56 protein-coding genes (1 of these 56 cut by a window edge) are annotated in these 56,908 nt (G+C 55.4%); 26 read left to right on the top strand and 30 right to left on the bottom strand.

Translation table 11 applies throughout. The features are described from left to right. Both typA and TRICHSKD4_RS05145 read right to left on the bottom strand, forming a co-directional pair. Positions 1–992, bottom strand: the 5' portion of a protein-coding gene (gene typA / locus TRICHSKD4_RS05150) for a translational GTPase TypA (RefSeq protein WP_009466395.1). It extends 835 nt beyond the left edge of the window; 992 of the gene's 1,827 nt are visible here — the first part of the coding sequence; the start codon lies at positions 990–992; the stop codon falls past the left edge of the window. A gap of 355 nt (positions 993–1,347) precedes the next feature. Beyond that, entirely contained in the window at positions 1,348–2,526 is a 1,179-nt protein-coding gene (locus tag TRICHSKD4_RS05145; RefSeq protein WP_040616343.1) for a hypothetical protein, read from the bottom strand. Between the two features lie 204 nt (positions 2,527–2,730). Between TRICHSKD4_RS05145 and TRICHSKD4_RS05140 the strand changes: the two genes are divergently transcribed. The 4 genes from TRICHSKD4_RS05140 (at position 2,731) to TRICHSKD4_RS05125 (ending at position 6,856) form a co-directional block, all read left to right on the top strand. Next, a complete protein-coding gene (locus TRICHSKD4_RS05140; protein WP_009466391.1) occupies positions 2,731–3,939 on the top strand; it encodes a multidrug effflux MFS transporter in 1,209 nt (402 codons plus the stop codon). A gap of 78 nt (positions 3,940–4,017) precedes the next feature. Next, positions 4,018–4,857, top strand: coding sequence for a dihydropteroate synthase (gene folP / locus TRICHSKD4_RS05135; RefSeq protein ID WP_040616375.1), 840 nt, complete (start codon positions 4,018–4,020; stop codon positions 4,855–4,857). 6 nt (positions 4,858–4,863) lie between these two features. After that, positions 4,864–5,391 carry a 2-amino-4-hydroxy-6-hydroxymethyldihydropteridine diphosphokinase gene (gene folK / locus TRICHSKD4_RS05130; RefSeq protein ID WP_009466389.1) on the top strand — a complete coding sequence of 176 codons (528 nt, stop codon included), beginning with the start codon at positions 4,864–4,866 and terminating at the stop codon, positions 5,389–5,391. A gap of 79 nt (positions 5,392–5,470) precedes the next feature. Then, entirely contained in the window at positions 5,471–6,856 is a 1,386-nt protein-coding gene (locus tag TRICHSKD4_RS05125; RefSeq protein ID WP_009466388.1) for a sulfatase-like hydrolase/transferase, read from the top strand. On the opposite strand, the gene TRICHSKD4_RS05120 is transcribed toward TRICHSKD4_RS05125, so the two are convergent. The 4 genes from TRICHSKD4_RS05120 to TRICHSKD4_RS05105 all read right to left on the bottom strand — a co-directional run bounded on the left by TRICHSKD4_RS05120 (position 6,840) and on the right by TRICHSKD4_RS05105 (position 9,960). Beyond that, positions 6,840–7,304, bottom strand: coding sequence for a TspO/MBR family protein (locus TRICHSKD4_RS05120; RefSeq protein WP_009466387.1), 465 nt, complete (start codon positions 7,302–7,304; stop codon positions 6,840–6,842). The two genes, TRICHSKD4_RS05125 and TRICHSKD4_RS05120, sit on opposite strands and share 17 nt — an antisense overlap. Before the next feature lie 32 nt (positions 7,305–7,336). Then, complete coding sequence (locus TRICHSKD4_RS05115; RefSeq protein ID WP_009466386.1) at positions 7,337–8,014, bottom strand: hypothetical protein; 678 nt, start codon at positions 8,012–8,014, stop codon at positions 7,337–7,339. A 5-nt stretch (positions 8,015–8,019) separates the two neighbouring features. After that, on the bottom strand, positions 8,020–9,240 hold the full coding sequence (locus TRICHSKD4_RS05110) for an argininosuccinate synthase (protein WP_009466385.1): 1,221 nt from the start codon (positions 9,238–9,240) through the stop codon (positions 8,020–8,022). A gap of 129 nt (positions 9,241–9,369) precedes the next feature. After that, positions 9,370–9,960, bottom strand: coding sequence for a TetR/AcrR family transcriptional regulator (locus TRICHSKD4_RS05105; RefSeq protein WP_009466384.1), 591 nt, complete (start codon positions 9,958–9,960; stop codon positions 9,370–9,372). Positions 9,961–10,109: 149 nt separating this feature from the next. On the opposite strand from TRICHSKD4_RS05105, the gene TRICHSKD4_RS05100 reads away from it, so the two are divergent. The 3 genes from TRICHSKD4_RS05100 to TRICHSKD4_RS05090 all read left to right on the top strand — a co-directional run bounded on the left by TRICHSKD4_RS05100 (position 10,110) and on the right by TRICHSKD4_RS05090 (position 15,150). After that, the gene (locus TRICHSKD4_RS05100; protein WP_009466383.1) at positions 10,110–10,571 is read left to right on the top strand and encodes a (2Fe-2S)-binding protein; all 462 of its coding nucleotides are present in this window, start codon (positions 10,110–10,112) and stop codon (positions 10,569–10,571) included. 3 nt (positions 10,572–10,574) lie between these two features. Further along, complete coding sequence (locus tag TRICHSKD4_RS05095; protein ID WP_009466382.1) at positions 10,575–12,758, top strand: xanthine dehydrogenase family protein molybdopterin-binding subunit; 2,184 nt, start codon at positions 10,575–10,577, stop codon at positions 12,756–12,758. 250 nt (positions 12,759–13,008) lie between these two features. Beyond that, a complete protein-coding gene (locus tag TRICHSKD4_RS05090) occupies positions 13,009–15,150 on the top strand; it encodes a methyl-accepting chemotaxis protein (RefSeq protein ID WP_009466381.1) in 2,142 nt (713 codons plus the stop codon). 78 nt (positions 15,151–15,228) lie between these two features. Here TRICHSKD4_RS05090 and rlmN read toward each other — a convergent pair whose 3' ends face one another. Together rlmN and TRICHSKD4_RS05080 are read right to left on the bottom strand one after the other, a co-directional pair. Then, positions 15,229–16,449, bottom strand: a complete 1,221-nt coding sequence (gene rlmN, locus TRICHSKD4_RS05085) for a 23S rRNA (adenine(2503)-C(2))-methyltransferase RlmN (RefSeq protein WP_009466380.1) — start codon at positions 16,447–16,449, stop codon at positions 15,229–15,231. 219 nt (positions 16,450–16,668) lie between these two features. Continuing rightward, positions 16,669–17,178 carry an invasion associated locus B family protein gene (locus tag TRICHSKD4_RS05080; RefSeq protein ID WP_050763347.1) on the bottom strand — a complete coding sequence of 170 codons (510 nt, stop codon included), beginning with the start codon at positions 17,176–17,178 and terminating at the stop codon, positions 16,669–16,671. A 278-nt stretch (positions 17,179–17,456) separates the two neighbouring features. Here TRICHSKD4_RS05080 and TRICHSKD4_RS05075 point away from each other — a divergent pair, with 278 nt between their 5' ends. After that, positions 17,457–18,023: a sigma-70 family RNA polymerase sigma factor gene (locus TRICHSKD4_RS05075; RefSeq protein WP_009466378.1), complete on the top strand. Its 567-nt coding sequence runs from the start codon at positions 17,457–17,459 to the stop codon at positions 18,021–18,023. A 23-nt stretch (positions 18,024–18,046) separates the two neighbouring features. Here the strand turns inward: TRICHSKD4_RS05075 and TRICHSKD4_RS05070 are convergent, their stop codons facing one another. Then, complete coding sequence (locus TRICHSKD4_RS05070) at positions 18,047–18,592, bottom strand: RNA methyltransferase (RefSeq protein ID WP_009466377.1); 546 nt, start codon at positions 18,590–18,592, stop codon at positions 18,047–18,049. A 157-nt stretch (positions 18,593–18,749) separates the two neighbouring features. On the opposite strand from TRICHSKD4_RS05070, the gene TRICHSKD4_RS05065 reads away from it, so the two are divergent. Next, on the top strand, positions 18,750–19,724 hold the full coding sequence (locus TRICHSKD4_RS05065; protein WP_009466376.1) for an NADPH:quinone oxidoreductase family protein: 975 nt from the start codon (positions 18,750–18,752) through the stop codon (positions 19,722–19,724). A 63-nt stretch (positions 19,725–19,787) separates the two neighbouring features. On the opposite strand, the gene xth is transcribed toward TRICHSKD4_RS05065, so the two are convergent. Next, the gene (gene xth / locus TRICHSKD4_RS05060; protein WP_009466375.1) at positions 19,788–20,597 is read right to left on the bottom strand and encodes an exodeoxyribonuclease III; all 810 of its coding nucleotides are present in this window, start codon (positions 20,595–20,597) and stop codon (positions 19,788–19,790) included. A gap of 215 nt (positions 20,598–20,812) precedes the next feature. Here xth and TRICHSKD4_RS05055 point away from each other — a divergent pair, with 215 nt between their 5' ends. Then, positions 20,813–21,535, top strand: coding sequence for a GH25 family lysozyme (locus TRICHSKD4_RS05055; RefSeq protein ID WP_040616339.1), 723 nt, complete (start codon positions 20,813–20,815; stop codon positions 21,533–21,535). A gap of 42 nt (positions 21,536–21,577) precedes the next feature. Here the strand turns inward: TRICHSKD4_RS05055 and TRICHSKD4_RS05050 are convergent, their stop codons facing one another. The 3 genes from TRICHSKD4_RS05050 to ccrA form a co-directional block, all read right to left on the bottom strand. Next, positions 21,578–22,051: a hypothetical protein gene (locus TRICHSKD4_RS05050; protein WP_208993002.1), complete on the bottom strand. Its 474-nt coding sequence runs from the start codon at positions 22,049–22,051 to the stop codon at positions 21,578–21,580. Between the two features lie 75 nt (positions 22,052–22,126). After that, positions 22,127–22,627 carry a CAP domain-containing protein gene (locus TRICHSKD4_RS05045; RefSeq protein WP_040616373.1) on the bottom strand — a complete coding sequence of 167 codons (501 nt, stop codon included), beginning with the start codon at positions 22,625–22,627 and terminating at the stop codon, positions 22,127–22,129. A 214-nt stretch (positions 22,628–22,841) separates the two neighbouring features. Beyond that, on the bottom strand, positions 22,842–24,137 hold the full coding sequence (gene ccrA / locus TRICHSKD4_RS05040; protein WP_009466371.1) for a crotonyl-CoA carboxylase/reductase: 1,296 nt from the start codon (positions 24,135–24,137) through the stop codon (positions 22,842–22,844). A 313-nt stretch (positions 24,138–24,450) separates the two neighbouring features. Here ccrA and TRICHSKD4_RS05035 point away from each other — a divergent pair, with 313 nt between their 5' ends. Further along, a complete protein-coding gene (locus TRICHSKD4_RS05035) occupies positions 24,451–26,442 on the top strand; it encodes a protein meaA (RefSeq protein WP_009466369.1) in 1,992 nt (663 codons plus the stop codon). Between the two features lie 4 nt (positions 26,443–26,446). Here the strand turns inward: TRICHSKD4_RS05035 and TRICHSKD4_RS30005 are convergent, their stop codons facing one another. Both TRICHSKD4_RS30005 and TRICHSKD4_RS30000 read right to left on the bottom strand, forming a co-directional pair. Next, positions 26,447–26,962 (bottom strand): LysR substrate-binding domain-containing protein, encoded by a 516-nt coding sequence (locus TRICHSKD4_RS30005; RefSeq protein ID WP_085979608.1) that lies wholly within the window; start codon positions 26,960–26,962, stop codon positions 26,447–26,449. Continuing rightward, positions 26,963–27,343 (bottom strand): LysR family transcriptional regulator, encoded by a 381-nt coding sequence (locus TRICHSKD4_RS30000; protein WP_009466367.1) that lies wholly within the window; start codon positions 27,341–27,343, stop codon positions 26,963–26,965. A gap of 111 nt (positions 27,344–27,454) precedes the next feature. On the opposite strand from TRICHSKD4_RS30000, the gene glyA reads away from it, so the two are divergent. From glyA to TRICHSKD4_RS05005, 5 genes are all read left to right on the top strand, one after another. Further along, positions 27,455–28,795: a serine hydroxymethyltransferase gene (glyA, locus tag TRICHSKD4_RS05025; RefSeq protein WP_009466366.1), complete on the top strand. Its 1,341-nt coding sequence runs from the start codon at positions 27,455–27,457 to the stop codon at positions 28,793–28,795. Between the two features lie 101 nt (positions 28,796–28,896). Beyond that, entirely contained in the window at positions 28,897–29,949 is a 1,053-nt protein-coding gene (locus TRICHSKD4_RS05020; RefSeq protein WP_009466365.1) for a MaoC family dehydratase, read from the top strand. Positions 29,950–30,030: 81 nt separating this feature from the next. Beyond that, positions 30,031–30,804, top strand: a complete 774-nt coding sequence (locus tag TRICHSKD4_RS05015) for a LuxR C-terminal-related transcriptional regulator (protein ID WP_168156978.1) — start codon at positions 30,031–30,033, stop codon at positions 30,802–30,804. A gap of 99 nt (positions 30,805–30,903) precedes the next feature. Then, a complete protein-coding gene (gene iaaH, locus TRICHSKD4_RS05010; protein ID WP_009466363.1) occupies positions 30,904–32,355 on the top strand; it encodes an indoleacetamide hydrolase in 1,452 nt (483 codons plus the stop codon). Between the two features lie 115 nt (positions 32,356–32,470). Continuing rightward, a complete protein-coding gene (locus TRICHSKD4_RS05005) occupies positions 32,471–33,052 on the top strand; it encodes a metal-dependent phosphohydrolase (RefSeq protein ID WP_009466362.1) in 582 nt (193 codons plus the stop codon). Between the two features lie 50 nt (positions 33,053–33,102). On the opposite strand, the gene TRICHSKD4_RS05000 is transcribed toward TRICHSKD4_RS05005, so the two are convergent. From TRICHSKD4_RS05000 to TRICHSKD4_RS04990, 3 genes are all read right to left on the bottom strand, one after another. Next, positions 33,103–34,323: a murein L,D-transpeptidase family protein gene (locus TRICHSKD4_RS05000; protein ID WP_208993001.1), complete on the bottom strand. Its 1,221-nt coding sequence runs from the start codon at positions 34,321–34,323 to the stop codon at positions 33,103–33,105. Positions 34,324–34,590: 267 nt separating this feature from the next. Beyond that, on the bottom strand, positions 34,591–35,547 hold the full coding sequence (locus TRICHSKD4_RS04995; protein ID WP_009466359.1) for an acetyl-CoA carboxylase carboxyltransferase subunit alpha: 957 nt from the start codon (positions 35,545–35,547) through the stop codon (positions 34,591–34,593). Between the two features lie 264 nt (positions 35,548–35,811). Continuing rightward, the gene (locus TRICHSKD4_RS04990) at positions 35,812–36,645 is read right to left on the bottom strand and encodes a DUF3108 domain-containing protein (protein WP_208993000.1); all 834 of its coding nucleotides are present in this window, start codon (positions 36,643–36,645) and stop codon (positions 35,812–35,814) included. Between the two features lie 332 nt (positions 36,646–36,977). On the opposite strand from TRICHSKD4_RS04990, the gene rpmB reads away from it, so the two are divergent. Both rpmB and TRICHSKD4_RS04980 read left to right on the top strand, forming a co-directional pair. Next, positions 36,978–37,274, top strand: a complete 297-nt coding sequence (gene rpmB / locus TRICHSKD4_RS04985) for a 50S ribosomal protein L28 (protein WP_040616367.1) — start codon at positions 36,978–36,980, stop codon at positions 37,272–37,274. Between the two features lie 18 nt (positions 37,275–37,292). After that, positions 37,293–37,952 (top strand): VUT family protein, encoded by a 660-nt coding sequence (locus tag TRICHSKD4_RS04980; RefSeq protein WP_009466355.1) that lies wholly within the window; start codon positions 37,293–37,295, stop codon positions 37,950–37,952. 60 nt (positions 37,953–38,012) lie between these two features. On the opposite strand, the gene TRICHSKD4_RS04975 is transcribed toward TRICHSKD4_RS04980, so the two are convergent. The 5 genes from TRICHSKD4_RS04975 to TRICHSKD4_RS04955 all read right to left on the bottom strand — a co-directional run bounded on the left by TRICHSKD4_RS04975 (position 38,013) and on the right by TRICHSKD4_RS04955 (position 43,271). Further along, a complete protein-coding gene (locus TRICHSKD4_RS04975; protein WP_139051973.1) occupies positions 38,013–38,639 on the bottom strand; it encodes a LysE family translocator in 627 nt (208 codons plus the stop codon). 17 nt (positions 38,640–38,656) lie between these two features. After that, positions 38,657–39,703, bottom strand: a complete 1,047-nt coding sequence (locus TRICHSKD4_RS04970; protein WP_009466353.1) for an esterase-like activity of phytase family protein — start codon at positions 39,701–39,703, stop codon at positions 38,657–38,659. A 2-nt stretch (positions 39,704–39,705) separates the two neighbouring features. Continuing rightward, the gene (gene cobT / locus TRICHSKD4_RS04965) at positions 39,706–41,619 is read right to left on the bottom strand and encodes a cobaltochelatase subunit CobT (RefSeq protein WP_009466352.1); all 1,914 of its coding nucleotides are present in this window, start codon (positions 41,617–41,619) and stop codon (positions 39,706–39,708) included. Between the two features lie 7 nt (positions 41,620–41,626). Continuing rightward, a complete protein-coding gene (cobS, locus tag TRICHSKD4_RS04960; RefSeq protein WP_040616334.1) occupies positions 41,627–42,613 on the bottom strand; it encodes a cobaltochelatase subunit CobS in 987 nt (328 codons plus the stop codon). Positions 42,614–42,680: 67 nt separating this feature from the next. After that, a complete protein-coding gene (locus tag TRICHSKD4_RS04955; protein WP_040616366.1) occupies positions 42,681–43,271 on the bottom strand; it encodes a J domain-containing protein in 591 nt (196 codons plus the stop codon). Between the two features lie 201 nt (positions 43,272–43,472). Here TRICHSKD4_RS04955 and TRICHSKD4_RS04950 point away from each other — a divergent pair, with 201 nt between their 5' ends. Then, the gene (locus TRICHSKD4_RS04950) at positions 43,473–43,769 is read left to right on the top strand and encodes a BolA family transcriptional regulator (RefSeq protein ID WP_009466348.1); all 297 of its coding nucleotides are present in this window, start codon (positions 43,473–43,475) and stop codon (positions 43,767–43,769) included. 51 nt (positions 43,770–43,820) lie between these two features. Here TRICHSKD4_RS04950 and TRICHSKD4_RS04945 read toward each other — a convergent pair whose 3' ends face one another. The 3 genes from TRICHSKD4_RS04945 to TRICHSKD4_RS04935 are packed head-to-tail and all read right to left on the bottom strand — an operon-like array spanning position 43,821 to position 46,941. Beyond that, a complete protein-coding gene (locus tag TRICHSKD4_RS04945) occupies positions 43,821–45,158 on the bottom strand; it encodes an HlyC/CorC family transporter (protein ID WP_009466347.1) in 1,338 nt (445 codons plus the stop codon). After that, positions 45,155–46,303 carry a 3-dehydroquinate synthase gene (aroB, locus tag TRICHSKD4_RS04940; protein WP_009466346.1) on the bottom strand — a complete coding sequence of 383 codons (1,149 nt, stop codon included), beginning with the start codon at positions 46,301–46,303 and terminating at the stop codon, positions 45,155–45,157. Before aroB ends, TRICHSKD4_RS04945 begins: the two co-directional genes overlap by 4 nt. Positions 46,304–46,326: 23 nt before the next feature. After that, positions 46,327–46,941: a shikimate kinase gene (locus TRICHSKD4_RS04935; protein WP_009466345.1), complete on the bottom strand. Its 615-nt coding sequence runs from the start codon at positions 46,939–46,941 to the stop codon at positions 46,327–46,329. Between the two features lie 134 nt (positions 46,942–47,075). Here TRICHSKD4_RS04935 and TRICHSKD4_RS30610 point away from each other — a divergent pair, with 134 nt between their 5' ends. Next, positions 47,076–47,219, top strand: coding sequence for a hypothetical protein (locus TRICHSKD4_RS30610; RefSeq protein WP_009466344.1), 144 nt, complete (start codon positions 47,076–47,078; stop codon positions 47,217–47,219). Positions 47,220–47,231: 12 nt separating this feature from the next. Then, complete coding sequence (gene xerD, locus TRICHSKD4_RS04930; RefSeq protein ID WP_009466343.1) at positions 47,232–48,155, top strand: site-specific tyrosine recombinase XerD; 924 nt, start codon at positions 47,232–47,234, stop codon at positions 48,153–48,155. Position 48,156: 1 nt separating this feature from the next. Here the strand turns inward: xerD and TRICHSKD4_RS04925 are convergent, their stop codons facing one another. From TRICHSKD4_RS04925 to ispG, 3 genes are read right to left on the bottom strand one after another with little or no spacing between them, the layout of a single operon-like run. Beyond that, positions 48,157–48,906 carry a DUF429 domain-containing protein gene (locus tag TRICHSKD4_RS04925; protein WP_009466342.1) on the bottom strand — a complete coding sequence of 250 codons (750 nt, stop codon included), beginning with the start codon at positions 48,904–48,906 and terminating at the stop codon, positions 48,157–48,159. Further along, a complete protein-coding gene (pdxY, locus tag TRICHSKD4_RS04920; protein ID WP_009466341.1) occupies positions 48,899–49,798 on the bottom strand; it encodes a pyridoxal kinase in 900 nt (299 codons plus the stop codon). Before pdxY ends, TRICHSKD4_RS04925 begins: the two co-directional genes overlap by 8 nt. Positions 49,799–49,809: 11 nt before the next feature. Further along, positions 49,810–51,072 carry a flavodoxin-dependent (E)-4-hydroxy-3-methylbut-2-enyl-diphosphate synthase gene (gene ispG, locus TRICHSKD4_RS04915; protein WP_009466340.1) on the bottom strand — a complete coding sequence of 421 codons (1,263 nt, stop codon included), beginning with the start codon at positions 51,070–51,072 and terminating at the stop codon, positions 49,810–49,812. A gap of 180 nt (positions 51,073–51,252) precedes the next feature. Here ispG and TRICHSKD4_RS04910 point away from each other — a divergent pair, with 180 nt between their 5' ends. From TRICHSKD4_RS04910 to TRICHSKD4_RS04890, 5 genes are all read left to right on the top strand, one after another. Next, entirely contained in the window at positions 51,253–52,050 is a 798-nt protein-coding gene (locus TRICHSKD4_RS04910) for a hypothetical protein (RefSeq protein WP_009466339.1), read from the top strand. A 54-nt stretch (positions 52,051–52,104) separates the two neighbouring features. Beyond that, a complete protein-coding gene (locus TRICHSKD4_RS04905; RefSeq protein WP_009466338.1) occupies positions 52,105–52,995 on the top strand; it encodes a hypothetical protein in 891 nt (296 codons plus the stop codon). 106 nt (positions 52,996–53,101) lie between these two features. Further along, the gene (locus tag TRICHSKD4_RS04900; protein WP_009466337.1) at positions 53,102–53,884 is read left to right on the top strand and encodes a 3-hydroxybutyrate dehydrogenase; all 783 of its coding nucleotides are present in this window, start codon (positions 53,102–53,104) and stop codon (positions 53,882–53,884) included. Positions 53,885–53,920: 36 nt separating this feature from the next. Then, positions 53,921–54,937: a patatin-like phospholipase family protein gene (locus tag TRICHSKD4_RS04895; RefSeq protein WP_009466336.1), complete on the top strand. Its 1,017-nt coding sequence runs from the start codon at positions 53,921–53,923 to the stop codon at positions 54,935–54,937. Between the two features lie 397 nt (positions 54,938–55,334). Further along, on the top strand, positions 55,335–56,168 hold the full coding sequence (locus TRICHSKD4_RS04890) for a pentapeptide repeat-containing protein (protein WP_009466334.1): 834 nt from the start codon (positions 55,335–55,337) through the stop codon (positions 56,166–56,168). A 76-nt stretch (positions 56,169–56,244) separates the two neighbouring features. Here the strand turns inward: TRICHSKD4_RS04890 and TRICHSKD4_RS04885 are convergent. After that, positions 56,245–56,908: MipA/OmpV family protein (locus tag TRICHSKD4_RS04885; protein WP_009466333.1), on the bottom strand; the 664-nt coding region annotated here is incomplete at its 5' end.

Raw genomic sequence — 56,908 nt, 5'->3', positions numbered from 1 at the left:
TCGCGAATAACGCGGGACTGAACCTTGGAACCTTCTGTACCCGCCAGCGGGCTGTCATTGACGCGGAAAGTCATGGAAAGGGTTGGCGGGTCAATCGGCTGCGCCTGAAGCGGATCAGCCACAGATGGCGAGCAGAGCGTGTCAGCCACAGTTGCCTTGGTCAGGCCTGCAATTGCAACGATATCACCGGCTTCACCTTGCTCAATCGGCTGGCGCTCAAGGCCGCGGAATGCAAGGATTTTTGAAACACGGCCACTTTCAACCAGCTTGCCTTCGCGGTCGAGCGCCTTGATCGGCATGTTCGGAACAGCCGTACCGGACACAACGCGGCCTGTGAGAATGCGGCCCAGGAACGGATCGGATTCAATAGTGGTCGCCAGCAGCGTAAATTCGCCATCTTCGGCTTCCGGTGGCGCGACCTTGTCCAGAACCATGTCAAACAGCGGGTTCATGTTGTCCTGCGGTCCGTCCGGCTCCAGCGCCATCCATTCCTGCTTGGCAGAGCCATAAAGAACCGGGAAATCCAGCTGGTCTTCGTTTGCATCCAGCGAGGCAAACAGATCGAACACTTCGTCCAGAACTTCGTCCGCGCGCTGTTCCGGCTTGTCGATCTTGTTGATCGCGACAATCGGCTTCAGACCAAGCTTCAGCGCCTTGCCAAGCACGAACTTGGTTTGCGGCATCGGACCTTCCGCAGCGTCAACCAGAAGGATCACGCCATCGACCATGTGGAGGATACGCTCCACCTCACCGCCGAAATCGGCGTGGCCCGGAGTGTCCACGATGTTGATGCGTGTATCGTTCCAGACAAGAGAAGTGACCTTGGCAAGGATCGTGATCCCACGCTCACGCTCGATATCGTTGGAATCCATCATGCGCTCTTCAGTGCGCTGATTGTCGCGGAAAGCGCCGGACTGCTTCAGCAGAACGTCGATCAGTGTGGTTTTGCCATGGTCGACGTGCGCGATGATGGCGATATTACGCAATTTCATGTGGTCGCTCCGCAGGCGATGCCCAGTTCTGGAGGCCAGAGACGGGTTTGCCTGCTCTTGAATGTCCGGAGTTGTGCCAAATCTGGCTGATTTTCGGCCCTATATACAGTCAACATCGCCCTTGTGCAACGCGGCAAAGCTGACAGGCCCAACGTTTATGTTTCCAAGCATTCTACAAAGAGTTTAAAGGGGGCATTGAGAGGACAAAAACGATCGACACGAAAAGCCCAAACGAAAAGCCCAAACGAAAAGCGCCACCTTGCACAGGAGCAAGATGGCGCAGGTCGAACATGCTGATGTTTAATCGACCTTTATTCGATCAGCGGTCTACGTTCAGTGGACCGGTTACATTGACTTATAGAAAGTGCTTTGGCTCCCCGCCGCCCTTGGCATAGTCAGTGCCATTTTGTGCGTCATATTGCTTGGCATCGCCGAACACTTTGTCCAAGCCAAGGATGTGACCAGCTTCCTGACCGAGGGTTCCGGCAATATTGGTAATCCCGAGCAGGCCACCATTGCCATTACCTTCGTTTCCACCAAGAGCATGGGAGTGGCTTGTGTGGTCAAAGGTGTTGACCAGCCAACCGCCCAGATCGCCGTTCATGGCCGCCTTGTGAGCGCCGTCATGACCGACCAGCTTGGAGAAGATGCCCAGAACCGGCGCAGCGAGACCACCAACAGCTCCCAGAATACCGCTCTTCTTCGAGAACAGGTTGGCAAGTCCGCCCAGCAGGCCTGACTTCAGACCAAAGATACCACCGAGAATGCCACCAACGTTGCCGTCGTTCTTTTCTGCGTGATGCGCATGCCCTGCATGTCCACCAGCGGCTTGCCCTGCGCCCTGAGCAGCATGGACGTGACCGCCAGCCAGTACATTTCCGCCTGCGTGAACATGACCTGCACCAGCGACTTGACCACCTTGGGCAACCTGCATGCCACCGCCATTATAAGGAACAGGCATTGGCTTCGGCATCGGACAAACAGTCGGCTTACCAGGAAGTGGAACCGGCTTGCCCCAACCGCCGCCATTGTTGCTGCCAACAACGCTAACCGAGCCGTAGTTGCCTTGGCCTGCGTTATGGACCATGCCGAGTGGCGTATCATCCTGTGGGATATTGTTGCCAGAATAGATTGTTGTGCCTTGAAGCTTTTGCGTCAGCTTTTGGGAAAGCGCCTGGTTGCCCCAGATCTGAACACTTTGGATCTTGCCGTCTTTCACGTAAATCCGGCTGCCGCCTTCACGCGTGTCAATGCCGCCCGCTTCAACCAGCTTGATCTTGCCGCCTGTCGCTTGATTGATGATATTGGCCAGCTTGGTCAAACCTGCATTCGTGTTCGGGTTAATCCCGCCAAACGCCTGCCCGGCATTCACGTTTCCAGCATTTCCACCATAGACGCGGCCTGCATTGGCCTTACCCGCGGCGGCGGCACCATTATTACCCTGGCCACCCGCTTGAAGCGCTTTTTTGAAATGTCCAGCCTGACCAGCATTATGTTTTTGGCCGCACCCATGCGCCTTGTGAATGAAAGTCATCTGAACCCCCGAATACTCTACTCATTTCTGAACAAACTATTAAAAAAACCTATTGCATTAGAAAACCCGGACAGATTCCGAGTATTTATACGAACTACTTAGGGAGTACCCGTAATTTAGGGTTGGACCTTTAAACACAAGCGCCATAGCTTGCTGCAAGAACCAGCCTCAAGGGGCGGGTATTCCTGAATATGTCTGGATCCTATGACCGCTTCTCCGCCCATTATGAGTGAACGGCGTACCGCGCTGCTTGGTGCGGGCCTTGTCGCCATTGGCCCGATCTCAATGGCGCTTTACACACCGGCCATGCCAACACTCGTTGAAGCATTCGGCACCAGCGAAGCGATGATAAAGCTGACGCTGACCTCCTATTTCCTCGGATTTGCCGTCACTCAGTTAATCTGCGGCCCAATGACAGATGCATTTGGGCGCAAGCCCGTCACCATCGCCTTTCTGACCCTTTATCTTGTGTCCGCAATATTGGCGACCTACGCGCCGGATATCACCTGGATGCTGATCGCTCGCACCCTTCAGGGCATCGGGTCCGCCATTGGGGTTGCAGTCTCAAGGGCAATGGTCCGAGATCTCTTTACTGGCCAAACATCGGCCCGGATCATGAACACCATTGCCATGATGCTCGCCCTCGGCCCTGCCATTTCCCCAACCATAAGCGGCCTTGTTCTGGAAGCCTTTGGCTGGCGGGAAGTGTTCTGGTGCATGATTGTCTATGGATTGGGGCTGTTGCTCTCAATCGTAGTCTTTCAACGAGAGACGAATGCCTATCAGGGCCGTCACCACCTCAACCCGAAAGTCCTCACCCGAAACTATCTGACGCTTTTGACCACGCCAGCTTTTCTCCGCCCAAGCCTTCTGGTGGGGTTCGCACTCGGCAATCTCTACGCCCTGACCTCCACCTTACCATTTATCCTGATCCACAAAGTCGGCCTCACACCAACCGATTTTGGCTTGACCATGATGTTGCAATCCGGGTCTTTCATAGTCGGCACCATGGCAACAGCAAGATTGATGAAATCTCGGGATGCGACCGCGCTGGTCCCCTTTGGTCTTGTCGGATTTGGCCTTTCATCAGCGGCTATGTGCTATTCCATGTTGGCGCTCACACCAACGCTGATCAGCGTCATGGCTCCAGTCATGCTGTTTGCCTTTTCGCTCGCCTTTGTTCTGCCAGCCGGACTGACCATGGCGATGCAAGACTTTCCTCATATTGCAGGTGCTGCATCAGCCGTTATGGGCTTTTTGCAGTTTGGCGGTGGCATACTCGGCAGCTTGTTGGTTGCCAGTCTGGGAGACCCCGTCCTCGGCGTGGGCCTGATCAACGCCGCCCTTCCCGTTGCCGGGATCCTGTTCTGGCTTTGCCTACGCCCCAAAGTCCAAAACTCGCATTTGTCATGACGCATGTCGCAACTGCACTTGACCCGGCAGGTGCAAAAGCCCAAACCGCAAGCACATGATAAACACGGACAGCCTTTCATGACACGCGCTGCTGCATACACTTTTCCAGCCATTGAGAGTGGAGACCGCCCTCAAGTGATGGGCATCTTGAATGTAACACCAGATTCCTTTTCAGACGGCGGGCGGTTCGACGTGGCGGACAAGGCCTTATCTCAAGCCAAAACCATGATCGACGAAGGCGCAGACATTATCGACATCGGGGCAGAAAGCACCCGGCCGGGGTCAACGCCTGTCTCCCTTGAAGACGAGTGGGCCAGATTGGCGCCGGTTCTGGAACCTGTCTGTGGACTTGGACGCCCTGTTTCCATCGATACCTACAAGGCGGAGATTGCCGGACGGGCCTGCGCTGCGGGCGCTAAAATTATCAATGACGTCTGGGGCCTTCAGAAAGACCCCGCAATGCCGGATGTGGCAGCGGAAACCGGGGCACATGTGATCATGATGCACAATCGCGAGGCCGCCGATCCTGATATCAATATCCTGTCAGACATTGATCGTTGGTTTGAACGCTCCATGGAACTGGCCGACCGGGCCGGCATTCCAAAGGAAAAACAAATGCTCGATCCCGGCTTTGGTTTTGGCAAAACGATTGACCAGAATTTTCTTATCCTGAACCGGTTCGAAGACCTGAAAAAACATGGACTTCCCATTCTGGCAGGAGCTTCAAGAAAACGCATGATCGGGGCGGTCCTGAATGCTGAAACCGACGAGCGTCTGTTTGGCTCTTTGGCGGTTCACCTCATCGCGCTTCAAAACGGAGCAGCCATGGTCCGTGTTCATGACGTCCGCCCCCATGCCGATGCAGCTCACATTCTTCATGCGACGCGCCGAGAAACGGCCGCACCAAATCAGAACTGAACACTCGTGACCGATACCTTTTCCCAAAAGCCAAACTGGCACCGCGCAGCCCTTGGCCTCGGATCCAACATGGGCGACACAAAAGCAGCGCTGGAAACGGCAATTGCGCTTTTGCAAGCCGGTCAGGATATCCGCCTGACAAGACGCTCGTCGGATTATAGAACACCGCCTTGGGGCCCGATTGAGCAGGACGATTTCAGGAATGCCTGCATTCTAGTCGAGACAAGTCTGTCCCCCCAAGACCTTTTGAAGCGCTGTCTGGAAACCGAGCTTAAAATGGGGCGGGTGCGCGAAGAGCGCTGGGGACCGCGCCTACTCGATATTGATGTCCTGCTCTATGGCGACACAGCCATCGATGAGCCTGACCTGACACTGCCCCATCCACGAATGGCCGAACGGGCCTTCGTTCTTGTACCCTTGGCAGAGATTTGGCCTGATGCACCAGTCAAGTCCGACCTCACGGCGAAAGAAGCGCTGAAAACCTGCCCGGATCTGGACGGAATTACAAAACTCGGCCCAACTACCTCTGAGTGAAGCTCTTACTTCTACTTAAATGGAATCGTAACCCAATCTCGCGATATTTCCCGAGGATTTGAGATTGGAGCGGCCCCGAATGGCAGACATAACTCCCGAAGAATTGGCCGAGACCCGATCAGCAGACCGACCGTTTTTTTCGAAAGAGGCTTGGGTGTTTGCATTTGTGGCGGTGGCGCTTCCGAACATTCTGTTTGTTTTGGCGTCTTTCTTCGTCATTCCAATCCGCACCTTCGCAATCCCGGCCTATTTTCTGTTTGCCATCCTCGCACCACGGCTTCCTGCCGCTCTCATCGCCGTCGGAGCGTTTGTGATCCTTCTGATCGATATCTTGTTGGTGGTGTCCAGCCTGTTTGACCTTGCGCCAACGCTAGCGCTGCAATCTGTCGTCTATATGGTCAAACTGGATGTGTTTTCCTCAACGACCTATCTCGTTGCGGGAATTGCTTTCGTCCTCACAACATCGCTCTACATCTGGCTTCTGATCTCCAACAGGACAGCGTTCAGAAATGTCAGCTTAATCCCCGCGATTCTCGGCTGCTTCCTATTGATGGCAGGAGAATTCGCCTTCAACATTATTCCGAAGGGAAAACTGAGCCATCTATCGGCCTCAGAAGATCACTTTGAATCTGCCGTCACCAAGGTGAACCTTCTGCCGACACCTGCTTCTGCATCAACACCGCAGCAAGATGTCCTGATTGTCATGCTGGAAGGGTTTGGAGCGTTTAAAAGCCAACAGCTGCGGGATGTGTTTTGGGATCAGCTCAAAACTGCGGACATTACTGAGCGATATGAGATCAGCGATGGAACATCCGCCTATCACGGCTCGACCACCGCTGCGGAAGCGCGCGAGTTATGCGGGGAATGGGCCGACTTCACCAGCTATCTGACCGCAGACCGCTATGAGTGTTTGCCAGCGAAATTCGCGGATCTCGGATATCAGACCACAGCCTTTCACGCCTTCACCCATCAGTTCTTTGACCGAGATATCTGGCTTCCCCGCATCGGATTTCAGGATCTCGTTTTCATGGAAAATTTGGCCAAACGCAATGACATGCCTAAGCGGTTTTGCGGCCTCACCTTCAAAGGCTTTTGTGATGCAGACCTTGCCAAGATCGTGAAAGCGCATTTGCTGGAAGACCTTGGTAAGCCGAAGTTCACCTACTGGCTGACCCTGAACACCCATGTCCCGATCGCACCGGAAGAAGCACCTGATCGATTGGATTGCTCTGGTGAGACGCCATTCATTGACCCGAGCCTTTGCCGCATGTCCGCAATGTGGCTTGATGTGATTGAGGATGTGAAGCAAATGGCGCTTCATCCGGACCTCGCCGACACCCACATCATTTTGGTGGGTGATCACCATCCACCGATCTGGAACCGGGCAGCAAAAGCCTTGTTCAAACCGGGTGAAGTTGGCTGGATTTCCCTAAAGCCGCATAACAGAACTACTGCGCCTGGTTGAGGACATAGAGCCCAGCATTCAAATACGTCGCAAAGGCGACCCAGGCCGCATAGGGCAAAAACAAAAAGGCCGACACTCGGTCTGATTTCCAAGCCCTTAGAATGAAAACAAACAGGCAGAACAAAAGGGTCACCAGCACCAGAAGCCCAAGTCCCAGTTCATTTACAGAAAACACGATGGGGCTCCAAACAAAGTTCAGACCCATCTGAATTGCCCAAAGCGAAAACTGGGGCGATCTGCGGCCACTTCGCTCTCTTGTTCTCCAGCCCACATAGGCAATCAAGGTATAAAGCACCGTCCAAACTGGCGGAAACAGCCAGTTCGGCGGGTTGAGTGGTGGCTGTTGCAGCTCGGCATACCAATCGCCGGGTGGGGTGCTGGTTCCAATCAGAACGCCCATTCCCACAACGGCAACCACAAAAGCTGCAAGTCCGATCCATCGTCTCATCTAGATGTAGAGCCTCAATCGTTTGCTCCGGGTCATACGGATACAAAGCTTGTCATATGAAACCGCGCCTGCTCCGGCAAATGCGCATGGTCCTTCCCAAAAGGACAGGCGTGCCGCGCCAGACAGCCTTGCCAACACTCCGCGCTCGGATTGTCCTTTAGATAGGACCGACAAGCCAGATAGTCATAGCCGCAATCCAAGGAAATCGCCCCTACCGGGCAGACCGATAAACAAGGTTTGTCAGCACACGTGACACATGGCCCGTCGACAGCCATTTCCGGCGTGGACTCTCGGGCACTCGGAACCACAAAAGCACCCCGCAGGCCGAGCCACGGCCCATAGGTTTCATGCGCCAAAACACCTAGCGGGCTTTGCGAAAAGCCGCCACACGCCTTGGCCCAGCGCTGAAACGGATAATAGGGCGGCCCATCAAACGGGAACAGAACTTCTAGCCCCAGATCCGCAGCGATCTGCGTCAAAACGCGTCGCGTGAACCGATCCATCGGATCAGGGTTTGCGTCAGAAAATTCAGGAGACTTCTGGAACGCTTGCCAAAAAGCAGGCCCTGCACTTCCAATCAGAACGAGTGCAAGAGAAGCACTCGGATCTGATAGTCTTGGCAACTCAATTTTGTCTTCGGGCAAAAACGAGCCGACAACCAGAAACCCGGCAGCTGAAACCTGTTTTTCGATTTCAGCTGCCGGTGTCATGAGGATCAGCCCAACCGGTCGCGTTTTGCGAGTGTGCGAAGGCGCAGGGCGTTCAATTTGATGAAGCCAGCCGCGTCTTTCTGGTCATAGGCACCTTGGTCGTCTTCGAAGGTCACCAGTTCTTCGGAATAGAGCGAATATGGCGACGCACGACCAACAAGGATGACATTGCCCTTGTAGAGTTTCAGTTTGACGGTGCCTGTGACATGCTCTTGGCTCTTGTCGATCAGGGCCTGCAGCATTTCGCGCTCTGGCGAGAACCAGAAGCCGTTGTAGATGAGTTCTGCATACCGTGGCATCAGCTCATCCTTCAGATGGCCAGCCCCGCGATCCAGCGTGATCGACTCCATCGCGCGGTGAGCCGTCAGAAGGATGGTGCCGCCCGGCGTTTCGTAGATGCCGCGGCTCTTCATGCCTACAAAGCGGTTCTCAACCATGTCGAGACGGCCAATGCCGTTGTCACGGCCATAGTCGTTCAGCTTGGCAAACAGGGTTGCCGGAGACATCTTCTCGCCGTTGATGGAGACCGCATCGCCTTTTTCAAAGCCGATCTCGATTTCGGTGACAACATCTGGTGCCTCGGTTGGGTCAACCGTGCGCTGGAACACATAGTTCGGCGCTTCCTCGTTCGGGTCTTCCAGGACCTTACCCTCAGAAGACGAGTGCAGCATGTTCGCATCAACAGAGAACGGGGCTTCGCCCAGCTTGTCTTTTGGCACAGGGATCTGGTTCTTCTCAGCAAAATCCAGAAGGTCAGTCCGAGACTTGAAGCTCCAGTCACGCCAAGGCGCGATCACCTTGATGTCCGGATTAAGCGCATAGGCGGAAAGCTCAAAACGCACCTGATCGTTGCCCTTGCCGGTCGCGCCGTGGGCAATGGCGTCTGCTCCGGTTTCTTCGGCAATCTCAATCAAGCGCTTGGAGATCAGCGGACGGGCGATGGAAGTGCCCAGCAGATAGACGCCCTCATAGACCGCATTGGCGCGGAACATCGGGAAAACGAAATCTCGGATGAATTCTTCGCGCAGGTCATCAATGTAGATTTCCTTGATGCCGAGCATTTCCGCCTTTTTGCGTGCTGGCTCAAGTTCTTCACCCTGACCGAGATCGGCCGTGAAGGTCACAACCTCACAGCCAAATTCGGTTTGCAGCCATTTCAAAATGATGGATGTATCGAGACCACCGGAATAGGCCAGAACGACCTTTTTGATTTCACCTTGCGCCATATGCGTCATTATCCGCTTTTTTTGCTCCGGGCCCGGCCCGGTTCCTTCCAAAATCTTGCGCAATTTAGCCGGTAAAACCTGTAGCGCAAGGGCAGATTGGTCCGGGAAACTACCGGTAAAGACGGAAAATCAAACGCCATAACGCGCGATGATCATGTCGGCGCTTTCTTCAATGATGGATTGCATCTCAGATTTTGAGACAACGGCTCCCGAAAACACGTTCGGCAAAAACGCCTGCGCCTTGATCAAACCCAAAAACTGTTCCGCTGCGCGCTTGGGGTCGTCGGCCTTCAGTTTGCCGTCCCGCGTGGCACGCGCCATGAACTCTTCAAACACCACCAGCTTGTTCATCTTGGCGGTTAAATCGACTGCCAGATCCGGCTCCCGGATCAGTTCGCCCATGATCATTCGCACAAGCGCCATGAAACACGGAGTGGTGAGCAGGTTTCCTTCCGTCCAGCCGAGATGAATGAGCCCCTCGCGGATAGGAAGATCCGGATCAATCGGCGTATCAAGCGCGGCATTTAGCTGATCGACCATGCATTGGGCGATTTCCTGAAACAGCATGTCCTTGCTGTCAAAGTGATTATAGACGGTGCGCTTGGAAACGTTCGCTCGTTCGGAAATGCGGTCCATGCTGGCGCCCAGGAAGCCCTTTTCCTGAAATTCAGCTATTGCGGCCTCGATTATTTGCTTCTTTTTTTGATCAGCGACCGGCATTTCAAACCTTGGTTGTGGCGATGCCCTTACATCTCAGATTTTACGCCCCATGTAAACTTGGGCGTTTACATCAACCCGAAATCATGATTACACTGCACAGTATAGTTTACACCTCCAGCCAGTGATTGCCAGCCAGTGAGGCAAAATCAATGTCCATTACCTTGAAAGTCAACGGAGAGCCACGCACGGTCGACGTGGATCCCGAAACCCCCTTGCTTTGGGTTCTTCGCGATGAACTCAAGATGACCGGCACCAAATTCGGCTGCGGCATTGCATCCTGCGGCGCCTGCACCGTTCAGTGGGACGGCATGCCCATTCGCTCCTGCCAGACCTTTATCGGCGATCTAGACGGGGCCGAGATCACCACGATTGAAGGCGTTGACGGCAAGGCCGCTTCTGCCGTTCAAGCGGCCTGGCAAGAACTGGATGTTCCGCAATGCGGATATTGCCAATCAGGTCAGGTGCTCGCTGCAACGGCCCTTTTGGAAGAAACCCCGAAGCCGACCGATGAAGACATCGACGCGGCCATGGATGGCAATGTGTGCCGCTGTGCCACTTACGCCCGCATTCGCAAGGCCATTCATCTGGCTGCAGAAAAGATGGAGGGCTGATCCATGTTGCATCTTCTTCAAAAACCGCTCGAAACTGCCAAGCCAAGCCGCCGGACTTTCCTCAAAATGTCCGCTGGCACGGTTGGCGGCCTGATCATCGCGATGAAACTGCCCAATATGGCAGAGGCAGCAACCGGTGAGTTCGTTCAGCCGTTCGTCCATATCCGCCCGGACAACACAGTCGTTGTGATCGTGAAACACCTCGACAAAGGTCAAGGCATTGCCACGGGCCTTGCCACACTGGTGGCAGATGAACTTGATGCTGCGCATGCGCAGGTGACCACTGAGTTTGCCCCGTCCAACCCAGCTGTTTACGCAAACACATTGTTCGGGGTTCAGGGCACTGGCGGCTCCACCGCCATTCCAAACTCCTTCATGCAGTACCGGCAAGCCGGCGCTGCGGCGAAAGCCATGTTAGTCGCCGCTGCCGCGAAGGACTGGGGTGTTCCTGCAAATGAGATCACCGTCAGCCAAGGAACCGTGTCTCACGCGTCGGGCAAATCAGCCAGCTTTGGTGAATTGGCCGGTCTCGCAGCTGAGCAGGAGATTCCTGCAGAACCTGCCCTGAAGACCCCTGATCAATGGGTCTATATCGGCAAATCCTTTCCGCGCGTTGACAGCAAAAACAAGTCCGTTGGCGCACCAAACACCTATGCGATGGATTTTCAGCGCGACGATATGCTGGTCGCCGTTGTGGCCCGCTCGCCCCGCTTTGGCGGAACACCTGTATCCTTTGATCCCGGCGAAGCCTTGTCAGTTCTAGGCGTTGTGGATGTCTTGATGATCCCGACGGGTGTTGCAGTCGTTGCCAAATCCACTTGGCCAGCGATAAAGGCACGCGACATGATCACCATCGAGTGGGATGACAGCGGCGCAGAGATGCGGTCCACCGATGCCATGATGGCTGAGCTGGCCGAGATGGCGGCAAAACCGGGCCTCAGCGTCCGCAAAGATGGCGATGCCCAAGCAGCCATCGAGAATGCTGCGAAGGTGATTGAGGTCGACTACGAGTTCCCGTTCCTAGCCCACGGCACCATGGAACCACTCGACGTGGTCATGGCTTTTGACGGCAGCAAGGCAGAAGTCTGGTCAGGCTCACAAATCCAGACAATTGATCACAATGTCACCGCAGCGGTGCTGGGCATTGAATTCCAGAACGTTGCAATCAACACCCTGTGGGCTGGTGGCTCCTTTGGCCGCCGCGCAACGGCAGATGCGCATGTTTATGCAGAAGCTGCCATGCTGGCAAAAGCGCTGCATGAAAAAGGTACATCCGGTGTTCCGATCAAGCTGGTCTGGACCCGCGAAGACGACATGACCGGCGGGTATTACCGGCCCATGTCTGCCCACAAGGTGAAAGTTGGTCTGGATGATGAAGGAAATGTGCTGGGCTGGTCCCACCGCATGGCCGCCAAATCCATTATCAAGGGCACCCCGTTTGAACCGATGTTGATGAAAGACGGCGTCGATCACAACATGACAGAAGGGGCCCAAGACACGACCTACGCCTTCCCGGCCATGGAAATGGATCAGCATCTGGCAGAGACAAAGGTTCCTGTTTTGTGGTGGCGCTCTGTAGGGCACACCCATTCCGGCTACGTCATGGAGACCATGATCGACCGGTTGGCAAAGGAAGCAGGCAAAGACCCGGTTGCGTATCGCCTTGAAATGATCAAGGACGATCCACGCAAGGCAAATGTCCTCAAACTCGCAGCTGAAAAAGCCGGTTGGGGCACGGATCTGCCAAACGGTCGTTATCGGGGTGTCGCAGTCCACAAGTCCTTCGGATCCTACGTCGCTGAAGTCGCCGAAATCTCCATGGATGAGGACGGTATCATCAAGGTCGAGAAGGTCGTCTGCGCCGTTGACTGCGGGATTCCGGTGAACCCGGACAACATCACGGCCCAGATTGAAGGGGGTCTCGGTTACGGCCTTGGCGCAATTCTGCGGAACGAAATAACCATGACCGATGGCGTTGTCGATCAGACAAACTTCGACACCTATGAACCGATCCGCATGTCAGACATGCCGGAAATTGAAGTTCATATCGTCCAGTCAACCGAGGCCCCGACAGGCATCGGGGAACCGGGCACTCCGCCAATTGGACCAGCGGTCGCAAACGCTATCGCTGCTGCGAAGGGCAACTGGGTAACAACCCTTCCGCTTTCCAAACACGACTTGGTATAACGACACCCATGGAATTGCCGGTCTTCCGGCAATTCCTCATCTTCACCGTCAATAAGCCGCCTTACGCGAAAAATAGGAAAACAGCGGAATCACTGATAATAAAAACAGATTATGTTTTTAGTATTCAGAGCCAAAATTGATTCTTTTCGCTTATTTAGATTTATTTCCGCGCCCATACAGCCCGAATTTACTCGGAATAAATAAATCACGCCGATATTTTTCGTAACTTATGTTACGGAGTTTCGGCATTATGAAAAGTTTCCTCTCGCGCATCAGTGGCAAGTTGCCAGCGATCATAGTTGGCTGCGCGGCCACATCCGCGATTATTGTGGGAGCCCTGTCCTACTGGGTCAGCTTCAACAGCATAGAAGAGGCAGCAGAAGATCGCATGTTCGGCCTTGCGGCAGCGCGTGCGAACGATATGCATCACTATCTGGACTCCCTCGTTGAAGACCTAACGATCACAGCCGCCAGCCCATCAAGTGCGTATGCCTTGACCAAAATGGAAAAAGCCTGGGACAACATGGAGGGCAACCCGGAGCAAATTCTCCAGAAGGCCTATATCCACGACAACCCACATCCCTTGGGTCAAAAAGATGAGTTGGTCTCAGCGGGCAACTCTGAATATGACAAGCATCACGCCAATTATCACCCATATTTCCGCAAGAAGCTGAAGACCCGCGGCTATTATGACATCTTCTTATTCGACACGGACGGCGATCTGATCTACTCGGTCTTCAAGGAACTCGACTACGCCACCAATCTGATGAGCGGCGAATGGAAAGACACGGACCTTGGCAATTCGTTCCGTGCAGCGTTGAAAGCAAAGGATGGAGAAGTCGCATTCTTCGACTTCCAGCCTTACGCTCCAAGTGCCGATGCACCTGCGAGTTTCATGTCGACGCCGATCTTTGATGACGGGCAACGCATTGGTGTTTTAGTCTATCAAATGCCGATCGACAAGATCAATGGAATCATGAACGAGACTCAGGGTCTCGGCGCCGATGGCGAGTTCATCCTGCTCGGCGCGGACGGCACCTATCGCAATGACTCAGCCAAGACACCTGATGTCGTTGACATCTTGACCACAAAGTTTGAGGGAGAGTTTGTCGAAGCTGCATTGAAGAACAAGGAATCCTACGGCCTTCTTCCGAACCACTTCGGCGAAGGCTATCATGCAGCAGCAAAGAGCTTTGACTTCTACGGCACGACATACTCTATCGTCGCAGCCATGTCCGACGCGGAAATACAGGCTCCTCTCGTGACATTGCGCAACGACGTGCTGATCATCTGCACCATCATTCTTGCCGCCGTCGCCGCTATCGGCTGGTTCGCGGCACAAGGTCTAGTAAAACCGATCAAGCAACTCGTCGGAGATGCAGAGCGTCTGGCGGGCGGTGACGTTGATGTTGCTTTCGAGGCAGCCTCTCGTTCTGATGAAATTGGTGATATTGCCGGTGCAATTGCCGGTTTCCGTGACACGGTTGCCAAGCAGGCCGAGCTGGCAAAACAGCAACAGCTGGAAGAAGAAAAGCGTCAGGAACGCCAAAAACGTATCGAAGACCTGATCACCAACTTCCGCACGCAATCGGCAGAGCTTCTGAATTCTGTTCAGACCTCGATGGACCAAGTCCAAAACAACGCTAACGAAATGCGCGGCACGGCAGAACAGGCCCAATCACAAACAGCAGAAGCAACCGGCGCTACCGATCAAGCGTCCAACAATGTGCAAGTTGTTGCGGCGGCAACAGAGGAACTTTCTGCATCCGTTGCGGAAATCGGCCAACGCGTGGAAGAAACAACATCTGTCATTCAGGACGCAACCAATCGCTCCAACGACAGTAATGAACGCATGAAACTGCTCGCCGCCGGGGCAACCCGCATCGGCGAAGTTGTCAGCCTCATTCAGGCCATTGCCGAGCAAACCAACCTGCTGGCCCTCAACGCTACTATTGAGGCAGCACGCGCAGGGGAAGCAGGCAAGGGCTTTGCTGTTGTGGCTGCAGAAGTGAAGGACTTGGCCACACAGACGTCTAAGGCAACAGAAGAGATTTCCAACCAGATCACTGAGATCCAGCAAGCCACTGGCGAAGCTGTGATATCCATCGAAGGCATCGCCAATGTGATGGCGCAGGCCAACGAGAATGCCTCTTCCATCGCGGCGGCAGTTCAAGAGCAAAATGCAGCAACTTCGGAAATCAGCCGCAGTGCTGCCGAGGCTTCTGAAGGCACACGGATGACCGCAGGCAATATGGAAACAGTTTCCGGTGGGGTCACGACCACAGCCCAGTCTGCCAGCGAAGTGGAAAACGCCACACAAGTGGCTGCCGAACGTCTGCGCGAGTTGAACCACTCTGTTGCAGGCTTCCTGAAGGAAGTGGCAGCCGCTTAGGCTTCAAGACACCGAACAAAAAACACCCGGCATGCGTGAGCACGTCGGGTGTTTTGATTTGAACCTTGAGTACTTTGGTTACGCGAGTGCTTCCCGGTCTTTTTTGCGCATCCGCTCCGAAGCGGATTTAAGCTGACCACAAGCTGCAAAGATATCGCGTCCACGCGGTGTTCTGATCGGCGACGCATAACCTGCCCGATTGACGATATCAGCGAATTCCTCGATCCGCTCCCAGTCCGAGCATTCATAGTCAGAACCCGGCCACGGATTGAACGGGATCAGGTTGATCTTGGCCGGAATGCCCTTGAGCAACTGAACCAGTTGTTTGGCATCCGCATTGCTGTCATTCACGCCTTTGAGCATCACATATTCAAATGTAATCCGCTTGGCGTTGGAGAGCCCCGGATAGGCCCGGCAAGTGTCCAACAGTTTTTCCAGCGACCATTTCTTATTGATCGGCACCAGAACATCGCGCAAGTCGTCACGCACAGCGTGCAGCGAGATCGCAAGCATGCAGCCAATCTCATCACCCGTACGTGCAATTTCAGGAACAACCCCGGATGTCGACAAGGTGATCCGGCGTTTGGAAAGCGACAGGCCATCCCCATCGGACGCAATCAAAAGGGCACGCTTCACATTCTCAAAATTATAAAGCGGCTCTCCCATCCCCATCATCACGATGTTGGAAACAAGGCGTCCCTCTGAGGGAACGATTGCCCCTTGCGGCGTTTTCGCTTCAGGAAAATCACCCAAGAGGTCACGCGCCATCAATATTTGCGCAAGGATTTCTTCCGAGGTCAAGTTCCGAACGAGCTTTTGAGTTCCCGTATGGCAAAACGTACAGGTCAGCGTACAGCCAACCTGAGAGGACACACATAAAGTCCCCCGGCCTTCTTCGGGAATATAAACTGTTTCAACCTCAACCGGGCGTCCAGCACCACGCGGCGGGAAGCGAAAGAGCCACTTGCGTGTGCCATCGACGGAGATTTGCTCAGACACAATCTCGGGACGGGCGATGGAGAAGTTTTCCTCCAACTGCGCGCGCAAATCCTTGGCGATATTGGTCATGGCACCGAAATCGGAAACACCGCGCACATAAAGCCAATGCCACAGCTGGGCAACCCGCATGCGCTGTTGCTTGACCGGAATACCAATTCCGCCCAAAGCTTCGGCAAGCTGTTCACGATCCAGTCCAACCAGATTCGGTTTTTCGTCTTGTTGAGCCGGTGCTGCCGATTTATCAGCGGTCACAGTCGCCGCATTCGGGTTGTCCCGCGCGATATTCAAGCTGGTCGCCATGTTCTGATCCATTCACACCCGGAAAGCCGGTGGTCATAATCGCTTTGGCCCCTAGCCTGCTGCGCTTCTACAGACCGCTTCGGTCCGCAAAGCCAACATGGATGAAATGGGGGTCAAAAGCGAATTGCCCGGCAGGGCCGGGCAACACGTGACAGACGGATACTAAGATCTGCGCTGAAAATCAAGAAAAACCAGGCTTCGCGCCCGCTTTCAGCACTTTTAGCGGCACGCCGCTGCAGCTGTATTGATCGCGGCAGTCACACCCGAAAGCGAGAACTTGTAGGTTGTTTTTGTTCCACGGCTGGATTCGCCGCGAACAGTCATTTCCCGGCCAGCCTTCATCGCGCCGACAAGCTGAGCCTCTGTGGCCGCATTGTCGACCCAGGCACCGTCATTGTTGGTGAACATTGAGAACGGTTTGCCGTCCACGTCCGCCACCACAGTTGACTTTGCTTTAAGCGGATAACCAACAAGAAGGCTCGGCTCAGAGTTTACACCTTCTGCCGGACGAGACGTCACGAAGAAGAAGACGTCGCCGTGGTTCCGGTCTCCCGGCAACATTTGCGTTGGCTTGGTCAAGGCGTAGCACACTTTGCCAATGCCTCCGGTCAGGGAATATGCCGCCCAGTCATTGTGCTGCTTGAGCAGGGTCGGGGACTGTGCGAAAGCCGCTGCACCACTCATTACCAGACCTACAATGGCCAATCCCAGCGATTTAGCTTTCATCATCTCCACACCATTGGCTTGTGAATCTTTGGTCGCATTTTATTCAAATGCTAGGTTATTTATGAACTTCGCTTTAATGATAACTTAAAGCGAGTTACGAAAAGGTTGAAATTTCCGGCAGGTTTTCGAACTCTTCAGCCTTTCAAACCCTGCATCGTCATCCCGAAACACAAGCTGGTCTGATAATCCGGCAACAGTGTGACATTGCACACAAAAACCCCCTTACTAAATGAACGGAACCTGATACACAGGAAGGGCTTGCTTAAGGAGCTTTCTGGCCGTTGAATCAGCTGCAATACTATTCAGACTTGATTATTAAGGTAGCCGAAACACGCGACAGGTCCGCATTTGCCGAACTGTTTGACCACTTCGCACCCAGAATCAAAGGGTATCTCATGCAGCAAGGCGCAGATGACAGCCTTGCTGAAGAGGTTGCTCAAGATGTGATGGTCACCCTGTGGCGCAAGGCCGAGCTGTTTGATTCGAAAAAGTCTTCTGCCAGCACATGGTTGTTCCGAATCGCCAGAAACCGGCGAATTGACCTCTTGCGCCGCAAGAAAACATCCGAGCTGGACCCGGAAGATCCCTCCTTGCATCCCAGTGCCCCGGCAGACGTGTCCGAAGAAATGGATGCCCGCCTTCGCGAAGAACGCGTTCGGCACGCGCTCAGCACCTTACCCGAAGAACAGCGCAAGGTTGTGGAGTTGGCTTTCTTTTCCAGCCTGTCGCATAGCGAGATTTCCGAGCAGACAAATCTGCCTCTTGGAACGGTCAAATCTCGCATTCGCCTCGCATTCGGGCGCTTGCGCCAGGCCATTGAAGCTGATGAAGCGGTCGACGTCGATTAACCTGTAGTCAATCAGGTTACGGGTCAGGTTCCCGGCACCTTTCGCCCACGGCGCATGATCGGCCCGCCCTGTACGTGCTTCGGCTTGTCAATTTTCGGGCCACCCGCCGTGATGGAGCGCTCTGCATATCGACCGAGCGCGCGGTGCCGGTCGTACATGACGATCGCCCCTGCCATGGCCACGTTGATGCAGAACTTGGTCGGGATCTTGATCACATGATCGCAGCGGTCCAGCATTTGCGGCGACAAAGACCCACGCTCCGGCCCCAAAACATAGGCTGCCTGCAAGGGATGGCCGAAGCTCGGCAGGTCGATGGACTCGTCCGTCAGCTCAACGCCCACCAGTTGACACCCTTTGGGAAGCTCCATGGTGTCTACACTGTCCCAATTGAAAAGCGGGAGATGCCCGGGGCTTTTTGAAGTGTCAGTCGGAGGGACCTTGCGCAAATTCTGAGCTGCGTCCACGGTAAAAAAGAAATTTGCTCCAAAAGCATGCGCAGATCGCATGAGTGTGCCCAAGTTCATTTTCTTGGAAAGCCCCTCGGCACCAACAGCAAAATAACCGCGCATTCCCTCGTCCCGTTTCCCAACACCAGCGATCCCTCGACTTATAATCGGAACATCGGCAAAGCAAAGCTGAACTCACCCATTTTCCAGATGTGTTCACCGCCACAGTCTGTAATATGCCGCATAGGAATCGGGACATCAGCCTCAATGGGAGCGTGGTTTGAAAGCTTGTTTGTGTATGTCGCTGGATAAGTCTGCAGAACTTGAAATTGTCGACCTGCCGGATCCAGAACCCGGCCCAAATGAGGTGGTGGTGCGCGTTGAGGCCTGCGCGCTCAACTTCTTCGACACACTGATCATCCGAGCCAAATACCAGTACAAACCGGACCTGCCGTTCTCGCCCAGCGCGGAGTGCGCAGGCGTTGTTGAAAGCATCGGCGCGGATGTGACCGGCTTTCAGCCCGGTGACAGGGTGATGGCCTATATATGCTGGGGAGCCGCACGAGAAAAGGTGCGCGTTCCTGAGAACCTTTTGGTTCCAATTCCAGATGACGTTTCCTTCGATATCGCAGCTGGCCTGTCGGTCACCTATGGCACGACATTGCATGCCTTCAAGGATCGGGGCGACCTAAAACCCGGCGAAACCGTCGCAGTTTTGGGCGCATCCGGCGGCGTTGGGCAAGCGGCAGTTGAAATCGCCACCATCATGGGCGCCAACGTTATTGCCTGTGCATCTTCGCAAGAAAAGCTCGAGTTTGCGAAACGCCTCGGCGCCAGCCACACGGTTGATTATTCAACGCAGCCGCTCAAGGACAGCTTGAAAGACCTGACAAATGGCAAGGGCATTGATGTTGTGTACGATCCCGTTGGTGGAGACCTTGCCGAACAGGCCCTACGCGCCACCGCCTGGGAAGGGCGTTTTCTCGTCATCGGGTTCGCGGCAGGCGAAATCCCGAAGATCCCGCTCAATCTGCCTCTGCTAAAAAGCTGCGATATCAGAGGTGTGTTCTGGGGCGCAGCCGTTGACCGCGATCCTGATGGTCACCGAGCCAACATGCGGCAACTGCTGGACTGGGTGAAAGACGGCAAACTCAAGCCGCATATTCACGCCACGTACCCGCTGGAGCAAATTTCAGACGCTCTGGAGCAAATTGCCGCCCGCAAAGTGCTCGGCAAAGTGATCGTGCATCCCTAGGGTCCTAACCCTAGCAGCAGGAAAATGCGATAGGCGGTCCGCGCCGCCCATCGCCCGATCCATTTACATCACAAAGTCTGCAACGACCGGCGCATGGTCGGAGGGTTTTTCCCATCCGCGTGCATCCCGCAACACTTCGGTTGACTTGATCGCTGATTTCAGCGGATCGGATACCCAGACATGGTCCAGACGGCGGCCCTTGTCCGCCTTTGACCAGTCTTTGGCCCGGTAACTCCACCATGTGTAGAGTTTTTCTTCCATCGGCGTGAACTGGCGCATGGCATCCAGCCAGTTCCCGCTCTCGCGCACTGCTTCAAAAAGTTCCGTCTCGATGGGTGTATGGGAGACGACTTTCAAAAGCTGCTTGTGCGACCACACATCGTGCTCATATGGGGCGACATTCAAGTCTCCGACCAGAACGGCTGGTTTCGCGGTTTCCGGACCGGTCAGCCAGTTCTTCATTTCGTTCATGAATTTAAGCTTGTGATCAAACTTGTCGTTCTTTTCCGGGTCCGGCTCGTCCCCTCCTGCAGGAACATAGAAATTATGGACACGCACCGCCTGGCCTGCCAGTTCAACATCCACCGCAATGTGACGGCTGTCGCCCATCTGACAAAACTCTCGCTTTTCAACATTGCTGAGCGGCAGTCGGGACACGGTTGCAACTCCGTGATAGCCCTTTTGGCCATTGATCGCGATATGATTATAACCAGCGGCCTTGAACGCTTTTTCCGGGAAATTTGCATCCGGACATTTGGTTTCCTGCAGGCACAAGACGTCCGGCTGCACTTCGGCAAGTAGGCGTTCGACAATCGGCATGCGCAAGCGAACCGAGTTGATATTCCAGGTAACGAGTTTCAAACGGTTGGTCATAGGCCTGCCTTCCTGCATTCTCGGGCAGAAAGTCATAATTCGACCAGATCAACTCGGCCAGCCCATTCGATAAAATTCGAACATTTCTGGTAAAACTTTATTTGTTATCCCGAAAAAAACTCCCAAATGCCATTTGTCCATTTTCCATTAGGAAAACTGCCACATTTTACCAGTGGTATTTCGAATCAGTGAAACGGTAGATTCCTTTGCGTCACATGCTTGAAATCATCTGCGCCTTGTTCGGCGCATTCGCCCTTGGGGCCTGCTCTGCTTATGATCTTCCAGACCCAACCCCGGAGGACTTTGCCGTGCACGGGATTGATGTCTCCCGCTGGCAAGGGGATATTGATTGGCACGCCGTCAAACGGGCCGGAACCGAGTTTGCCTGGATCAAGTCTACCGAAGGCGGGGACCACTTTGATCCGCGGTTTCTCGGCAACTGGACAGCTGCTCGGGCCGCAGGTGTTCGCCGCGGAGCCTATCACTTCTATTACTTCTGCCGCCCGGTAGAAGAACAGATTTCCTGGGTCAAGGAGATTGTTCCGGTCGATCCGACAGCCCTGCCGCTCGTGCTCGACATGGAATGGAACGCACATTCCAAGACCTGCCGCGAGCGCCCGCCGCGCGAAAAAATCATCCCAGACATGAAGCATTTCCTCGACGAAATGGAAAAACACTATGGCAAGCGCCCGGTGATTTATTCCTCCGTCGACTTCCACCGGGACCGTCTGATCGGCGCTTTGAAAGGCGAACATTTCTGGCTGCGGTCGGTCGCAGCGCATCCCAACCGGGTCTATGAACAGCGAAACGACTGGGTGTTCTGGCAATACACGGCCACCGGGCGCGTGGACGGCGTGAAGGGCGACGTTGATCGCAATGCATTCTTCGGCACCAGATCCCAGTTCCGCGACTGGCTGAACGGTGACCTCAAACTCTAAAGAAAACGGGCAGGGCTCATCGGCTCTACCCATTTTCCAAGATCATCTGATTTTGATCTGATGCGCCACCTTGTCACCGTCTGAGACCGTGACTTGGCGAAATCCCATCAACTTGCAGAAATCTAGAAAATTGAGTTCGTATGGCCGGTCAATCTGGGAGAAAAGCGGCGTTGCCCGCGCCCGCGACGTCAAACTGGCCAGCATGGCCCGCATCCGAAACAAGGTGTTATATCGCCCCTCGGTCGTGCCAACGATAATCAGCTTTTCCAGATGCTCCCCCTTTGCAAACAGGTGGTAGCCGGGCGTATACCCCTGATCGAGGTGTTGGGCAGCAAGCCCCACGACAAAGGCCGCGCGAGAGCCTTCTGTTGCATCGACCGCCTGCTCGATTTCAGAGGCATACACCTCCCGGGTCTGAGGTTCTGGATAATAATAGCCAGCATGCAGATCAGACGCGTGTGCCGACCACGACAACAGGCCCACTAGTGCCAACCAAGAAAAACGAATATACGCCACGAAGCACCCCCTGATTATGAATTTGATGCAAGGTGGCGAACCTCCAGGTGCTTGGCAATCCCTTAAGAGATCAAATTATTGCTTAGGGCCCGCCATAACGAGCGACCAGAACACCTTATGCTTGGCCGTCGGCGAATAGGCGGTCGCAATCCCTAACCGCGTTGCATCCGGGTGAAGCAGAACGGCGTTGTGATTCGGTGATTCCCGCCAGCCGGAAAAGGCTTCTGCCAATGTCCGGTAACCACCGCTGACATTCTCGGCAACCGACACGTCTTTTTGGCCAATCGCTTCCATCCGCCGGGGCAGCGCGTTTTCACCTTTCAAGGAGGCTTTGACATTTCCCGCGCGGGCCATGGCAACAGCCTGCGTTTTGGCAAGGCCTGTCAGCTGAGCATCTGCTGACACCGGGCCAAGACCATTATTCTTGCGATATTGGGAAATCATCTGGGCAGCGGTTTGGGCGTCCACCGTCGCATTGTGCCGCGCCATGCTTTGATAAAAAGCAGGCGTTTGATCCCCTTCAGCCATGCAGCCGGCAAGAAGGCTGGCACCAAATACGAGAAAAGTCAGTCTCATGGCCAAACGGCACAGGTTTGTCACAGCAGCCATCCACAAATCAGGTTTCGCAAGGCCGCACTATTCACCAACTCACCGATTGGGCAAACACCAATTCCGTTTGGACACGAAGTTTTGCACGACACCAACGGAATGCTGGATAAAAAGAAGGCCCGCGCGAGCGGGCCTTTCCAGTCAGGCTCTGTTAAACGAGCCTCGGGGAGGAAAGCGATTGCTATCGCTTGGAAGCCTCAAGAACATCTTCCAGCGTGCGAAGGCCGGTTGTTGGCGCATTGACCAGAACAGACATGTTGCCCGGTGCATGCTGGTTCTTCCACATCTTGGTGTGCGCCTTCGGGATGTCTTCCCAGGCAAACACCTCTGACATGTAGGGATCAATCCGGCGCTCGATCATCAACTGGTTGGCAGCCGCCGCTTGCTGAAGATGGGCAAAATGCGAGCCCTGCAGGCGCTTTTGGTGCATCCACATGTAGCGAACGTCGAACGTACAGTTGAAACCCGTCGTTCCGGCACAAATCACGACCATGCCGCCTTTTTTACAAACGAAGGTCGAGACCGGGAATGTGGATTCGCCCGGGTGTTCAAAAACGATATCGACGTTGTTGCCCTTGCCCGTGAATTCCCAAATTGCCTTGCCGAACTTGCGAACCTCGTTGAACCACTCCTTGTATTCAGGAGAATTCACGGTCGGCAGTTGGCCCCAGCAGTTAAAGTCCTTGCGGTTGATGACCCCTTTGGCACCGAGGCTCATGACGAAGTCGCGCTTGTCTTCATCCGAGATCACGCCAATGGCGTTGGCACCAGCTGCATTGATCAGCTGAATGGCATAGGAGCCGAGACCGCCCGACGCACCCCAAACCAGAACATTCTGGCCCGGCTTCAACTCATGAGGGTGATGGCCGAACAACATACGGTAGGCTGTTGCAAGCGTCAGCGTGTAGCAAGCGCTCTCTTCCCAAGTCAGATGCTGCGGACGTGGCATCAACTGCTGGGATTGAGCCCGCGTAAACTGAGCGAAAGACCCGTCATGGGTCTCATAACCCCAAATCCGCTGCGTTGGCGAATACATCGGGTCGCCGCCATTACAGAACTCATCGTCACCGTCGTCCTGATTACAGTGGATGACAACCTCGTCACCAACTTTCCAGCGCTTGACCTTGTCACCTACCGCCCAAACGATGCCGGACGCATCGGATCCTGCGATATGGTACGGGGCTTTGTGCACATCGAAGGGGCTGATCGGCTCACCAAGGCCGGCCCAGATGCCATTATAGTTCACGCCTGCTGCCATCACGAGAACCAGAACTTCATGGCTGTCGAGTTCCCATGTCGGAACCACTTCCAGCTGCATGGCCTCTTCTGGCGGCCCGTGGCGCTCGCGCCGAATGGCCCAAGCGTACATGTTTTTCGGAACATGGCCGAGTGGCGGAATTTCGCCAAGCTCGTAAAGGTCTTTCACCGGAGCGTCTCCCCGCGTCTGGTTGTCATTTGCTTCGGCTGCTGCCGTCATAAATGCCTCCTCGGTAACCAGCATTTCTATTTTCGCCCCAATCACTTCGCAGATGCAAAACGACATTCAGGACAAAATGTCTATTTGGCGCAATTATTGTTCAAAATCGCGCCTCGATATATTCGACTATTGCTTAACTTGCCTTTTTGGCCAAGTCTATTTTTGCATTGCATATAAAAATGTCTTTTCATGACGGAAACAAACCGGCAGATTTACGTCGAGGAAAAGGCTCTAGAGACAGCCCGGGAGTGATCGGGACGACCAGATTGGCCAGAATTGGAAAGGCTCCACGGTCGCCCGAAAAGGAGAGAAGATGACCAGACCGGACACAGCCGAGCGTGATCGCCCGTGGATTTTCCGCACCTATGCGGGACACTCAACGGCAACCGAATCGAACAAGCTCTACCGGACAAACCTCGCAAAGGGACAAACCGGCCTGTCTGTGGCCTTCGATTTGCCAACACAAACCGGATATGACCCGGATGATCTCTTGGCACGCGGCGAAGTCGGCAAGGTTGGTGTTCCCGTCTCTCATCTGGGCGACATGCGGGCGCTCTTTAACGAAATTCCGCTTGAACGCATGAACACCTCCATGACGATCAACGCGACCGCGCCGTGGCTCTTGTCTCTCTATGTGGCAGCAGCCGATGAACAGGGCGCAGACCGCTCTCTCCTGTCCGGAACCACACAAAACGATATCATCAAGGAATATCTGTCGCGGGGCACTTATGTGTTCCCACCGGCACAATCCTTGAAACTCACCACGGACATTATCGGCTGGACCTATTCCAACATGCCGAAATGGAACCCGATGAACGTCTGCTCCTATCACTTGCAGGAAGCAGGTGCGACGCCGGTTCAGGAACTCTCGTTTGCTTTGGCAACCGCTGTCACCATCCTCGACACCCTGAAAGCCAGCGGAACCATTCCGGAAGAAGATTTCCCGAAGGCCGTGGGCCGAATTTCCTTCTTCGTGAATGCCGGCATGCGTTTTGTCACTGAGCTGTGCAAGATGCGCGCCTTCACCGAACTTTGGGATGAAATCTGCCGGGAGCGCTATGGCATAGAAGACGAACGCTTTCGCCGGTTCCGGTATGGCGTTCAGGTCAACTCCCTCGGCTTGACCGAACAGCAGCCGGAAAACAACGTTTACCGCATTCTCATTGAGATGCTGGCTGTGGTTCTGTCCAAAAATGCCCGCGCGCGCGCCGTTCAGCTTCCGGCCTGGAACGAGGCGCTTGGCCTGCCACGTCCGTTTGACCAGCAATGGTCCTTGCGCATGCAACAGATCATGGCCTTTGAAACCGACCTTCTGGAGTATGGCGACATCTTCGACGGTTCTTCGGAAGTCACGAAAAAAGTCGAAGCCCTCAAGGAAGAAGCCCGCGCCGAACTGGCCCGGATCGACGAGATGGGCAGGGCCGTGTCGGCCGTTGAATCCAGCTACATGAAGCGCAAGCTGGTGGAAGCCAATTCCGCCCGCCTTGCAGGCATTGAAGCCGGTGACCAGGTCGTCGTTGGCGTGAACAAGTGGACGGAAAGCGAGCCGTCACCTCTGGCGACCGGCGAGGACGGCGGCATTCTGACCGTTCCTGAACATGTCGAAGAAGAAGCCATCGAGAAGGTCAAAGCCTGGCGCAATGGCCGCGAACAAGCCGCGGTTGATGCTGCACTGGGCGACCTGCGCTCTTCTGCGCAAGAAGGCCGCAATATCATGGAACCCTCCATTGCTGCGGCAAAGGCTGGCGTGACAACCGGCGAATGGGGCAAAGTGCTGCGGGATATCTTTGGCGAATATCGCGCCCCAACCGGGGTTGGGCAGGCCGCTCGGGACGATGCAGGCGACTTGCAAGCCGTCCGTCAGGATGTTGAAACCGCGTCAGCGAAATTTGGCCGCCGCCTGAAGTTCCTTGTTGGCAAACCGGGCCTTGACGGCCATTCAAATGGCGCAGAACAAATCGCCGTGCGCGCACGCGACTGCGGCATGGAAGTTGTCTATGAGGGCATCCGCCTGACCCCTGCACAAATTGTGAATGCAGCTGTGGAAGAAGATGTGCATGTCATTGGATTGTCTATTCTTTCCGGATCGCACCTTGCGCTGGTTCGCGATGTCATGGATCGGCTGTGTGTGGCCGGAGCGGACGATATTCCGGTCATCGTCGGCGGCATCATTCCCGATGAGGATGCTGCCATCTTGAAGGCCATGGGCGTTGCAGCTGTGTACACGCCAAAGGACTTCCAGCTGACGGAAATCATGGCGGATGTTGTGAAAATCGTCTCGCAAAGATCCGAACAGGCAGCCTGAAAACTCAAGCGGGGCCGGTTTGTTGTGAGAGCAAATCGGTCACTCTTTGCAGAACGCCGGCATGCCCCGCCTGAGCAACAGATAAGACCAACCTGCGCCCCGAATAAGCCGATTTGTCGAAGACACGCACCAAACGGCCCTGTTCCAGATCAGGGCGGATCAGTTGATCGTGGCCGATGAGAACCCCGGCTCCATTGCGCGTTTCTTCCAAGGCAAGCGCAAACAAAGAAAATGCCGGCCCGCGCTGAAGCTGCAACTTGCCAGCACCGGCAGCCTTCAGCCAAATCGCCCAGTCCGAACTCCAGGTCACATCCTCAAGACAGGGAACCGCTGCCAAATCCTCCAAGGACGCAATTTCCGCGGCAACGTCGGGCGCGGCTACTGGATAAATCTCATCCTCTGCCAAAACGATAGATCCATCATCCAGTCCCCCCTCACCTTCATGGAAGAACAGAGAGAGGTCATACTGGTCTCGAATCAAATTGGGCGCCTGCTCCAAAGCTGTCACAGAGATCGACACTTATGGGATCACCCTTCTGATTTTCGGCAAGCGGGGGGAAAGCCAAAGCTGTGCGACGCTGGGAAGCGCTGCAATTCTGATTTCACTAGGCGCAGCAGCCAAACGCAATTTGCGGGACGCATCCGCCAACAGATCAAAGGCGGCTTCAAAGTCCGGCAGAACGCGTTCCCCGATTTGATTGAGACGAACTCCTTGCGCATGCCTTTCAAAAAGAGAAGCTCCAGCCCAAAGCTCTATCGCCTTAACATGTTGCGCCACGGCTCCCGGTGAGACGTTCAATTCCAATGCGGCAAGAGAAAAACTGCCCAGCCGCGCAGCAGCTTCGAAAGCACGAAGCGCATTTAGCGGCGGTCCTTTCGGGCGCGGAGGTGCGACAGCCATTGGCAACCTTCAACGTCAGACATAGTTTTTCTAGGGCCAGTATCCAGTAAAACTGATTTGCGGCAAAGGTCTTTTGTTGTTTTTGTCCGGAAATCTGCTGGAGGTCTGACCATGAACGCACTTTATCCCCGCCCCTGGGTGCCTGTTGACTGCGAAACCCACATTCTCGCACTTGCACAGCAATCGGGCGAGGCGTCGAGTAAGATTGGTGCGCGGCTGGATCAACTGATTGAGAACAACCGGCAGATCCATGAGCGAGACTGCTTCAATCTCAACCCGGCTTCCAATGTCATGAACCCGAAAGCAGAAGCCGCCTTGTCCAAGGGCCTCGGGTCACGAGCCTCACTCGGTTATCCCGGCGACAAATATGAGATGGGCTTGGAAGCAATTGAGGAAATTGAAGTTCTGGCAGCAGAACTGAGCGCCGAAATCTTCAAGTCCCGATATGCAGAAGTGCGGGTTCCTTCCGGCGCGATTGCCAATCTCTTTGCTTTCATGGCCATTTGCAAACCGGGCGATACAATCATCGCTCCGCCAGCTTCCATTGGCGGACATGTGACCCACCATGACGCAGGCTGCGCCGGTCTTTATGGCCTCACGATCAAACATTCCCCTGTTGCGGCAGATGGCTACACCGTTGATCTTGAGGGGCTTCGTGAGCTGGCAAAACAAGAAAAGCCGACACTCATCACCATCGGTGGCAGCTTGAATCTCTTTGAACATCCAGTTCGCGAAATTCGGTCCATTGCAGATGAAGTCGGCGCTCGGGTCCTGTTTGATGCTGCTCACCAATGCGGGATGATTGCTGGAAGCGTTTGGTCCAACCCTTTGGACCATGGCGCAGACCTGATGACCATGAGCACCTACAAGAGCCTCGGCGGTCCTGCCGGTGGTCTGATTATGACCAACGACCGCGACTTGGCAGAACGACTGGATCACATCGCCTTTCCAGGCATGACTGCCAATTTTGACGCCGGAAAAACGGCCGCTCTGGCCTACACGATGCTGGACTGGCGTGAATACGGCCATGCCTATGCAAAGACCATGCAGGAAACCGCCAAACACCTGGCCAGCGAACTGGATGCCGCCGGAATACCCATTTTCGGCAAAACCAAAGGCTTTACTCAATCTCACCAATTCGCGATTGAAGCCGCGCAATTTGGAGGTGGGCAAACAGCTGCCAAGAAGATTGCAAAGGCCGGCTTCCTTGCGTGCGGTATTGGCCTACCGATTGCCCCGGTAGACGGCGATCTCAATGGCCTGCGAATTGGAACGCCAGAGCTGGTCCGCTGGGGTGTAACAGTGAGCGACATTCCAGAACTGGCCAGACGTCTTGCCCAAGCTCTGACGAGCGCCACCCCGGAAGAATTGGCCCCGCAGACGGCGGCCTTCCGCAAACAGTTCGACAAAGTACATTTCGTGCTCGGCGACGATCAGCAAATTCTGGGCTAAAGAACCTTAAAAGCCCCCGCGTCGGTCAAAGGACGAACTTGCTTTGTGCAATGCGATAAGCATTATCAAATCGTCAGACACTGTGGGATGGGAGCGAGCAGGTGGCCAAGACCAATCCGGGGAACTATTTCGAAGACTTTTCAATCGGGCAGGTGATCCGCCACGCAACGCCTCGTACAGTCACACAGGGCGATGTCGCCCTTTATACAGCGCTTTACGGGTCTCGGTTTGCTGTTCAATCCTCGGATGCCTTTGCGTGGTCTCTTGGATATGAGAAGGCCCCGATTGACGATCTTCTCACGTTCCACATCGTCTTTGGCAAAACCGTTCCAGACATCTCACTGAACGCAGTTGCAAACCTTGGCTATGCAGGTGGGCGGTTTCTTGCACCGGTTTATCCCGGGGACACCTTGTCTGCCGTGTCAGAAGTGATCGGCAAGAAGGAAAACTCAAACGGCAAAACCGGCGTCGTCTATGTGCGGTCCACCGGCTATAAATCGGATGGCACCGAAGTGCTCGACTATGTGCGCTGGGTGATGGTCAACAAGGCCGATCCTGACAGCCCGGCCTGTGAGCCTGTTGTGCCGGACCTACCAGCAGAAATTGCTCCCGATGCGCTTGGAAATGCCGTCCCGCTTCTGGACATCGCCCATTGGGACAATGCGCTCGCCGGGTCCATCTTCCGCTATGGCGACTATCAGGTTGGCGAAAAGATTGACCATGTGGACGGCATGACGTTGGAAGAAGCCGAGCACCAGATGGCCACACGGCTCTACCAGAACACCGCGAAAGTCCATTTCGACCAATATGCAGCCAATCAGGGCCGACACGGTCGGCGGCTGATCTATGGCGGGCACATTATCAGCTTAGCGCGCGCCCTCTCATTCAACGGCCTTGGCAACGCTTTCCACATCGCCGGCATCAATGGCGGCCGCCACGTGGCCCCGGCCTTTGCCGGAGACACCATCTACGCATGGTCGGAAGTGCTGGAAAAATCGGAGATCGAGGGCCGACAAGATGTCGGAGCCATCCGCCTACGGCTCATCGCCACCAAAGACAAGCCCTGTCAGGACTTCCCTCACAAGGCTGATGCGAAGACCTACGAAGACGGCGTTATTCTCGATTTCGACTTCTGGGCCCTTATCCCGAAATAAGACGTTATCTGCTTTCTCTTGGTTTTTGCCCGAATTTCGGTCAGACTTGCCGTTTCGGAAGACAACCTTGGGGAGAAGGGCGTGCTGACGACATTATCTTCGCGCGAGACGTCCGAGCTAATCGGCATTATGCAGGACCTTACGCGGCTCTCGAATAGTCTTGAACTTCGACAGCGCGTGGGCGAAAGACTGCTCGGTCTGCTCAATGCTGACTTCTTCGCCTCATATGTCGCTGATACGTCCGGTCGCGGATTTGCGAGTCGGGTCTCTGTCAACATGGCGCCGGACAACCTAAAACTTTACGAGACGTATTTTCAGTATCGCGACCCCATCACGCAAAAACTGGCCAGCCGACGGCAGGCCGCTCATGTTAACGAGGTCATTGCACAGTCGGATCTCGAAAAGACCGAGTTCTACAACGACTTTCTTCAACGCGACGGCCTGCACCACGGCGTGAACTATCACGCCCACGATGGCTCTGTGCATGTAGGCGACCTGAGGGTATGGCGGTCACGCGCCAAGGAAACCTTTGGCCGCCGCGAAATCGACATCCTGCAGGCGGTGGGGACCGCCTTCTCCAATGCACTGATCCAGCATCGCCGTTTTGCGGAAAACCTCCGTCAGCTCGATCCGCTACATACGCTGGAGAGTCTTGCCGAGGCATTGTCTCTGACACCTCGCGAGGCGGAAATCCTGTCCTGCATGACTCATTACGGACGAGATCAGCACATTGCCGATCATCTTGGGGTCTCAATCACCACCGTGCGAACCCATATCCAGCGGCTATTCCAAAAGGCCGGAGTCAACAACCGAACAGCGCTGGTGGCCAAACTGATGGCCGCTCGTTCGAACTAACCAACGCCCGATATCTTCGTCCGCATCCTCAAAAATGAGGACGCGTTGCACCTCTATCTTCGCTCCAGTGCTTTTCCGATCTTGAACGGAGGAATGATAATGGGAGTTCGAAGCATCTTGACCATTGGAGCAATGGCACTTGGAAGCTTGCCAGCACTCGCGGGCGACAACCTGAAGGACCTGACCGCAAGCGAAGCCGCAGCACAGATCGCCTCGGGCGCACTGTCGCCACAAGCATATGTTGACGCGCTGCTTAATCGGATTGGCGACGATCGCGGAAACGCGTTCATCACGCTGGACGCAGATGGCGCAAAGTCCGCTGCGCTGAAGGAACCGTCAGAAAAGGGCCCCTTGTTCGGGGTGCCCATCGTCGTAAAGGACAACATCGCCGTTCAGGGTCTGCCGACCACCGCCGGAACACCCGCTCTTGCCAATTGGCGCCCTGCAAAGGACGCTCCAGTGGTCGAACGACTGCGCAAGGCAGGCGCAATCATTCTCGGCAAGACCAACCTGCATGAACTGGCATTCGGCATCACATCCAACAACGCCGTCCATGGCGCAGTTGCCAATGCCTACGCATCTGATCGCTTTGCAGGCGGATCAAGCGGTGGAACCGGTGCAGCAATCGGCGCCCGGTTTGCACCGGTAGGGTTGGGAACGGATACGGGCGGATCGGTTCGCATTCCTGCAGCGCTGAATGGTGTCTATGGCTTCCGTCCTTCCGTCGGAAGATATCCGCAGGCAGGGATTGTTCCGATATCCCACACTCGCGACACCGCCGGACCGCTTGCGCGCTCCATGAAGGATATCATACTGATAGACGGCGTCATCACGAATGGTACAACCACCCTCGGAGCACTCAATCTATCCGGCGTCCGCGTGGGAATTCCATCTGCCTTCAACGGCCATGTGGATGGCGAAACAGATCGCCTTGTGAAGGCAGCACTTGAAAAGCTGGAAGCGGCAGGCGTAACCCTTGTTACCCTCGATCTTGCCGACATTCAGGACCTCAATGGTCAGATCGGTTTCCCGATTGCACTTTTCGAAGCAAAACAGGACATTTCGAAATTCCTTGAAAAAAACGAGACGGGCCTCACCATCGACCAGCTGGCCGCAGAGATCACCAGCCCGGACGTGAAATTCGTCTTCGACAATATGATACTGGGCGATCAGGCCGTGCCGGAAGTCGCCTATCGAAGTGTGATGAACGACCTTCGTCCCAAACTGCAAGCGCGATATGCCGAAGTATTTGCAGACCACCGGCTGGATGCCCTTGCCTTCCCGACCACACCCCTTCCCGCGCAGCCCATCTCGGGCTCGGATCTAGAAGTGGAGCTGTTGGGAGCCAAGGTCCCGACCTTCCAGACGTTCATCCGGAATACGGACCCCGGATCCAACGCAGGCCTCCCCAGCCTCTCGATCCCCGTCGGACTGACAAGTGACGGCCTACCCGTCGGACTGGAGCTTGATGGCCCGGCCTTTTCGGACAGGCATCTGCTGGCTCTTGGGCTTGCGGTAGACGCGCTGCTTCCTCCAACACCTGCCCCCTGACACGCGATCACGACGGTTTCTGGCCAGAAAGCCTCGGTTTCGGGGCCTTCTCTTTTTTCAAAAGAAGGCGAGACTTCAAGATAAATGCTGACGGATGTCTTAGGGAGAGCCGCCAATGAAAACCGTATCGTTCACGCAAATGAAAGACGGCACCAAGGCCGACTATGATCTGCTGGCAGAAGCGGAGAAACCGTATCATGCGCTAATCCCGGACCGGATCCTCGCCGAACTGCGCAACCAGGGAGAAGATTCCATGTCTGGCTATCAAATCACCCGCATGGACCATGGGCTTCAATCAGCCACACGGGCACTGCGTGACGGCGCAGATATTGACTGGGTGGTCGGAGCCCTTCTCCACGACATAGGAGACGGTCTTGCCCCGCAAAACCATGACCGGTTTTCCGCCGAAGTCATTCGCCCCTTTGTGCGCGATGAAGTCGCATGGGTGGTCTCGAGCATCACGGCATTTTTCAAATGCTTTATTACGGCAAGCATTATGGCTGGGATGAAAACGCCCGCGATGAATTCAAGGACCATCCCTGCTTTCAAAGCTGTTCTGATTTCTGCGAGCGCTGGGATCAATCATCCTTTGATCCGGACTATCCGACCGAGCCTCTGGAAACGTTCGAACCCATGGTCCGCGAAGTCTTTGGGCGCAAGGCCTATGACCCGGACGTCATTCAGGAAGGAGTCGTAACAGGTTTGCCGCCTCAAAAGCTCAGTTGGCCGGAACAAAAGCCACTAGAATCAAGGTTTGGGAGCCGGGGCAGCTGCGCCTTCAATTGACCCGACAGTCGCCGTTTCTTCCGTGGTCTTGGAGCCAAACGGCAGCCAGCGTTTCATGAAACCGCCCGGTGTTCCGCTGTCGCTCTTTTGCGCAGGCGCATAAGCTGTCGCAACATCGCCTTCAGGGCGCTGTTTTGGAGCCACGGCAACTGCGGTAGCTGCACCGTCGGCAGCGGCAGAGCCAGCCTCGACGGTGGCCTCAGCTGCAGCAGGAGCATCACTGCCCAAAAGACCTGCGATGGCCTTCTGGCGTTCTTCCCAACGCTCCTTGCGCTCTTCTCGAGCTTCAATACGCGCAACGATGGTCTGGAACTTTTCCTCGTCCGTGGACTGCTTTTGCGCCACGAGCATCGCTGTGCGATCCGGCACCTTGTAGTCTGGGCACTTGGCCGTCGCCCGGAACGGCACGCCATCCACAAGCGGTGTCGCGTCAAATACATACTTCTTTTCGCAGACGGAAATCTTCGGCGGCACCTTTGTCAGCTCGAAATGATCGTAGCCAACTTTCAGCATGCGCCAGAAATCCATATGCTCGCTCTCGCGGTTTTTCGCCATGTTTTCCGGCGTCATGCGGAACGGAAATGCCTGCACTTGAAACGAGCGCTGACCGCCTTTGAAGCTGTCGCGCGCAAGCGCATAAATGTCCTGAACCTGTTTGTCCGTCATGGCATAGCAGCCGCGGGAGGAACACGCCCCATGCACCATCAGGTGTGACCCCGTGCGCCCATGAGCGCGATCGAACCTGTTCGGATATCCGAGGTTAAATGCTAGGTGATAGCTTGATTTCGGGTTCATCAAGCTGGGCATAATCTCGTAGAACCCTTCAGGAGCCTGCCGGTCGCCTTCCTTGAACTTGGGACCAAGTTCACCGGACCATTTGCAGATCTCAAAAGTTTCAAGAAGCTTGTACCGACCGCCCCGTGCCTGTTTCCAAACTTCAAGTTCACTTTCCTGCTTGAAGATCCGGATCATGATCGGCGATGTCGACCTCATGCCGAGCTCGGTCATCTTGCGCTTGATAGTGCTGTCAACCGGACGTTTGTGCTTCGGGCCATAGCCCAGTTCATCTGCCTGACATCCGGCCAGTGCTCCCGCCAAAACCAGCAGCGCCGCGACACGACCGAGCATGGTCATGCGGTCACGGATATAGGTGCAAACGTCAGATACTCGCCAAGCGCTCATGCACATTCTCGAACTCAACACAGCAACGAAACACAAAGCCGACCCAAAGGCATTTCAAAAATGCACCAAACACGGTCCGCCAAATGGTCACGTTACGGGGTTATGGTTGACAGCAGGTTACCCTAAAACAAGCAATTCTGCCGAACGAATCCCGCTGACATTCACGTTATTCGTCTCAAGAACACCTCATGACCGACAAATTCGGCCAAAGAGCGGCAGCCTCGCAACCAAAACGCGAGACACCTTTAGGCATGCATCAAATTTGCGTTACGAGAGCGTACGGCCAATCGCCAAGAACTTGTCACGGCGCTGCTTGCGCAGCTCATCCGGCGTCAGGGCAGACAGGTCATTCAATGCCGTCTCGATTGCAGTACCTGCGCGATCAATCACGGTTTCCGGAGCACGATGCGCACCGCCAACCGGCTCTTCCACGATTTCATCAATCACACCCAGTTGCAGAAGGTCCTGTGCTGTGACTTTCATTGCTGTTGCCGCATCCTGTGCCCGTGCGCTGTCACGCCACAGAATAGAGGCAGCGCCTTCCGGAGAAATCACCGAATAGATGGAATGCTCCAGCATCAAGACCTTGCTGGATGTGGCAACAGCAATCGCCCCGCCAGACCCGCCTTCACCGATCACCATTGAGATAGACGGAACGCCAAGACCAAGGCCCTTGTCAGTCGACCTCGCAATGGCTTCTGCCTGACCGCGCTCTTCAGCGCCAATACCCGGATAGGCACCGGCTGTATCAACGAAGGAAACGACGGGAATGCCAAACCGCTCGGCCATATCCATGATCCGGACAGCCTTGCGATAGCCTTCAGGACGGGCCATGCCAAAATTATGCTTCAAACGGGTTTCCGTGTCCGAGCCTTTTTCCTGCGCCAAAACAGCGACAGACTGCCCACGGAACCGGCCAAGACCAGTAATGATCGCATAATCTTCCGCATAATTCCGGTCACCGGCCAGTGGCGTAAAGTCTTCAATCAAGCCTTTGACATAATCAGCTGCATGCGGACGGTCCGGATGGCGCGCCACCAAGGTTTTCTGCCAGGGTGTCAGCTTGGTATAAAGGTCTTTCAATGTGCTGGACGATTTGGACTTGAGCCGGTCGATCTCGTCATCGACATTTACGGCCTCGCCACCGGCTGCAAGAGCGCGAAGCTCCTGGATCTTGCCTTCGATATCGGCGACCGGCTTTTCAAATTCCAAATAGCTGTGCATCGACTAAGGTACCTGGACCATCTGGCCTGCAATGAGCAGGCGGGAAAACGTATTACGCTTGGCCTCTAACAAGACACTGGCAAACACGCAAGTGCGGGCTGCGCCTTCAGGTAAGCCTCAGGGAGCGCAAATGCAACAAACCGCGGGCTGATCCCGCGGAAAAAGGTGAGAGATTTCAAGAAAGCGTCGGCTACTCAGCTCGTCTTGCCCCCAATTTGGAGAAAAGCGGCGATCTGCCAAGCTTTCAGCAAAAGAAGGTCAGGCTCAGCGACCGGCGCTGTCCCGCAAACCCGGTTTGATCTGCAGCGCGGACGCTTCGACCACAAGACGGCCCGTCTTCGTCTCAATGGACATGCGGTAAGGGATCAAAACGTTTTCTTCGCCCATTGGTGCCAGCCAAACCTCCATGGGAGCCTTTGCCATATACTTGACAGATGCCTTGGACGGGCGGTGCCCGGCAACCGGTATCCATTTCGCATTACAGACCACAACAGGGCCATCATAGCCCTTGCCAGACACCTGCTTGATTTCACGGAAGCTCAGCTTGATGTCGAACCGCGTCCAGCCATCAAAGATCGGCAGTTTGCGTTTGCAGGCATCCGGGCCAAGCACATCGCCGCCCTTGCCCACAGGCATCAAGGCCGCGCTCAGCGGGTCAACCGCATTTTGCTTGTGCTTGCCACGTATTTTGATCCGTTCCGCATTGGGCTTGAACTGCGGCGTCACCTCCGCAGACCGGATATGTCCGGACCCTTGCTGAAGACCAACGTAAAAGTTTCGGTTCGCTGCTTCAGAGGCCATCTGATACTTGGAGGGGTGAATTTTGGACCCTACCAGCCAACCCGACGCCTCTGCGCCGCCCTTACCCGTTGAGAACAAAGTGCCGATGCCCGCAGGCTTCAAGCCAACTTTAGCCGAATAGGCATTTCCCTGTAGAACAAGAGACAAAGTCCCTTCGCCAACAGTCAGCCCGGCAATCGTGATGTTGTAACGTCCCCCAACGCTGCTGCGCTTGGCCTCTGCCGGAACAGATGCAAATGCTGTCGCCGCAGCGAGTGAAACGGCCAGAAACCGGCCAAACGAGGAAAATTCCAACACGAGAACCTCCGACATGCCGCGCAGGGCATAAATGTCACGGCGCACCTGTCCCGACACACTTGTTCGAATTACGCAGGTACGAATATGTTCGGATTGTTAGCTCACATGGTAACCTTAGGGTTAACGCAGCCGGTCAAATTGAGAGAAAAAGATTCTGGTGCGCAGAATCTGAACTGATGTCTTGACCTTCGCCGTCACTCCCATTATAGCGGGACAACTTTTTCCGAGACATGCCGGAGATGCCGCTGCGAGACGTTCGCGTCCGCACCTTTCCGGTTGAAACCGCCATTTCCTGCACAGCAGGGTGGCTGCGAAGACATAAAGGTGAACTCATGGCACGCCGTTGTGAACTCTCCGGCAAAGACGTGATGACGGGTAACAACGTCTCTCACGCAAACAACAAGTCCCGCCGCCGGTTCCTGCCGAACCTGTGCAACGTGTCTCTTTTGAGCGACACACTGGGCGAAACCTTCAAGCTGCGAATCAGTGCTCACGCACTTCGCTCTGTTGAGCACCGCGGCGGTCTGGACAACTACCTGATGAAAGCTACGGACGCTCAGCTGTCTGACAAAGCTCGTCAGGTCAAGGTTGCGATCAAGCGCAAGCAGGCGGAAGCAGCCGCTGCTTAAGCCTTTGAGGGCAAAAGCATGACAAGTTCCCGGAAGTTTTCCGTGACCGACCTCGCCATCGCGATCACCGCGATGGCGATTGTCGTTGTGGCCTCGAATTTTCTGGTGCAATTCCCGGTTCAGGGCGCGCTCGGCGGAATTAACCTCGACGATCTCCTGACATGGGGAGCGTTCACCTACCCGGCCGCATTTCTGGTCACCGACCTGACGAACCGTCGGTTTGGACCTCAAGCAGCGCGTACGGTCGTTCTCATTGGCTTCGCGTTGGCTGTCATTCTGTCAATCTGGCTGGCCACACCGCGAATTGCCATCGCCTCAGGAACCGCGTTCCTGACCGCGCAGCTTCTGGACGTCACCATCTTTGACAAATTGCGCCGGATGGCGTGGTGGAAAGCACCGATTGCGTCATCGATGATTGGCTCGATCATCGACACACTGCTGTTCTTCGGAATCGCGTTTGCAGCCAGCTTCGCCTTCATTGATGAACTGTTTTGGCTGGAAGACAGCTCTTTGGCTTTCCCAGTTCCCTTCTTGGGGGTTGGATCAGACGTTCCGCTTTGGGTTTCGCTCGCCGCGGGTGACTTTATCGTGAAGGTGCTGGTGGCCATCGCAATGCTTGCACCCTATCGCATCGTGCTTGGACTCTTTCGAGGGTCGCCGAACGGCTCAACGGCCTAAAAAATCACGATAAAACAATCTTTAAAAGGCATCTGGGCTTAGGTTCAGATGCCTTTTTTTCTATCCCAGCCGCGTTGTTAGAATTTTGAGGCCAGCGGCTCCAAACGCCAGTGAAAAGGCGGCATTAAAGGCGCGATACATGCGTTGATATCCTTTGACCATCGCCGGTTTGGAGAAAATCAGAGAGTACCCGATATTGACGGCAAGGCTCTGCACCAACAAAACGGCGATCAAGATGATGAGCTCCTTGATCGGCGTGTGGGCGGGCACTCCGATGGAGTAGAGCGAACCAAAGAAGAAGATCGCCTTCGGGTTCGTCATATGCAGCAAAAAACCACTGCGATAGGCACGCAGCGCATCCCCCTTCACCGGAGCGACGGCATTGAGACCAACAGATCCAAAGGCTGCTTTTGCTGATTTATAGGCGAGGTAAATCAGATACAGCGCTCCCATATACCGGATCACCTCTAGCATCCAGGCATTCGCCAGCATGATCGCCCCAAGCCCCATGGCGGCGAAAACCGACCAGACCAGTGATCCGGTGGACACGCCCATGGCAAGTGCAAACCCGTTTTTACGCCCTGCCGTCATGGATGTGCTTGCAATGGCCAATGTTGCAGGGCCCGGACTGGCAACCGCGAGGAGCGCAGCCCCCATGATCAGGGGAAGGTTTATCGTCTCAATCACTTTTCCGCAGCTCCCCATTAGCCATCAGCATTAATCAATTTAAACCGGAGCAACAGCGTTCTTTGCAAGAGGGATCGATTGTTGTCGGAAAGAACCGTCAGGATTGTGTCGCCGTCTTTGGTTTGGTGAAACGCAAGCGCTTCCATATTGTCGATTTGGTAGGTGAAATCCGCTTCTAGAAGAACCTCACCACGCAATTGCGCCCCCGGCTTCAAGTCCGCGCTCTCAAACTGGCGCAGCCGCATGCCAACAAGATCCCGCATATTGAACCGGCGCTCCAGCAGGAGAAATTCTCCATTTGGCAGGAAGACAGCATCGGTCGCGTCATAGCGATCAGACCGCTCAATCGAAAACACTTCAGTGCCCGTTGAAGAAATCAGGAACCCGGGCAGCGAGTGGCTTTCGCTTATTCCGCGCTCTCCAACCGCCACAATCACCCCGTCTAGCAGCGATCCGGCAGGACCGTCGGCAATCGCCTCCAATCCTTTGGTTTTTTGCAGTGCCTTGATCTCCGGCGGCACAGCCACCTCCTCAAGCATCCGCTCATTACCGGTAAGGATCGGCCATGGGAATCGATAAATCGCATTGGCCCGCTCAGCAGATACCAGCAGTGTGTCGCCATCCCGCACCAGACTTTCCGTGTCATGGCCCCAAATACGGCGGAACGTCTCCCCGTTTTGCCGCCGCAAGGGGGCAACACGGATGTTGGCAAGATCCAGCGGAACCCCAGCCTCATCCTGCTCAATCTCTCCAGACACCCAATGACCGTTATCCGTCACCGCCAAGAATTGCGCGCCGCCCGACAAGGTAATCAAACCGGACAGACTACCAATAGCCCGGTTGGCAGACAGGATTTCCAGCCCGCCCAGAAACTCCAACTGCCCGAAGCGCGTCTCGGTCTTGCCTATCTGGAAAGTCTTGATTGGCTTCGTCTTGATCGTGACAGCGTCGCCCTTCTGCACCAGATCAAGAGCCGAAACCGAAGCCGGGACAATAAGGGCCAAAAAAAATGCCGCCATGAGACCCATGGCAGCATTCAAAAGTCGCCGAACCGGACGGGTCATCGCTAGCGACCGTTTCTGGCTCGTTTGCGGGCCCGCCGCAGATCACCCTGCTCGGCTTCATCATCGAACAAATCAGCCAACTGATCGGTCATGGCCCCGGCCAATTCTTCCGCGTCCACAATCGTCACAGCACGCTTGTAGTAGCGGGTCACATCGTGACCAATGCCAATTGCAATCAACTGCACCGGGGATCTGTTTTCGATCTCCTCAATGACATAGCGCAGATGCCGTTCCAGATAGTTGCCCGGATTGACGGACAAGGTGCAGTCATCCACCGGTGCACCATCAGAAATCATCATCAGGATACGGCGTTGTTCTGGACGCCCGAGCAAGCGCTCATGGGCCCAGGTCAGCGCCTCGCCGTCAATGTTTTCCTTGAGCAGCCCTTCGCGCATCATCAGCCCAAGATTGCGGCGCGCACGGCGCCACGGCGCATCTGCAGACTTATAGATGATGTGGCGCAGATCATTCAGGCGCCCAGGTGCGGGTGGCTTACCCGTGCCAATCCAGCTTTCCCGAGACTGTCCGCCTTTCCAGGCTTTGGTGGTGAAACCGTGGATCTCGACCTTCACACCGCACCGCTCAAGCGTCCGCGCCAGAATATCAGCACAAGTGGCCGCAACGGTAATCGGACGACCACGCATGGACCCGGAATTGTCGAGCAGCAACGTGACAACCGTATCACGGAACGTTGTGTCCCGCTCCTGCTTGAAAGCAAGAGGGCTCATCGGGTCCGTCACCGCACGGGTCAACCGCGCCGTATCCAAGAGCCCTTCTTCCAGATCAAAGTCCCACCCGCGGCTCTGCTGGGCCATCAACTTGCGTTGCAGGCGGTTTGCCAGCCGCGCAACCGCGCCTTGCAAATGGGTCAGCTGCTTGTCGAGGAACCCCCGCAAACGGTCCAGTTCGGCAGCATCGCACAGATCTTCTGCGTGGATCGTCTCGTCAAACTGGGTGGTATAGACGCGATAGTCCGATAGCGGGGGCTTGTTGGAAAACGGCAGTTCCCGCCGCTCACTTTCCCCCGGCTCTTCCGCCGCATCCGCCATGTCTTCTTCGGCGAAGTCATCCATATCGGCGTCAGAGGCTTCGGTTTCACCTGAATCCTGCTCCTCACCGGACATATCCATGTCCTGAGGGGCAGCTTCCCGCTCGCCGCTGTCCTCGTCCTCTTCGCCGCCAGTCTCGGATTCGTCGTTGTTGCCGTCGTCTTCGTTCTGCTCCGGATTGTCTTCCTGATCCAGCTCGCCCAGCTCTTCAGCCATGTCGAGGGATTTGAGGACTTCACGAAACGCTTCGGCAAACGTGTCCTGATTTTCAACCGTGTCAGCGAGACCGTCGAGCTCGGCGCCTGCCTTTTGCTCAACCCAGTCCCGCCACATGTCAACCAGATTGACAGCTGCCTTGGGTGGTGCAGCTCCGGTTAGCCGTTCGCGCACAATAAGAGAAAGCGCATCTTGGAGCGGCGCTTCTTCCCGGCTGTTGATGTCAGGAGCAACGGTGCGCACATATTTGTCTTCCAGCATAGCCGCCAGATTGCTGGCCACGCCTTCCATACGCCGCGCGCCAACGGCCTCACACCGTGCCTGCTCCACCGCATCGAAAATCGCCCGCGCATCCGAGCCCACCGGGATGTGACGCGCATGGATTTTCGTGTCGTGACACGCCAGCTTCAATGCCATGGAATCGGACAAACCACGCGTGACCGCGATTTCCTTCGCCGACACTTTACGGGAAGGATCAGGCAAACGGGCCGTTTTGCCAGAAATGCCCGGCCGGTCCCCGGAGAAGGTGACCTCAAGCTCCGGATCACCGGAAATCGCGCGCATGCAACCGGCGACCGATTGCTTGAACGGTTCTGGATCCGGAGCAGGTTTGCCACCGGGTATGGAATTGCTGCCTGGCCTTGGTGCCATCTTACCCTCAGCTCATGACGACATTAACGGCGGATTCCGGCAACTCCTCACCGAAACACCGCTGATAGAATTCGGCGACAAGTGCCTGCTCCATGTCGTCACACTTGTTCAGGAAGGTCACACGGAAGGCAAAACCGACATCATTAAAGATGTTGGCGTTCTCGGCCCAAGTGATCACGGTCCGCGGGCTCATGACGGTAGAAAGGTCACCGGCAATAAACGCGTTCCGGGTCATGTCCGCCAGACGCACCATCTTGGAGACAATGCCGCGGCCTTCATCATTTTGGTAATGCTTGGCCTTGGACAGAACGATATCGACCTCATTGTCATGCGGCAGATAATTCAGTGTCGTGACAATGGACCAGCGGTCCATCTGTGCCTGATTGATTTGCTGCGTGCCGTGATAAAGGCCGGATGTATCACCCAGACCAACCGTGTTGGCTGTTGCAAACAGGCGGAAGGCCGCATGCGGACGGATCACGCGGCTTTGGTCAAGCAACGTCAAACGACCGGAAGATTCCAGAATTCGCTGGATCACGAACATCACATCCGGACGACCGGCATCATATTCGTCAAACACCAAGGCCACATTGTGCTGGTAAGCCCAAGGCAGAATACCGTCCTTGAATTCGGTGACCTGCTGACCGTCCTTGATGACGATCGCGTCCTTGCCCACAAGGTCGATACGGGAGATGTGGCTATCGAGGTTAACGCGAATACACGGCCAGTTGAGGCGGGACGCCACCTGCTCAATATGTGTGGACTTGCCCGTTCCGTGATAGCCGGTCACCATCACCCTGCGGTTATGTGCAAACCCGGCGAGAATCGCCAGGGTCGTGGCTTTGTCGAACAGATAGTCGTCATCCCGATCCGGCACATGCTCCGATGCGCTCGAGAACGCCGGAACTTTCAAATCCGATTCGAAACCGAACACGTCTTGTACGGAAACCTCGGTATCCGGCATGCTCATAGCCACACTCGTCGTCTCAGTCATCGGTCCTCCGCTGCCCCGGTGCAATCCGGGTAGGGTATTTGGGGAAAGGCTGCAGGAATGTGCAGACTTAGCAGAATCCGGATTTCTTCAAAACCTGATAGGCCTGAATGATCTCCCGAAGGCGGTCTTCACAAGATCGATCCCCGCCATTGGCATCCGGGTGGTTGAGTTTCACAAGTTCCTTATAGCGCGCTTTGATTTCATCGCCACGTGCTGTCTGCGGCAGATTGAGCACATCAAGCGACCGTTTTTCAAGCGCCAGCAATTTTCTTTGTCGCGGCCTGCGCGCTTCCGACGCACGCCGGTGGGCATTGGACCGCATGTTTTCGCGCGGATCGTAGCCATCCGGGCCGTCAGCTGCCTGTTTGTTGACGCCCATTTTCCAAGTCGGGCGATGCCCTGTCAGGCTGTCCTTGTGGTAAGAGCGGACATCATCATCCTGCATGCCGGTGAAGTAATTGTAGGATTTATTGTATTCCCGCACATGGTCGACACAGAAATTGAAATACTGGCCTTCCATGTCCCGTCCCTTCGGCGCCTTGTGAGTGCCGGGACGTTTACAGCCTTTGTGATCGCAGGTCGGATGGCGATCTTCCGCAACCCGGTCCTTGTCCGGCTTGACACGTATGCTGTCGAATATTTTTGAATCCAGTTTCATAGGCGTGATTATGGTGAGATGAACGGTTTGGGACAAGCTGCGCATAGTGCCAAATTAAGGCATGTCCATGCAATTTTTTTATTGAGTGGAACAATCCGCTTTTTGCAACTCGGTGATTAGGGTCAGGACCCTAACCTTTGCTATTGCAGGTTGGGAAACCTTAGCTCTTGACGGATCGCTGCCAGAGCGAGAAAACAGCTCATGAGCATCAAGCAGACAATCATCACAAAATTAACAGACGCCCTTCAGCCCAGCGCGCTGGAGGTGATCGACGAATCCGACAAACACAAAGGCCACGGCGGTTGGCGCGAAGGGGGCGAGACACACTTTCGGGTTCGCATTGTGGCGGGCAGCTTTTCAGGCCAAAACCGGGTGGCCCGGCACCGGACCATCAACAGCCTCTTGGCCGAAGAACTGGCTGACCGCGTTCACGCCCTAGCCATTGAAGCGCGTGCACCGGAAGAACCCGATCCACGCGCTGCCCGCATTGCGCAATAGTCTGCCAATTTCAAACCAGATCTGCTGACATCAACCTCAAGATGACGGGTCTCAAGACGCTGGGGACGGCTGGACCGCATGGCCCAGCTGACCAGCCAGCATGACCTTGTTTCCAGCCACCTGATTAAGCGGCATGATCCGAAGGCGCGTCACGCGGTTTTTCTCCCGGCGCAAAACAGTGAACCTAAAGCCGTGGAAGGTGAAAATCTGCCGTTCTTCCGGGATCATCCGGGCTTCATGAATAACAAGACCGGCGATAGTCGTGGCTTCGTCATCCGGCAGCGTCCAGTCAGTCGCCCGGTTCAGATCGCGGATCGGCACTGAACCATCTACAATCACGGAACCATCGGCCTGAGGACGCAAGCCTTCCAGCTCAACGTCATGCTCATCGGCAATCTCGCCGACGATCTCTTCCAGAATGTCTTCCAGCGTGACAAGGCCCATCACCTCGCCATACTCGTCAACAACGAGTGCAAAGTGAGACTTGTTCTTCAAAAAGGCATTGAGCTGGTCCTGAAGCGTTGTTGTATCGGGAACGAACCAGGCTGGTGCTGCAATATCTAAGATATCAATGCCTTCCGGATTGCCACCTGACTTATTCAGGGCCCGGAGCAAGTCCTTGGCATGAAGAACACCGATGAAGTTGTCCGTTTCGCCGCGCCACAATGGCAGGCGTGTGTACGGAGAGCTGAGAGCGGCATCAATCAGCTTTTGCGGATCGTCATCCGCATTCAGCGCCAACATGTTGGTCCGGTGCACCATGACATCGGAAACCTCTAGATCGGCCAAATCCAGAAGACCGCCAATCCGGTCCCGTTCGCCCTTTTCCAAGCCACCTTCCATGTGCTGCAGATCAACCGCACCGCGCAATTCCTCATGCGCGGACAAGATGGAAGAATCCTCGCCAACGTGAACACCAAGCGCCTTCAGCAACAATCTGACGATCGCTTCCACGCCGATCACAATCGGCCCAAATACGGCCACAACAACGCGCACAACCGGAGAAACAGCAAGCGCAAATTTCTCAGGTGCCGAGATCGCCCAAGTTTTGGGAAGAACTTCTGCGAATACCAGAACAAGGGCGGTCATGACCAATGTGGCGATCGCAACACCAGCTTCACCGAACAGGGTCAGGAATACGCTGGTGGCAAGCGCTGACGCCAAGATATTGACAAGGTTGTTGCCAAGCAGAAGCGCGCCAATCAGGCGCTCTCGAGAGGCAATCAGGCGGCTCACGATTTTCGCCCGCTTGTCGCCGGTCTTTTCCACTTGGTGAATCCGGGCCCGGGAAGTCGCCGTCAACGCGGTTTCAGACCCGGAGAAAAAGCCGGACAGAAACAGCAAAATGAACACGGCAGCACTGGCAAGCCAGAGGGTCGTTTCAGTCATGACGATAGTTTCTCATCCAAAAATGCACGTACATCTGCCGGATCAACACCACGCTCGACGAAAGCCTGACCAATTCCTCGTGTGAGAATGAATGTCAGTTCGCCGCGCGACACCTTTTTGTCCTGGGCAATACTGTCCATCAGGGTGTCAACGGGCGGCAGTTGTCCCGGAATGTCTGACAGGCAGGTCGGCAAGCCGACTTCCTTTAGATGGTGTGTTGCCCGCTGAACGTCCAGATCCGAAATAAGGCCAAGTCGGTTGGAAAATTCGTGAGCCAGAACCATGCCGATGGAAACGCCTTCTCCATGCACGAGACGAACGGTCTCATACTCAACAGCCGCTTCCAGCGCGTGGCCGAATGTATGACCGAGGTTCAACAGCGCCCGCCGCCCGGCTTCCAATTCATCAGCGGCCACCACATCAGCCTTCGCCTGACATGAGCGGGCGACAGCTTCATCGCGTTCAGGACCACCAGCAAACACAGCCTGCCAGTTTTGTTCCAGCCATGCGAAAAACGGCTCGTCACCCAAAAGCCCGTATTTGGCAACTTCCGCATATCCCGCCCTGAAGTCGCGCAGTGGCAATGTATCCAGAACACTGGTATCGGCCATCACCCACACGGGCTGATAAAAGGCACCGATCAGGTTCTTGCCAAACCGGGAATTGATCGCCGTCTTGCCGCCTACAGAACTGTCCACCTGCGCCAGAAGTGTTGTCGGGATCTGAATGAATGCCATGCCGCGGCGCACGGCGGAGGCAACAAATCCCGAAAGATCACCAACCACTCCGCCGCCCAGCGCGATAATCACATCACCGCGCTCAAGCCGCGCTTCCAGAACCGCATCACACACACGTTCAAACTGGGTGTAGCTTTTGCTGCTTTCCCCACTTGGAACAGTAATGGCTGAATGACCGACACCCGCAGCATCAAGACTGGCTTGCAAAGTACCCAGATGCAGACGCGCCACCGCCTCATCGGTGATAATGGCCGCACGGGCTTTTGGCATCATCGCGGCAATTTTTTGCCCTACCCCGGACAGCTGATCGCGGCCAATATCGATCTGGTAGCTCCGGCTGCCCAGATCCACGGTGACAGCTTGGAGCGCAGGCTGAGTAGCCGCCGTTGTGTCGGTTACGTGTGTCATTCTCGCTCTGCTGTCCTGCCGTCTCAGCGCGCTGCGTCTGCTCCCAAAAGGTGCTGACTCAGCGCTTCCATGATTTCATCTACAACGGCCTCATGGGGTACTTCCCTTGAGAGAACCGTCAACTCCGCAAGGGCATAAACCGGATGACGTTTTTCCATCAAGGCCCGCATTGTGCCTTCCGGGTCCGGATTTTGCAGCAAGGGACGTGTGGAGCGACGCCGAACCCGCGCCATCACGGTGTTGAACTCTGCCTTCAGCCAGATGGAAATACCATTCTCGGCAATTTCCTTGCGCGTGGCTTCGCTCATTACCGCCCCACCACCTGTGGCCAGAACCTGCGGTCCTTCCTGTAGCAACCGAGCGATGACCCGCTCTTCGCCACTACGGAAATAAGGCTCGCCATGTTCGGCAAAGATTTCCGAAACGGTCATATTTGCAGCCCGTTCGATCTCTGTATCCGCATCCAGAAAATTGAGATCTAGTCTTTGAGCCAGACGCCGCCCAACCGTCGATTTACCACACCCCATGATGCCGACCAGAACGATGGTCTTGTTGCCCAAGGCTTCGACAACGGCTTTTTCTAGAGGAACATTGAGTTCGTCGTGCGCGCCGTTTGAATGTTCGCGAATGTGCTTCATGCGGCGGTTTTAGCACATTTGCTAAAAAACGCACCGCGAGAAGTCATCAAACCCGCTTTGTCCCGGCAAAAACTTGCACTTCACCGGACAACGCGGGAAAATTCCGCATTCGATTCGAAGGGGCACATCTAACCTTGCCAACACTGACCCGCTTGATTGTTGTGCTGCTTGTCCTTGGCGGCCTTGGCTATGGCGCGATTTACGCACTGGCCAATTTCGTGGAGCCACGGGAGCGCGAAATCACCATTCGTGTGCAAAAGGACGGCTTTGGCCGTTGACCGGAGGCAAGGGTGAACAGCGACTACACAATTGAGAGCTTTCTGGAAATGCTGAGTGCCGAACGCGGCGCGGCAGAAAACACCCTGCAAAGCTATCGGCGCGACCTTGACGATTTTGCAGAGTTCACCGCCCCGCAAAACCCGTCCGCTGTCAATACGGACCGGATTTCCGCTTACCTGAGAGACCTGTCCCTGCGGGGCTTTGCCGAAACATCGCAAGCCCGCCGCCTGTCTGCGCTGAAGCAGTATTTCAAGTTCCTTTATGCCGACGGCATTCGCACCGATGACCCAACGCGCACCTTGTCTGCCCCCAAAAAACGGCAGGCGCTGCCCAAAGTGCTGTCCATTGATGAGGTCGACAAGCTGATCGGCGAAGCGCAACAGGCTGCAACAAAGAAGCAGGACAGCCCGGCCAAACAGCTGCGCGCCCAGCGGCTCTACACGCTTCTGGAAGTGCTTTATGCAACGGGCTTGCGTGTGTCAGAGCTGGTGGCGCTTCCCGTCACAGCTGCCCAGCGCGACCAGCGCCTGATTGAAGTCACCGGCAAGGGAGGCAAGGAACGCTTGGTCCCCTTGTCACCAGCGGCTCAAAAAGCCATGCGGGACTACATCCGTCAGCGGGCAGAGCTGGGCGCTTATGCGACAAGCCCGTGGCTCTTTCCCTCTCATGGCAAAAGCGGTCACTTTACCCGGCAGGCCTTTGGGCGGGATCTGAAGGACCTCGCAGTCGATACAAAAATCGACACGGACAAGGTCTCCCCGCACGTCCTGCGCCACGCCTTTGCCTCCCACCTTTTGCAAAACGGGGCGGATCTCAGAGTGGTTCAGCAGCTGCTCGGTCACGCCGATATTTCGACAACGCAAATCTATACCCACGTGCTCGATGAGCGCCTCACCCAACTCGTCGAAAGCGCCCACCCGCTGGCAAAGCGGTAAATCACGCCCAGATCGCGGCTCTGAGACCTTTGCTGTCGCGGCTGAAGTCTTTTGGAAACGGCTCTGCTTGCCCGGTCAAAATCCGCTCGGCAATGAGGGAGTTAACTGCGGCATCCAGAAGGTCATCCCGGCCTGCCCCGCGTGGCGGCTTTTGGGTCAAGACTTCCTTGGACAGGCCATGGTGCATCAATAAGGCTTGTCTTTGATCCAGCCCTTCCGGATTAGCTCGGCCCTTTACCTTCTTTGGCAAACCCATTTCTCGTTCGCAATTCAAGCGCCAGAACGCAAGCTCGGGATGCACTTCAAAAACGCGGGCCTCCAAGTCTGGCGACATCAGGCCGTCAATCTCGCGAATTTTGGGAAAGAGATAAAAGCACTGTTTGGACACTTTGCGCGGCGGATCGGAGCTCTCCAGCGCCCGTGCGCACGCTTCCGCATATTCTTCTGCGTAAACGGCGCTGCGCGAGGGCACAGAAAACACAGACGACTGCCGCATGCCGAGGTGTTTGCGCGCCGCTTGTTCCGGGCCTCGTCCGCCAAGACCCACCCGGTCCGGCAAGCCGATGGGCATATCCACCGCGATGATCGACAAATGAGGGACGTGGCTCAAAAGAGCCGCAAAATCAGGAAAAACCGCAACTTGCTCTGTCCCTGTAATGCCGATTTGCCGCATGTAGGCAATCCAGCCGGCTTTGCAGCCGTCAACACCGGTAACCCAAGGATGTTCAGATTGCGAGCCGCCCTCAGGCACGCGCGGTGCTTTCCATGACCCGGCGCTGGGAAACGAGCGCCATGGGCCGAACCAGACTGTCCTGCTCTTCAGCAATCAGCAGCTCATCCGCGCCGCGTTTGACACTCCGCGCCACAAGCTCAAATGTTGAGCCAGCGGCCCGAACCAAGGCTTCCTCATCCTTCATTCCGGACAAAACCCTCGAGAAGAACAGGGCTGACAGCATGTCGCCTGTGCCTTTTGGCGGATGGGGGATGGCCGCATGCTCCGCTGCCACGGCCCCGCTTGGCCCCGCCAGCAAGTTGGAAATTGCATTGCGCCGCAAAGCAGGGGCAGAGGTGACAATAACCCGCTCTGGCCCAAGCGACCGGGCCGCCGCCAGCGCTTCGATTTCCGTTTCAGAGGAAAAACCGGACAGCCATGCAACTTCGAAATTGTTGGGTGTTGCGATATCGGCCAGCGGCAACAGAACGTCGCGCATGGCAACAGCCGTTGCTTCGGGAACATAAAGCCCACCAGCCTCCCCAGCCGCTGCATCCCCGATGACCGGATCGCAGAGATACACAGCATCTGGATTGGCCCGTTTAACCGCGTCAATCAACTTGGCAATCGGTTCAGCCTGCTCATGTGAGCCAAGGTACCCCGTCATCACACCGCCGAGTTCAGCAAGCTTTGGCGATGATGCCAAATCATCAGCCATGGCGGCAAAAGCGGCGCTATCTGGAACACTGCGTGTTGCAACACCATGGCCGGGATGCCAGGGAAGCACGAGCGTTGGCAAAAACCACACCGGATGGCCGAGCCTCTGAAGCGCAAACTCCACCCCGCGCCCGCTGATGCTGCCACGCACGACCTGAGACGTGATTACGAGGATCGGTTTCTTTTCAGCGGGCGGACCCGGCTGTTGCATCATCACTGATACTTTCAGGCAGCGTCATTCGACGCGGGAGGTTGGGATGTTCCGAAACGTTGTTCGATATAATCCAGTACCATCTGCTTGAACTCGTCGGCAATGCCCGGGCCGCGCAAGGTTGTGACCTTTTCCCCGTCGATGAAGACAGGGGCCGAAGGGGTCTCCCCTGTTCCGGGCAGGGAAATGCCGATATCTGCATGCTTTGATTCACCCGGTCCGTTCACGATGCAGCCCATTACGGCCACATTCAGGCTTTCAACGCCTGGATATTGTTCGCGCCAGATTGGCATGGAAGTGCGGATGTGACCTTCAATGTCCTGCGCCAGTTCCTGAAACACGGTAGAGGTCGTGCGTCCGCACCCCGGACAGGCCGCAACCACGGGAACAAACGAGCGGAAACCCATCACCTGCAGCAGCTCCTGCGCCACCTGCACTTCACGTGTTCGATCACCACCCGGCTCCGGCGTCAGGGAAACGCGGATCGTGTCGCCAATGCCCTGTTGCAGCAAGATGCCCATGGACGCGGCTGAAGACACAATGCCCTTGGTGCCCATGCCTGCCTCTGTCAGACCCAGATGAAGCGCATAGTCACAGCGCTGCGCCAAATCCGCATAAACGGCAATCAGGTCCTGAACCTGAGACACCTTGGCCGACAGGATGATCTTGTCCCGGCCCATGCCCAGCGCCTCTGCACGCTCTGCCGACAATAGCCCGGACTGGATGATCGCCTCGCGCATGACCGCAGCTGCAGACGCTGGTTTGTCACTGGCCGCGTTTTCATCCATCAGCTTGGTCAGGAGCTCCTGATCCAGTGACCCCCAATTGACGCCGATGCGCACCGGCTTGTCATGCTTCAGCGCAATGTCGATGATCTGAGAAAACTGCGTGTCCCGCTTGGCCTTGAAGCCCACGTTCCCGGGATTGATCCGATATTTTTCCAGCGCTGCAGCGCAGTCTGGATAGTCGCTCAAAAGTTTGTGGCCGATATAGTGAAAGTCCCCCACCAGCGGCACATTGATGCCCAGCCGGTCCAGCCGCTCACGAATATGCGGCACCTGCTGCGCCGCCTCCGGCCGGTCCACCGTAATGCGGACAATTTCAGACCCGGCTTTGGCAAGCGCGGCCACCTGCGCAACCGTGCTGTCCGCATCGGCTGTGTCCGTGTTGGTCATGGATTGAACGACAATCGGGGCATCCCCGCCCACGGTTACCGATCCCACTTTGACGGGAACGGACACACGGCGCGGTTTCTGGCTGGCGAATTCTTCGATCATTGGATCACTATCGTTGCTTGAACGGCAGAAGGTCGATTGAGCCCTTGATTAGTGCGCAAGGCGGCAAAGGGCAATCAAAACCGACATAGGAAATCTTCAGGCTGTGTGGATGTTTCTTAGGAATTCCCGACTACTGATAAAACTCTCGAGCCTGCCCTTTGACTTATAAATCGGATCACAATGTTTAAAAGACTGCTCAACGATTCTCTAAGCCTTGTTTTTGGTAATCTGGACGCTGTTTTCAAGGTTGCAGGCTCATGGTTTGTCCTGCAGTTCGTGCTGTCCATCGCAATTTTGACCCTGACCGGCCAGATGCCGGAAGAGATTGGCGAAGCAGCTCCAAGTGCAACAACATTTCTCCTAAGCATCACGATGCTGGTGCTGTTTGTTCTGTCATCATCATCCATTGGTGTTGCTTGGCACCGGTTTGGCCTGTTGGGTGAACACCCTCAGACCATCCATCTTAAATACGGAAAAACCGAACTGGCCTTTACACTTCAGCTCCTGAAGATTTTTCTGATTTCCTTTTTGGTCATGTTGCCAGTTGGCGTCATATTCGCTCTTGTTTCCATGGCCGTGTCAGAAATTGTCGGTCTTGCGCTTCTGGTTATCCTTTTCCTCTTTGTGGTTTTGCCACGCCTCATGCGGCTTAATCTCATCCTGCCTGCAGCCGCCGTTGAACGGCCTCTGACCTTGAAAGAAGCTTATGCGCTTGGGGACAGTCTGGGCTGGAAAATGCTCTGGGCAACCATTGTTCTGTCTCTGCCGTTTTCACTTGTCAGCGTGGGGCTTCAATTCATTTTGTCGATGGTTGGCGGCGGCTTACCCGTCTTTCTGATCCAGATGAAAGTCATGATCCTGAATGTCTTGCTGCAGATCATCTTCACCGTTCTGGCGATTTCCGTGATTACCGCAGGCTATAGAATTGCCATGGAGCGTGTGCAAAATTCAGGCGGCGGGGGCGCAAACGGCGCGTAAACTCCCTATATCGGGTCAGAATCGAAGGCCGAACTGGCACTTATGAAGAGGCACATGATGTTTTTCACCGTTCTGGAGCGCTCACTCAGCCTTGGACAGCATCATGTCAGCACCCTGTTCAAAACCGGTTGGGCCTATATCCTCCTGCTTCTGGCTGTGAACTTTGCCATCGGATCGACCTTGAACCCGTCTGGCGCGTTCACAACGGTCTCCTATATGACCGAACCATTCGGACAGGCCGACAACGAGGCAAGCCTACGGTTTCTGGCAGCGCTAGCAAACATCCTGATCGGCTTTTCAATCGCGATTGCCTATGTGCGCAAGATCCTGATCGAGGCCAAGGATTTCCCGCTTGTGGTCAGCACCCGCACATTGAAGGTCATTTACCTGCAGGTTCTGTTGACCCTCATCGGCATCATTTCCCTCATTCCGCTGTCCATCGCCTCAGCCATGTTAGCCGCCGTTACCGGCGGGTTGGGTGGCTTCTTGATGCTGGCCGCCCCGTTTATTGCCTTGATGGTCGTTCAGCGCTTTTCCATCGTGCTTCCTGCCGCCGCCGTCGATGACAGTTTAACCTTGCGTGAAAGCTGGCAGGCCACATCCGGTCTGGGGTGGTCCATGGCTTTTGGCGCACTGATCATGAGCGTTCTGGCTGGCCTGTTGGCCGGGGGCTGGGCTCTGCTTTTATGGGGTCTTGGCGGCTTGGTGCCAGCTGAACCCGTGTGGCAACACATGCGCTCAACCGCCTTTCCAATGGGCACCATGATGATCTTCGTCTGGAGCTTTGCCAGCCTGCATGCCACGTGTTACGGCCTTGTGCGTGAGCGGTACGCCAGTCAGTTGGGGCTTGCCGAAACCGATTATGAAAAGGCCGATATGGCGCGTGGTCACGCCAGGGAAAAAGCCCGGCACGTGCTTGATTCGGTCAGCGACATGCGTCGCTGATCATCCTCCCCCCTCTTTTTTCCCTTTTCGACAATTACCATGTTGCAGTGCGGCGAATTTCCGTGAAATGTGCGCCTACCGATAAGTCACCATGGGAGTTTCTTCGATGCTGAAAGGCAAAACAGCTGTCGTCACCGGATCGACATCCGGTATTGGTCTTGGATGTGCCCGCGCCTTTGCGGCAGAAGGGGCAAATGTTGTCATCAATGGCCTTGGCGATGCAGCCGAGATAGAGGCAACCCGCGCCGCGATTGAAGCCGATTACGGCGTGACCTGTGTCTACTCTCCCGCCAACATGCTGAATGCTGAAGAGATCGAAGGCATGATCCAGATGGCAGAAAAAGACCTCGGCTCGGTCGATATTCTGGTCAACAATGCTGGCATTCAGCACGTTTCTCCGGTTGAGGAATTCCCGATCGGAAAATGGGATGCGATCATCGCGATCAACCTGTCCTCCGCTTTCCATGCCATTCGCGCAGCCGTACCGGGCATGAAACAGCGCGGCTGGGGCCGCATCATCAACACGGCTTCTGCTCACGCGCTCGTCGCCTCCCCTTACAAGTCCGCCTATGTCGCCGCAAAACATGGCATCGCCGGACTAACAAAAACCGTGGCTCTGGAAGTTGCCCAGGACGGCATCACCGTGAACGCCATTTGCCCCGGTTATGTCTGGACACCTTTGGTGGAAGCACAAATTCCGGATACGATGAAGGCGCGGAACCTGACCGAGGAAGAAGTAAAGCGCGACGTTCTCCTGAAGGCCCAGCCGACCAAGGAGTTTGTCACAATCGAGCAAGTTGCAGGCTATGCCGCGTTCCTGTGCTCCGACACCGCTTCCGCAATTACCGGCAGCATCCTGCCGATTGATGGCGGTTGGACCGCTCAATAACCCTCACTTCGTCTTCCAGACCTATAGGAACTCTCCATGGGAAATGCCCCGAAAAAGATTAATCTGGCCCTTCAGGGCGGTGGGGCTCATGGTGCCTTTACCTGGGGTGTTCTGGATTACCTGCTGGAAGACGAGCATTTCGAGATCGACGGCATTTCGGGCACCTCCGCCGGTGCCATGAATGCCGTCGTCATGACCAGCGGCTTGCAAAAGGGCGGGCAGCAGGCCGCCAGACAAGCGCTAGAAACCTTCTGGCACGAGGTCAGCAAGACCGCATTCCTCAGCCCTGTCAAACGCTCGCCGATTGATATCGCCCTTGGGCAATGGAGCCTTGATTTTTCGCCAAGTTATCTGGCTTTTGATCTCATTTCGCGCTTCGCATCGCCTTATGAGTTCAACCCCTTGAACGTCAACCCGCTCCGCGAGGTGGTGGAAGGCGTGGTTGATTTTGAAGCGGTCAAATGCTGTGACACGCCTCGCCTGTTCGTCGCGGCCACGAATGTCTATTCCGGTAAAATCCGGGTGTTTGAGCAACACGAGATTTCACTGGACGCCGTGATGGCCTCCGCCTGTCTGCCAACCCTGTTTCAAGCCGTTGAAGTCGAAGGCGAACCCTATTGGGACGGCGGTTACATGGGCAATCCGCCGCTCTATCCGCTGTTTTATCATACCAAGACCTCAGATACGGTCCTCATCCAGATCAACCCGGTTGAGCGGCGCGAAATACCCAAAACGGCGCGTGAAATCCTCAACCGCATGAACGAGATCACCTTCAATTCCAGCCTGCTGCGCGAGCTGCGCGCCGTTGATTTCGTCAGCCGCTTGATCGAAGAAGGCAAACTGTCTCGCGAAGATTACATGGAAGTGCACATGCACCGCATTTCCGCTGATGAACTCAGCCCCTTGCAGGCTTCATCCAAAGTGAATGCGGAATGGGCCTTCCTGTCTGAGCTGAAGGCGATAGGACGGCAAGCAGCGGCCAAGTGGGTCGATGAAAACTATAATGCCATCGGCAAACGCTCCACTTTGGACCTCCGCAGCGAGTTTTCCTAATATCGGGTTCAGTAAGCTAGGCAGCCCTAAATTAAGTCTGCATTAACCCTGATTGCAGCCTGCCTTGCAGAATGCAAGGCGCGCTTCATGAACAAAGTCTTAAATCTTTCAATATCTTGATTGACTGATTACCTTACACACCACCAGTAGAAATTTCACTTCCAAAACGAATTGGCAAGCCTTTTGCGATTGGATAGGCACGCTGATTGTAAGGTTGTGCGTCGTCAGCGATCGTGGACGGGAGAGGTAAGCACTGCGACCCCGCTTGCTTCTCCCCTCCGCACTTCCTCAAAGCTATGCTCCTTCCTGCCCCACAGCGAAAATGCGGCCTTGGCCTTTAACTGCCGCATGGTCGATATTACCTTTATCGCAACGTTGTCTTTGGAAAGCACGCTTCATGCTCACGCCCGAATTTTGGTCTGCCACTTGCCTGCGCACCTGCACTGCCCTTGCAATTGTTGCCACAGCAACCATCACTCCCGCCAATGCTAACGATGTGACATCAATCACCAAGCAGGGCGGTTGTCCGGATTGTGACCTGCGTCTGATGGAACTGCGCGAGCTTGATATAGATGGAGCAGACTTTCGCGAAACCGTGCTCCGCGAAGCCGACATGAAGGGCGTAAACCTGCCCAACGGATCCTTTCAATATGTTGACCTTCGGCGAACCGAGTTGGAAAAATCAAATCTGGCTGGCGGCGACTTCTCTCGCGCCTCCATGCGAGCGGTGGACATGGAAAAGTCCAACCTGACGGGTGCGATTTTTGTACGGGCCGATCTTCGCGACGCGGATCTGAACGACACCCAGCTTGAGAACGCAGATTTCACAAATAGCGATCTGAGAAACGCAACCTTCGTGCGCGCCAGAGCCGATGGAGCAAATTTCCAGGATGCAAAGATGGATCAGACGGACTTTGAGCGGGTCAGCCTCAATGGCGCCAATTTCAAAGGTGCCCGGCTTAAATATTCCGATTTCGACCGCGTATCCGCAAAAGGCGCCAGCTTTGAAGGCGCGAACCTGAACGGGGTCCGCTTTTCCAGCGCCGATCTTACCAATGCCAATTTGAAAGATGCCGACATGAGTGGCGCACTTTTACGCCATACCCGTTTGATCGGGGCAGACTTAAGCGGTGTCTCCGGCTTGTCGATGGACCGGATTCTAGATGCCTGCGGTGATGAGACCACCAAGCTTCCGAACGGCATAACCTTGATAGACTGCACCGACGGGTAACCCTGAGAATAGACACCTGAGGAAAACAAAAAACGCGGCCTTCAAGCCGCGTTTTGCTTGTCCGTATTCGGTGGTCTTAGTCAAACAGATCGAACGAAAACCGATAGCTGACACCAGCGCCAATGCTGAACTGGTCCTTGCTGCCAACATCTGCCAACGGGCTGTCCGCCGCATCCCCGACCAAACGGTCATAGCCAGCGCGGAAGTGCAAACGGGTGCGATCTGTCAAATTGTAGCTGGCCCGAGCCGAAACACCGACCTTCGTGATACCGGAACCCGGATCATAGGCGCTCAAACGTCCGCCGCTGGCAGCAGCCTCAGCCGCTGTCACACCGAAATAGGTGTCCATATAGTCACCGAAGCCGAACCCAACGCGCGGACCGACGTTCAGTTCCAGTTTTTGAGTTGGGTAGAAGATTGCATCTGCCCCAAACTGACCGACCTGACCGGTGTGACCGTTGAAACCTTGGCGGAGCTCGACAAAGGCCCGCCAATGCTCGGTCCGATACCCTGCACCCAGACCGGCTTCAAACGCCCAATCCACATCGCGTGTGCCTGTCAAATCCGAATCGTCCGACGCCTTGCGTTCGCCAACGAAGTTCAAGGACGGGAAGAAAAAGACACCCGACTTGCGGCGACCATCAACCACCTGCCCAAGACCTGGCACATAGAACCGACCGACGCTGAAAATCGGGAACGGCGAAAAGATAACCGAATCAGCTGTCGGATATTTGGTCTGG

This window comes from Roseibium sp. TrichSKD4 (assembly GCF_000148725.1).
In the GTDB taxonomy this organism is placed as follows: domain Bacteria; phylum Pseudomonadota; class Alphaproteobacteria; order Rhizobiales; family Stappiaceae; genus Roseibium.
Note: the sequence above shows the minus strand (reverse complement) of the source record. Positions and strands in the feature narration are given on the sequence as shown.

Coding starts and splice junctions, on each gene's coding strand:
- TRICHSKD4_RS30000 (WP_009466367.1), bottom strand. CDS start 27,343: ATGGCTGTCGCACCTCCGCGCCCGAAAGGACCGCCGCTAAATGCGCTT.
- TRICHSKD4_RS05125 (WP_009466388.1), top strand. CDS start 5,471: ATGGCAGACATAACTCCCGAAGAATTGGCCGAGACCCGATCAGCAGAC.
- TRICHSKD4_RS04970 (WP_009466353.1), bottom strand. CDS start 39,703: ATGACCCGTCCGGTTCGGCGACTTTTGAATGCTGCCATGGGTCTCATG.
- TRICHSKD4_RS05110 (WP_009466385.1), bottom strand. CDS start 9,240: ATGGCGCAAGGTGAAATCAAAAAGGTCGTTCTGGCCTATTCCGGTGGT.
- TRICHSKD4_RS04935 (WP_009466345.1), bottom strand. CDS start 46,941: ATGAAGCACATTCGCGAACATTCAAACGGCGCGCACGACGAACTCAAT.
- iaaH (WP_009466363.1), top strand. CDS start 30,904: ATGGGAGTTCGAAGCATCTTGACCATTGGAGCAATGGCACTTGGAAGC.
- cobT (WP_009466352.1), bottom strand. CDS start 41,619: ATGGCACCAAGGCCAGGCAGCAATTCCATACCCGGTGGCAAACCTGCT.
- TRICHSKD4_RS05090 (WP_009466381.1), top strand. CDS start 13,009: ATGAAAAGTTTCCTCTCGCGCATCAGTGGCAAGTTGCCAGCGATCATA.
- folP (WP_040616375.1), top strand. CDS start 4,018: ATGACACGCGCTGCTGCATACACTTTTCCAGCCATTGAGAGTGGAGAC.
- TRICHSKD4_RS04900 (WP_009466337.1), top strand. CDS start 53,102: ATGCTGAAAGGCAAAACAGCTGTCGTCACCGGATCGACATCCGGTATT.
- rlmN (WP_009466380.1), bottom strand. CDS start 16,449: ATGGCGACCAGCTTGAATATCGCGCGGGACAACCCGAATGCGGCGACT.
- ispG (WP_009466340.1), bottom strand. CDS start 51,072: ATGATCGAAGAATTCGCCAGCCAGAAACCGCGCCGTGTGTCCGTTCCC.
- TRICHSKD4_RS05105 (WP_009466384.1), bottom strand. CDS start 9,960: ATGCCGGTCGCTGATCAAAAAAAGAAGCAAATAATCGAGGCCGCAATA.
- TRICHSKD4_RS04895 (WP_009466336.1), top strand. CDS start 53,921: ATGGGAAATGCCCCGAAAAAGATTAATCTGGCCCTTCAGGGCGGTGGG.
- TRICHSKD4_RS05055 (WP_040616339.1), top strand. CDS start 20,813: ATGCTTGAAATCATCTGCGCCTTGTTCGGCGCATTCGCCCTTGGGGCC.
- TRICHSKD4_RS04950 (WP_009466348.1), top strand. CDS start 43,473: ATGAGCATCAAGCAGACAATCATCACAAAATTAACAGACGCCCTTCAG.
- ccrA (WP_009466371.1), bottom strand. CDS start 24,137: ATGACGGCAGCAGCCGAAGCAAATGACAACCAGACGCGGGGAGACGCT.
- TRICHSKD4_RS04910 (WP_009466339.1), top strand. CDS start 51,253: ATGTTTAAAAGACTGCTCAACGATTCTCTAAGCCTTGTTTTTGGTAAT.
- TRICHSKD4_RS05000 (WP_208993001.1), bottom strand. CDS start 34,323: ATGAGCGCTTGGCGAGTATCTGACGTTTGCACCTATATCCGTGACCGC.
- TRICHSKD4_RS05115 (WP_009466386.1), bottom strand. CDS start 8,014: ATGACACCGGCAGCTGAAATCGAAAAACAGGTTTCAGCTGCCGGGTTT.
- TRICHSKD4_RS05100 (WP_009466383.1), top strand. CDS start 10,110: ATGTCCATTACCTTGAAAGTCAACGGAGAGCCACGCACGGTCGACGTG.
- aroB (WP_009466346.1), bottom strand. CDS start 46,303: ATGACACACGTAACCGACACAACGGCGGCTACTCAGCCTGCGCTCCAA.
- xth (WP_009466375.1), bottom strand. CDS start 20,597: ATGACCAACCGTTTGAAACTCGTTACCTGGAATATCAACTCGGTTCGC.
- TRICHSKD4_RS05145 (WP_040616343.1), bottom strand. CDS start 2,526: ATGACTTTCATTCACAAGGCGCATGGGTGCGGCCAAAAACATAATGCT.
- TRICHSKD4_RS04905 (WP_009466338.1), top strand. CDS start 52,105: ATGATGTTTTTCACCGTTCTGGAGCGCTCACTCAGCCTTGGACAGCAT.
- glyA (WP_009466366.1), top strand. CDS start 27,455: ATGAACGCACTTTATCCCCGCCCCTGGGTGCCTGTTGACTGCGAAACC.
- TRICHSKD4_RS05120 (WP_009466387.1), bottom strand. CDS start 7,304: ATGAGACGATGGATCGGACTTGCAGCTTTTGTGGTTGCCGTTGTGGGA.
- TRICHSKD4_RS04995 (WP_009466359.1), bottom strand. CDS start 35,547: ATGCACAGCTATTTGGAATTTGAAAAGCCGGTCGCCGATATCGAAGGC.
- TRICHSKD4_RS05005 (WP_009466362.1), top strand. CDS start 32,471: ATGAAAACCGTATCGTTCACGCAAATGAAAGACGGCACCAAGGCCGAC.
- TRICHSKD4_RS04945 (WP_009466347.1), bottom strand. CDS start 45,158: ATGACTGAAACGACCCTCTGGCTTGCCAGTGCTGCCGTGTTCATTTTG.
- TRICHSKD4_RS05095 (WP_009466382.1), top strand. CDS start 10,575: ATGTTGCATCTTCTTCAAAAACCGCTCGAAACTGCCAAGCCAAGCCGC.
- cobS (WP_040616334.1), bottom strand. CDS start 42,613: ATGACTGAGACGACGAGTGTGGCTATGAGCATGCCGGATACCGAGGTT.
- TRICHSKD4_RS04890 (WP_009466334.1), top strand. CDS start 55,335: ATGCTCACGCCCGAATTTTGGTCTGCCACTTGCCTGCGCACCTGCACT.
- rpmB (WP_040616367.1), top strand. CDS start 36,978: ATGGCACGCCGTTGTGAACTCTCCGGCAAAGACGTGATGACGGGTAAC.
- TRICHSKD4_RS04980 (WP_009466355.1), top strand. CDS start 37,293: ATGACAAGTTCCCGGAAGTTTTCCGTGACCGACCTCGCCATCGCGATC.
- TRICHSKD4_RS05080 (WP_050763347.1), bottom strand. CDS start 17,178: ATGATGAAAGCTAAATCGCTGGGATTGGCCATTGTAGGTCTGGTAATG.
- pdxY (WP_009466341.1), bottom strand. CDS start 49,798: ATGATGCAACAGCCGGGTCCGCCCGCTGAAAAGAAACCGATCCTCGTA.
- TRICHSKD4_RS05140 (WP_009466391.1), top strand. CDS start 2,731: ATGACCGCTTCTCCGCCCATTATGAGTGAACGGCGTACCGCGCTGCTT.
- TRICHSKD4_RS05035 (WP_009466369.1), top strand. CDS start 24,451: ATGACCAGACCGGACACAGCCGAGCGTGATCGCCCGTGGATTTTCCGC.
- TRICHSKD4_RS05070 (WP_009466377.1), bottom strand. CDS start 18,592: ATGCGCGGTTATTTTGCTGTTGGTGCCGAGGGGCTTTCCAAGAAAATG.
- TRICHSKD4_RS05045 (WP_040616373.1), bottom strand. CDS start 22,627: ATGAGACTGACTTTTCTCGTATTTGGTGCCAGCCTTCTTGCCGGCTGC.
- TRICHSKD4_RS04955 (WP_040616366.1), bottom strand. CDS start 43,271: ATGAAACTGGATTCAAAAATATTCGACAGCATACGTGTCAAGCCGGAC.